The organism is Chromobacterium haemolyticum DSM 19808, assembly GCF_000711885.1.
Lineage (GTDB): Bacteria > Pseudomonadota > Gammaproteobacteria > Burkholderiales > Chromobacteriaceae > Chromobacterium > Chromobacterium haemolyticum.
The window spans coordinates 1-55402 of the sequence record NZ_JONK01000008.1 but is presented as its reverse complement, the minus strand read 5'-3'; the positions used below and the strand labels follow the sequence as shown (position 1 = coordinate 55402).

Sequence of the window (55402 nt, the reverse complement as noted above, 5' to 3'; positions counted from 1 at the left end):
CGCCGAAGGGCTGCCAACGGTTAATACCGGTGCCGTGCGTCATGGCATGCTGTTCCAGCATCTTGCCGATGCCTAGCTGTGCATAAGCCTCCGGCACCGCGCCCATGTCCGCCTCCGACATGGTGAACGGGCGGCTCAGATCGGCGATAGGCGCGCCTTCGCGCGGAATCGCATTGATATTCTGGTTGCGGTCGCCCAAGGCCTGGCGCAAAGCCGCGTCGTCCGCCCCATCGACGGTGCGCTGCACCACTTGGCCAAAGCCCAGGCCATATTTGGCGGCATCCTCGTACACCCCGTTCACCGCGCGCGCGCCGCCTTCTTCCGTCGCCACCATAGGCATGCGCTCGCTGCGCGCGCGGCTCAATGGATTATCGAAACCCGGCGTACGGGTCTTGCCGGCGAATTCCTTGAAGCGGGCGGCGAAGTCATCCGCCTGCGCGGACAGGCCCGCCTCGCGCAACAAGGCGCAGCAGGCGTCGGCGTTGGCCTGTTTGTGCTGGGAGAACAGTTCCGGCTTGGCCTGGTTTTCCACCGGGTTCATCAGTTGCCACACCGTGGTGCCGAACGCGCTCAAGGTACGGATCTTGGTCAGCAGTTCGGCGTGCCCCTGCTTGCCGGAACCATCGGCGCGGCCTTGCAGCGGGGTGCTCAGCGTATCCAGTAGCCAAGGCTGGAAGTCCTGCCCGCCATTCATCTGTCGGCCAATCTGGTCCGACTCCGCCGACAGCGGCTTGATCGCCGCTTGCAACACCGCGCCCAGCGTCTGTTCGCGACCCTGGAAATACACGGTGCGGCCAGCGGCTTCTCCCTGCCCCTCCAGCATGTGGCGCAGCAAGCCCGCCAATTGCCGTGCGTGCTGGTCGAACACATCGCCCATCTTGCCCGGCCGGTCCAGCAAGGACATGCTGGCGCCCGCTTCAAAAAACTTGCTGTTGCTGACCGCCTGCTGCTGGGCGGCCGACAAGGCCACGCCCTGCGGCCCGCTTTTGGCTGTCGCCTCCGGCTTGCCTTGGGCGTCCATGCCGAATATCGCGTTCAACGTACCGCCTGATCTGGATACAAACATGGCGAGCTTCCTTTCAAAGTTGAATTCAGCCGCCAATCTCCCACCAAGCGCCAATCCAAACTTTCAGAAAAAGACCACAGTAACAAGAAGGCCAACGACTAAGCTGAACACCGTCAAAATAAAGCGGCGCGCCGATTTGGCGCGCCGCTTGCGTGTGAGAGCCTGTTCAAAGTCTCGCGGGCAAGGACGAGGCAAGGCGAAAACGAGCGAAAAAACGGAATGGTCTAGCGGTACATGAGCATGTTGAGTTTGTACTCACCCTGCAACGCTTCACGAAGCGCAGCAGACATTGAACAAGCTCTGAGAACATTCCGTCTTCAACGCCCGGCCTGGCGGTAAGGCGCCATCACCTCCGCCAGTTCCGCCCTGTCTTCGTGCGGAGCCAGCACCGCCAGCTTGGACAGATCCATTTTGCCGTCCAGGAAGGCCAGCAGCCGTTCCAGATCGTCCAGATCGCTCATATAGTGGCCGGACGACAGCACCAGCGACCGGGCCTTGCCGTCGCGCAGCTCTATCATCGCCGCCGCCCGCACCGGCTTGCCGGCGCTGGTGCTGGTGTGGTGCAAGCGCCCCAGCACCGCGTCGTGGACGAACAGCCTGTCGTTTCGGTCCAGCACCAGGATGGCGTAGCCAGGCATGCCCAGCTTGCCGTTGGATCCGGCGGTGTCGATGAGCGCGCCGTCCGGCCGCCGCCATACGCCATCGACCACTTCGGCCAAATAGGGCTTGAGCGCGGCGGCGTCGCTCAGATAGCTGACTTGCGGCGCGTCGCCCAGGCGCGCCATGCGCGGCGGCTGACCGGGCCTCGCCAGATTGATTTCCAGCTGAGGGCGGGCATCCATCCAGGCGAAGAAGTTTTCCCTGGCATTGTCGCCGCTGGCCACCCATTGCCGGTGCGCCGGCTGCGCGTACTCCCGGTAGCGATGTCGCGGGTCGCGCGCTTCACGCAGTTCTTCGTCCACCAGTCCGGTTTCGCCTTCTCTGGGCATCAGGGAGGCGACGAAGCGGGCGGCGTCGCGGAAACGCTCCAAGGGGCGCGGCGGGGGTTCGCAAACGCTATCGACGCCCTTGACCGCTTGCGCCAGCCGGCTGGATGCCGCCGGCGGCGCTTCCGGGCGCGGCGGCGGCGTGGCCGCGCCGCTTGCCGTGATTCTCATCAGAATGTGTCCTCTTGTTCGTTGTCCATGCCCGCTAGCGCGCCAGCGGCAGTTCTTCCCAACCGGCGAAACTCTGCTTGTCCGCCTGCCATAAGGGGAACTGGCGCTCCATCATCGCGTCCAGCGCGTCCAGCGCGGCGTCCCCGGCGCGCCTGGAGCCGCTGACCGCGAAGCGCTCCATCGCGGCGAAGAAATCCGCGCCGTCCACGCCCTGGCGCTTCAGGTAGTAGCCGGCCTCTTGCCGCACCGCGGAGTCCGGTTCGGCCAGCTTGCGGCATAGAGCTTCCAGCGCCGGCCGTTGCGCCTCTCTCATGGCCGGCCAGCGCTCGCTCTCATCCACCGCCTTCAGGTGCAAATAGTGCATCAGCGGCGCGCTCAGGCTGTTGTCGCCCCAACGCTCGCCCAGCACCGCGGTGGCGGAGGAGCCGGCGTTAAGACCCAGTTCCAGCGACACCCCCGGCTGCAGCGGCACGCCGCCGGAGGCGGACACACCCAGGTTGCCGCTGGCGCTAACCCGGCTCAACTGGAGCCGGAAGCCGGCGGCCTCCGCCGGGAAATCCGCCTGGGTCTGGTATTGCGGCCGGTAAAAACGCAGCAGCAGGGTCAGCGCGCCGCCGCCTTGCAAGCCCACAGCACTTTGCAGCCCGGCCAGCGCAGCAGGCACTTCGGCTGCCAGGCCGTGAGGCGCAAGCTGCGCGCTCAGCGCGTCGCGCAAGGCGTCCAGCGGCCAAGAGCCGCTCAGATTACCGGACAGGATCAGTCTCACGTCCTTGTAATCCCCCGCCCTCACCGGGTTGTGATGCACCCGGGTGCGCTCGGTCAACGAAGCTTCCGCTTTCAGGCCCAGCGGGCCAAGCGCGCCGCCCAGGTCCAAAGCGATGCTGCGGTCGCGGATTTGCAGGCGCAGCACGTCGTGAAAGCTGGTGCGCTTGGCCAGCGCCGCCGCGTCGTGTCGGATGGGCGGCGCGTACAAACGCGGCGCCAATTGGTCCAGGCTTTGCAACAGGCTCTCGTCGCCCTTGCCCGCCGCGGTCAGCGTCAACGCGGCGTGGGCCAGCGCCATATTGGCCAGCGTTTCCTCGCGGCTTCCCGCGCGCCAGGCGGCCTGAATCGAGCGCTCCACCGCCGCGCCGCCCTGGCGCTTGCCGATGCCGGCGTCCAGTTGCTGGGCAACGGCGCAGAAATGTTCGAATTCGGCGCGCAAACCGTCCGCCGCGTCGCGCAGCTTCTCCGGCGCCAGTTCGCGCAGCGCCGCCATGTTCTGCGCGCAGCTAAGTCCGCTTAGCGGATGATTGCGCGCGTCCGCGCCCATCAGCGCGGCGGCTTTTTGTTCAATGCCGGCCAGCCGTTGCTGGGCGATCGTCGCGTTGCGCGCCGCGCCCTGTTCCTGGCGCAGGCCTTGCCAGATCGGCGTCAGCGCGTCGGCCTGAATGTCGATGCGCTCCACCGCCGCGCCAACGCCGGCCCCGACGCCGACCGCTTCGGCGCGGGCGGAAGCGCTGCCCTTGACGCTGTCCACCTTGCTGGGCGGCAGATAGGGCACCTGCGCGCCGGGCAGGGACGCCGCGCTGTCGCGCTGCCCCAGCCAGCCCAGCAACACGCCCAGCCGTTGTTGTTGATCCGCAGCCTGCTGTTGCAGTTGCTGGTACTGACGCAATTCATTGCCGTGGCTGGGGCGGAACAGGCGGATCAGCGCCCCCACCGCGGTGCGGGCGCTGAGGCCCAAGGTGTCGCGGCGCGAGCCGTGAGCCAACTGGTCCGCCTTCAGTTTGACGAAGGCGGTGGCGCTGGCGTATTCGGTCGCCACGGTGCGTTGGCGGCGGCCTTCCACCGCGCCGGACAAGGAGGCGACGCCGACGCCGCCCTGAACCCCGGCGCGCGCGGACACCGCCCTGCCTTGGTTCTGGAACACGAAGCCTTCGTCGTCGTTGTCCATTCCGCGGCTCCAGGCCAGGCCCACACTGAGAGTGGCCTTGGCTCCGGCGCCGGCTTCTCCCAGCCCCAGGCCGACGCCGACCGCACCGCCGACGCTGCGCTCCTGGCTGGCGCCCGGCTGATCAAAGCGCTGGAATTGCGGCAGCAGCTGCGCTTCCGCCTCCGTCCGCGCCAATTGCGCCCAAGCCGCCTGGCCCAACAAGGCCAGCCGCTGGCTCAGCTCCGCCAGCGGACTGCCCGGCGTCGCCGTGCGCGCCAACGCCTCCATGTCCAGCGACAGCCGCGCGCATTCCTTGATGTCCAGCGGCGTCCGCGCATCGCCGGCCGCCAGCGTCCGCCGCAAGCTTTCCACGATGGCCACCGTCTTGGGCGTCACTGCGTGGCTGCGCGGAAGGATGTTCAGCGCCTGCACCCAGCGCGGCCAGCGCGAGCGCTCCGGCTCCGCCTGGCGATACGCTTCGCGTTTCATCGCCAGCAAGGTCTGGCCCAGATCCTCGCGCCGCAAACGCAGCTTGTCGTCGCTGAGCACCACCTGGCTGCCCCGCGCCGGCGGCGCGTCTTCTACGCTGCGTTCCGCCGCGCCCCGCGCGCCGTTGAACGCCGCGGCCAGGCCTTGTGCCGGCCGCGAGGCCGAAGATTCCGATAAACGGCGGAAGCCCTGCAACCGCACCGTACCCGCCCCGCTTGCAACTGTGTCCAACATGGATGCCTCCTCGCGCCGCATCGCGGCTCAAACGCCGGGCCGAGCCCGCGCGCCTGTCTAGTTTTCGCCGTTGCCGGCCTTCAAGTTCGCGGCCATCGCCAGTGGCGACAGCCTTTCCGACTGCAGCCGCTGCTTCAGCTCCGTCAAGCTCGGCAGCAGCTCTTGCAATTGCCCGCGCGTCTCAGCGCTGATTGTCTTGTCTGCCGCGCCTTGGGCCGCCAAATCGCAATATTTGGCACAGTCCCGAGCCAGCCCGGCTTGCACTGCCTGCCAGGCGTCGGCGTCGCAGGTTCCCGGCTTCTGTTCGACAGCCGGCGCCTGCGCCGTCATGCCGCCGCCGCTCAGCGCGGCCGCGAGCAGGCTTTGCGGCCGCGCGGACGCCACGCTTGGCTGCGACTCGGACAGCCCCCCCAAACCGGGGGGATTGGCGATCGGCTTCGACGAAACATTAAAAGGCATTTCAAACGCTCCTGATTTGGCGGCGAGGCCAGAACGACGGTGATGAGAGGCCGCCGGCGCATGCCCGGCGACAGCGTCAAACTACCCCAACACGCCTGTCCGAACTTGCATAAATCGGCCGCGGCCCAGCCCCCGCCGCCCCCCTCGTTTTTGAGAGTTTTCCCATTTGTAGCAAGCACTCCCTCACGTAGTATTCCTACACACCCCAAATTTATGCGAAGGAAATCAAAACCCTATTTATCAACCCCATGGCATAAGAACAGGATGAACAAGACCATGTCATTCGCTGAACATTTTTTGCAAGCTGGCCCTCGTCGGCAAAAGTACCATCCACTCTCTCTGTTTTTATGACCGGATAAAGGCTTTGAGCGTCAGTTGACGACACTGGCAATTCCAGGCGATAGCGGGCGGGAAGCGGCGGATACACGTCGCGCGATGCGAATCCGCAGCCGGCCCCAAGAACCAGCGCAAATCACCCAACAGATCCACCGAACAAAAAACACGCCGACATGCAGCGATGCTACGGGGAATAGCACACAAGTCGCGGCATTGGTCGACTCGATCCGCATGGTCCGCCGTGCGCTATTGCGCCGTGCGCGCAAGAGGAACTAGAAGATGGCGTTACATAAAGATGGCTTCATGAACAGGCAATTTGTTTTTGGCGACTTCGTCTTGCACTTCGACGGCATGCTGCTGCATCGCGAGCAGCAAATCAGCATTCCGCCCAAGGAACTGGCGGTGCTGACCGCTCTGCTGGAAGCGGCGGGAGAGCTGGTCAGCAAGGACGCGCTTTTGGACCGCGTCTGGCCGGACGGCGAAGTCAACGAGGAATCGCTGACCCGCTGCATCTACGCGCTGCGGCGCATCCTGCTGGAAACCAAGGACTGCCGCTACATCGACACCGTTTACGGCAAGGGCTATCGCTTCAGCCGTCCGGTGGCCATGGTGTCCAAACCCACGCCGCTCGCGGCTCAATGCTCTGTGGCGGTGCTGCCTTTCCGCACCCACCCTCAACTGGACGCGGTCAGCCTGCACAACGCTCTGGTGCAATGTCTGTCGCGCTACTCGCCGTTCGGCCTGATCGTGCTGCCGGCCACCATCACCCAGAACTGCCGCGACGTCACCGACATCGTGGCGATGATCGACCAGCTTCGCCCGGACTACTACCTGGCCGGCCAGACTCTGCAACAAGGCGGCGTCTGGAAGCTGCGGGTGGAATTGGTGCGCGCCGCCGGCCATCAACTGATTCACCATGAAAGCATAGAGCTAAGCCCGGAACAGCCCATCACCGCGCTGCAGACCCGGCTGGCCAGCCTGCTGCCGCAACGCATTCCCGGCCTGCGCTGGAATCAGGGGCAAAACAATGAACTGGGCTCTCTGGACATGGCCATCACCTATCTGAACGGCCGCCACGAACTGCAACAACACACCCCCTCCAGCCTGCGCCGCGCGCTGATGCTGCTGCGTCAGTGCGTCAACGCCGGCCCCAGCCACGCGCTGCCTTATTGCAGCTTGGCCGAGTGCTATCTGACCTTGGCCCAGCTGGGACTGTTCGACCAGGCCCAGGCGCTGAGCCAGGCGCAGCAGGCGGTGAACAAGGCGGTGGAGCTGGACGCGGCCAACCCGCAGGCGCTGGGCTTGCTGGCCCTGCTCAGCAGCATGCGCTCTCAGCAGGCGGTGGCCGAGGCCCTGTTCGAACAGGCGCGGCTGCTGGCGCCGGATGCCGTCGACATCCATTACTACCACGCCTGGCATTTATTCCTGTCCGGCAAGCTGGCCCAGGCGCAACAAGCGCTGGACGCCTGCCTGGAGCGCGATCCTTCGCGCATCTCCGCCAGCATTCTCAAACTGTGGCTGACCTATTACGAGCGCCGCATCGAAGACGCGGTGTCGCTGGGCAAGCGCCAGCTCTGCCAATACGGCCAGAACCATCCGGTGCTACAAAGCGTGCTGGCGCTGTTGCTGGGGCTGCAAGGCCAGTACGCGCAAGCCGACGAGCTGGTGCAGGCGGTGCGGGACTCCGGCGAGGAAGCGGGCCTGCTCGCCCTCAATCACTGCTATGTCGATTACTGCCGACACGGCGACGCCGCGGTGCCCGCGCTGCGGGCCTTCCTCGCCAAGGTGGACAGCCGCCAGGTGCGGTCCAGCCTGTTGCCGCTGATTCTGGCCGCGCAAGGCCCGGAGGCCGCAGTCCAGCACTGGCGCCAATTGCAGGCCGAAGGCTATCTGTGGATCAAGGCCTGGCGCCACGATCCGCGTCTGAGCGAACTGGCGGAACAGGCCCAGCCTTGCCAGCCGGAGGCCGCGTGATCCGCGTCGGCCTGTTGTCCGCTCTCTTGTTGTGCGCCGGCGGGGCGCGGGCGGACTGTTGGGATCGCGCCGGCCGCATGTTCAACATCGCGCCGGACTTACTCTACGCCATCGCCCAGCAGGAGTCCGGGCTCAAGCCGGACGCGGTGGGACGCAACCGCGACGGCAGCCGGGACCTGGGCCTGATGCAGATCAACAGCGCTCATCTGCCGCGGCTGCGTCAGTTGGGCGTCACCGAACCGCAGTTGATGGGCGACGCTTGCCTGTCCGTGATCGTCGGCGCCTCCATCCTGGCCGAGATGATGAAACGCTACGGTTACTCCTGGGAGGCGGTGGGCGCTTACAACGCCGGCACCGCGCCCAGCCGCCGCGCCTTGCGCATGCGTTACGCCGAGCAAGTGTGGCGGCGCTATCAGAAACTGCGTCAAGCCGCCCCACCCCCAAGCAAGGAGCTCTCATGATTCGCTCGCTTCCCCCGCAGCGCCCGCAGCCCGTGGCGGCCCCGGTCGCCGCCCCAAGAACCTGTCCGCAGCCGGCCTGGACCGCCCAGCTGCGCGGCGTCAGCCAAGCGGCCTCGCCTCAGCCAGCGCCGCGCACGGCTCAGCCCAGCCGCTCGGTCAGCCAACTGCGGCAAGCTTTCCAACAAGCGGCGTCCCAGCCGCCCGCGAAAACATTGGCTCGACCCGCCGGCAAACTGCGACTGCCCATGCCCCTGGCGGACAGTGCCTCAACCCGCGCCAATGCCGCTCCGACGCCCAGGCGCGACCCGATGGCGCTGCTGCGCCAACGCATGACGCCCGAGGCGCTCAAGGATTTTGAGCAAAAACTGGCTGACACCGCCGGCAAGTGCGCCCCGGTCAAGACGCCGCAGCAATCGGTAGCCGTCGTTCAAGCCGCGCCTGCCGTAATGGCCGCCGCGCCGCAGCCAACGCAGCCCGGGCAGATTCCGCCGCCGCCGCCGCCCCCACCGCCGCCCGTCAACGCGGCGGCCCCTGCTGCCGGCCCGGCGCGCGTCTGGAACAAGATCGCGGCGGCCAGCGCAGCGGATATACAGCAATTACGCGACGAGCAAAGCCAAAAACTGCGCAAGGAGCCGGGTTCTAAACCCTCGGCCGCCTCGCCGGCGGGAAATGAGCTCATCAAGGAATTGAAAGAGCGGCAGGCCCTTAGAGAACAAAGAATGGCAGCGCGGGCCGCTGACGCCCAAGAGCGCTAAACCCGCGCCGTCCCCGATCCCCCTTTACATGGCGGCCGCCGCTTCCACGGCACGCCGCCATGCTTTTTCCCTCCTCCCCGAATCTGATTCCCCACCCGAGATTTCATCGGTTTTCCATCAGGAATCCGTTCCGTCTTGTCCGTAAAGTGAATGCCAATATCGCAGAACCTTGCGCACTCACCGACAGACACCATGGCAGCTGAAGACATTACTCTCTCCGCGCCGGCGCCCATCGTGGTCCGCCTGCTCAACAGTCCGCTGCGCGGCTGCGAATTCCTTTTGCAACCGGGCAAGACCTTGTTTCTGGTGGGCCCGGCCGCCGCCCTGACCGAAGCCGGCCAGTTGCCGGAATTGCCGGCCGACGCTCTGTTCATTCCCCTGGAACAGGGGGGCGTCAATTTCGAAGTGCTGATTGATCGCGCCGAGCCAGACCGAGTGACTTTGCGCGAACTGGGCGACGCCGGCGTGGACGAGCGTCCGGCCGAATTCAACCGCCCGCTGCGCATCGGCGCGCTGGAACTGGCGCTGCGGCCGGAGCACCTGTCCTGGTCGCCGGAGGTGCTGGGTCACGGCCAGGACGCGCCGCAGCCGGAACAAAAACCGGCGCGTCGCCACGCCGCCGCCGCGGTGGCGCTGGCGGTGCTCGCCGTCCTGTTGCTGGCAGGCGGCGGCTATTGGCTGTGGAACACCCCTCAACGCCAGGCCTCGGAATTGAACGCGCTGCTGGGACGCGACAGCCAACGCTTCCAGGTGCTGCCCGGCCGCGACGGCGTGTTCTACGTCGCCGCCGCCAATGAGCGGGATAGCGCCTGGGCGCGGCAGGTACTGGCGCGCGGCGATTACAACCGCCCGGCGCGGGTGCTCAGCCCGCGGCAGGAAAACGAACGCGTCGGCCGCTGGCTGGCGGATCACTACCCGCACCTGCCCTATTACCGCTTGCAGCTGGACAACCCGCGCCGGCCTCAGCTTTGGGTCAGCCAACAGCGCGCCGCGCTGGGCGGGCCGGCCAGTCAGGCGCTGTCGCAGCGGCTGGCCGAGCAGATGCCCTACGCCGACGCGGTGGACATTGTGCCGGTGGACGACGCCGCCGCCGCGAGTCAGGCCGAAACCGGCCTGTCGCGCCAGGCGCTGCCCTTCACCCGCAGCGAGCAGCCCAACGGCGTCACCTTCGTAATCCAGGGCTCGCTGGACGACGGCGAACTGTTGCGCGCGCGTCGCTTCGTCGACGACTACTACCGCCAATGGGGCGGCCGCTACGTGCAATTCGCCATTGAATTGAAGGACGACTGGCTCAAGGGCAAGTCCTTCAAGTACGGCAACCAGGGTTACGTCAAGATGGCGACCGGCCACTGGTATTTCCCCAAACCACTCTAGAACCACAAGGTAATTCACCATGGCAATCGATCTCCCTAACAAAGACTGGACACTCAGCGATATGTCCGGCGAGTTCGACAACGGCGTAGCGCAACTGCAAGAGGAGTTGAAAACCGCGCTGGACGACCTGAACAAGAACCCGTCCAACCCCAAGATCCTGGCCGACTACCAGAGCAAGCTGTCCGAATACAACCTGTACCGCAATGCGCAATCCAACACCGTCAAGGTGTTCAAGGATATCGACGCGGCCATTATCCAGAACTTCCGCTAAACCTCGACGCCGGCCACGCGCCGGCGCTTCAGGAGTCCACCCATGATTCCCATCGCCGCCCAGTCTCTGGACGCGCTGGCCACTCAGGTCAGCGATATCACCCGCTCCGAACACAATCTCGTGTCGCTGGACGACCGCCTGATCCAGGCCTTCTCTCAAAACGCCGTCAATGTAGGCATGGAGAAGGACGCTATTCTGCAACGGCTGGAACAGCCGGGTCTGTTGAGCAACCCCGCCGTGCTGATGGAACTGCAGCAGCGCACTTCCAATTACAACCTGGAGGTGTCCATGATCAGCACCCTCACCCGCAAGACCGTGGGCGCGGTAGAAAGCCTGTTGCGCTCATGATCCGCCATGGTTTCAAAGCCGTATTGCTGGCATTGCTGCTGACCGGCTGCCAGCAGAAAGACCTGCTCAAGGGCCTGGACCAGCAGCAGGCCAATGAAGTGATTGCCGTCTTGCAACGCCACAATATCGAAGCCGACAAGACCGACCGCGGCAAGGCCGGCTTCAGCATCGCCGTGGCGCAGCCGGACTTCGCCGCCGCCGTGGACTGGCTGAAGGCCTACAACCTGCCGTCGCGGCCGCGGGTGGAAGTGGCGCAGATGTTCCCGGCGGATTCCCTGGTGTCCTCGCCGCGCGCGGAGAAGGCGCGGCTGTATTCCGCCATAGAGCAGCGGCTGGAACAGTCGCTGCAAACCATGGACGGCGTGCTGTCCGCGCGCGTGCACGTCAGCTACGACCTGGATTCCGGCGAGGGCGGCCGCGCCGCCAAGCCCATCCATTTGTCCGCGCTGGCGGTGTACGACCGCGACGTGGACCCGGAGCAGATGGTCAACGACATCAAGCGCTTCCTGAAGAACAGCTTCGCCGACATCGATTACGACAATATCTCGGTGGTGCTGTCGCGGCGCAGCGAAGCGCAGCAGCAGGCGCCCACCGCCCCGGCGGAAGAGCGCGGCTCCGGCCTGAGTTGGCTGATGGCCGGCGTGGCGCTGATCGCGCTCTTGGGCGCGGCCGCCGGCTGGCTGTGGCAGCGCCGGGCGCCCAAACCCGCCGCCGAGCCCCCCGCCTCCGAGCCGCAGACCGGACATGAGTAAGCCGCCCGCCGCCCGTTCCCCGGCGCTGCAAGCGCTGCTGTACGACCCGCTGGCCTATCTCCACCCGCGGAGGCTGGTCCTGCCATCGGCGCTGACCGCCTCCGCCGCCGCGCGCGCCGCGGCCAATGAACTGGTGATTTCCGCCTATCGGCTGGACAGCGACTGCGCCGACGCCCAGTTGGACCCGCTGGCGCGGCAATGGCTGCGCCACTGGCGGCGGCTGCCGCAAACCGCCTATCTGCTGGGCTGCCACGCCTTGCGCGCCGGCCTGGGCTGGCAGGCCGGTCTGCTGCGGCTGCCGGACTGGGCTCAGGAATTCGCCGCCGTGGCGCTGCCGCCGGACGCCGCCGCCGCGCAACGGCCGGCGCTCAGCCACGGCGCGCTGCTGCTCACCGGCTACGGCCGCCTGCAAGCTTGGCGCGAGCGGCTGCCGCGCCCCTTGGCGCAACGCTTGCCGCTGCTGTTCCCGCCGGAGGCCGACGCCGCGCCGCCGCAACCGGCGGCCGACGCCCTGATTTTGACCTTGGCCCTACAACATGCCCAGAGACATCCCCACACCCCGCCCGCCGACCGCCGCTGAAGGCGTGCTGGTGCGCCGCGGCCAGCTGCGCCGCGCCGCACGCGCTGATCAACTGGAGCGCGACGCGCGGCAACAGGCGCAGCGCGTGCTGCGCGAAGCCGAGCGCCAGGCCGAATCCTTGCGCCGGCAAGCCAGCCAGGAGGGCTACCAGCAAGGCATGCTCGCCGCGCTGAAACACGCGGCCGCCCATCTGGCCGCCAGCCAGGCCATGGCCTGGAACTGGCGCGAGCGGCTGGAGCAAGAGGCGCGCGCCATGCTGGCCGCCGCGGTGGACCATCCGGACACGCTGCTGCTCCTGCTGGACGAATGGCTGCGCGGCCTGGATCAGCCGGACGCCACCCTCTATCTCCAGCTGCCCAAGCGCGCCCGCGCGCTGCAGCCTCAGTTGATGACGCTGCTGGCGGAAAACTGGCCCGGCGCCATCCAGATCGACTACCACGCCGACGCGCGCTTCATGATGCGCTGCGCGGACCAGGCGGCGGAGTTCTCGCCGGAACAGTACGTGGAACCAGCCAGCCGCCAGTTGCTGCAATGCCTGGAGCCCTTGCCCCAGGACTGCCGCCGTTTGTCGGAACAGGCGCTGCGCGGCTTGATCGCGCAACTGGAACAAGACCTGGCGGCCTTGGCCGCCGCAGACAGGAGCCCGGAATGATCCCCTCGCTGACCCCTTACGCCATGGGCCGCGCCGCCGCGCCCGGCGACGACCTCATCCCGCTGCAACAGCGGCTGCTGGCCGCGGCGCAAGACGTCGACGGCGCCGCGCCGCCGGCCGAAACGCCGGAGACCGACGACGCCAAGCCGGTGGAGCCGCCGCCGCACAAATGGCCGGATTTCCAGTCCGATCCAGTAGCGATAGCCTTCCTCGCGGCGCTACGCGAGCTGCCGCCGCCTGCGTCCGACTCGCAAGAGGACAAACAGCGCTACGCCGATGCCGTCGGCAGGCTGCTGCGCGACTTCAAGGACCCAGCCTCCGGCGAACTAGCCTTCCGAACACTGCAAGAGCAAAACGACATGATCCAGCGCACGCTGGAACAGCTTGACGCCGCCTCACCGCTGCACACCGCGCTGATGACCTCGCTGGTGAGCAATATCGGTATTGAGAGCATGATGACTCAATGGATGCAGGACGCGATTCTGTCCGGCGGCGTGCCCAAGGAGATGGAGGACTGGTGATTTACACCGCGTCCCACAAGGCCCGCGCCGCCGCCGCGTGATAGAAAACGTCGCCGCTGCGCTGGAACTCTCGCTGGCAGGCGTACACCAGCTTGATCACATGTTCGTTGCGCACGTTCAGCACGCGCTGCAGCAATAAGGGCCAAGCCGGCTGCGCCTCCGGCAGTTCCTCCGCCTCCAGCGCCGGCGCGCCGATGGACACATAGGCGACGCAGAAAGTCTGCCACAAGGCAGGGCGCCACGCCTCCGCCGGCAAGCCGGGCAGATGCTCCAGCACGTCGCGCAGCGCCAGCGTCGCCGTCACCATGTGCAGCGCAGTGAAATTGTCGGTCTGCCAATACACCCGCAGCGCCGTCCGCGCCAGCGCGTCCAGCCAGTTCGCCGTTTTCGGCGCGCCGGGCAGCGCGGCGGCGAAACGCGGATCGGCCAACACCGCGTCGAAACGCTCGTGTATCCAGTCATCCGCGCTGTTCCAGCCGCCCATCGCCCGCGACAAGCTCGCCAGCCCATCCTCCACCGAAGCCGCCGGCGCATTCGCATTCAAACCGGCGGGCAGGCGCAGATAGCTGCTCAGATAATAGGCAAGACCCGCCGCCGCCTCTCCGTCGTGACCGGCGCGCAGGGCGAAAGCCAGCCGGATCAAGGGGTGGAAAGCGCCGCCGCCGGGCGAAAACGGCAGGCTGCCCAGCACCTCGCGCACGGTTTCTTCCACGCCGCGCGCCGCCACTCTCTCCTCCATCACCCTGAGCAGCGCCGGGAAAGCGTCCAACCGCCCCACGGCCGTGTCCCACCGTCCCCAGCCAATATCGTAGCGCGTCGCTTCCGCAGGCTCTGCGCGCTCGCTTTCCCAAAAATCGAAAAATGCGCGCAACTGGTGCGGCTCCGCCCCCATTTCCGCCAAGGCGGTCAGCGCCATCGGGCAATGGTTGGTGGTGTCGCTGTGCATCAGCGAAAACTCATGGTTGGCGTCCAGTAAGGCATGCAGTTCCGTGTGACGGCTTGGCGCGTTCATGGCGTCCTCCTTGAAAAAATCTTGGCCTCACGATAAAAGTTAAAGTCAACTTTAAGTCAAGCGAGTCCGCGCATGCCTGCTGTTCCCACTGCCAAACCCTTCCCCTGGCTCAGCATAGGCGAACTGGCGCGCCGTTCCGGCGTGGCCGCCAGCGCCCTGCGCTATTACGAAAGCCAAGGCCTGCTGCACAGCGCCCGCTCCGCCGGCGGCCAGCGCCGGTACCCGCGCGACGCGCTGCGCCGCGTCGCCTTCATCCGCGCGGCCCAGATCGTCGGCATCAGCCTGGACGACATCCGAGGCTCGCTGGCCGCCCTGCCCAGCCAGCGCACGCCCACCCCGCGCGACTGGGAAGCGCTGTCCGCGGACTGGCTGCCGCGCCTGCAACAGCGCATAGACGAACTGACCCGGCTGCGCGACCGGCTGGGCAACTGCATAGGCTGCGGCTGTCTGTCTCTGAGCCAATGCGCGCTGTACAACCCCGGTGACTGCGCGGCCAGCCAGGGCGATGGGCCGCGCTACTTGATCGGCGACCCCCCGGCCCAACCGCCGGGTCAAGACGGCGGCTGAGAAGGTAGTTACGATCTGGCGAGCTAGAGCGAGACAAGGCGTTGCGGCTGAGCAAGCAGGGTGCGCGCGCGGCGCGCGAGCATTTTGAAGACGGCTCTCATCGCATAAGGGCTCAGTTGCTCGTAAACAGGTTCTGAGCGCTTCCTGAAAGCCGTCGCCGGAGCGGCGCGATGTAATGGCGGCCATTTCAACGCCACTGGAGCGCCATCATGCTATTGCCTCTCGGCTTTCCCTCTGGCCGGCCCCACGCCAGCCCTTCGCACGCCCCGGCCCCCGAAACTCCCGCCGTCCAGACCGGCAGCCTTAACGGCAAGCCGGTGCGCATAGACGACAGCGCGGAAAGCCGCGGCAAGGCTCACGCGGTCTTGAGCGTACGATAGCAACTTGGATCCTTTGGAAAACTCGATGCTCGGCACGCAGCGCTCGGAGACTCAATCCAATATCCGCAAAGCCATCCTGCAAAGTTGGCTGAACACGCCTGCCGCCCCTGCGGACTCGTCAGCCGAGCCTCCTTCCTCGCCGGCGGATAAACCCGTCACGGAGGAACCGTGGCGTGCTCAGTACGCCACGGTCATGAAGCAACTGCTCACCCAGCGTCCACAGCGCTCGGAATAAGCGCCATGCCCCGGCCGCTGCTCGCGGCCGGCTTCCATCCACCCGTCCAAGAAGAAAAAAACATGTCCACGCCTTTCCAACACGCCGTCGTCGAACTTTGCCAATCCCTGTCGCTTCCGCCTCCGGATCAGATGGACGACAGCCTTTTCACCCTGCAAGTGGGCGAACACGCGGTGCACCTGAGCGAGCAGCCCGCGCGTCAGCTGCTGATGTTCTGTTGCCTGTCTCCGCAGCAGGCGCAAGCGGACGCGTCGCCGCTGCGGCAGAACCTGTTCAGCGACGATCCGCTCAAGCCAGTGATCGGCCAATCCGCGCACAGCCAGGACTGGGTGCTGTGGAACCGCCAGCCGCTGGCGCATTGCGACGCCGCGGCGCTCCAGCGGCAGCTGGAACGCATCAGCGACTGCGCCGAGCGGTGCTGCCGCGCGCCTGAACCAACAGCGTCGGCCTTTGCGCCGCAAGCGCTGCGCCAGCGTCACGCCCGGCTGCATTGCTGAGCAGGACAAGGTCGGCACGAAAACGGCCGAGGCCGCCGGCATGCTCGAATACGCCGGCCAAGCCTCGGCCTCGCTCAATCAGCGGCAACCGCCGCCTACAAGGCCACCACCGGGAAATCGATCTCGGTGCCGGCGACCAGATTGGCGTAATTGGTCAGCGTGTTCAGCGCCACCGCGGCGATCACCTCCACCAGCAGGCCGTCGTCGACGCCGGCGGCGCGCGCCGCGGCCAGGTCCTGATCGGACAGCACCCCGCGCTGGCCGACGATTTGCACGGTCAGGCGGGCAATCGCGTCGGTCTGCGCATCTGCGGCCTGGCCTGCCCGCGCCGCCTGGATGTCCGTCTCGCTCAAACCCGCGCCCTTGCCCATCAAGGTATGGGCGGACAGGCAGTACTGGCAGGCGTTGGCCTGGGCGGCCGCCAAGGCGATCACTTCACGCTGACGCGCGCTGAGCCTGCCCTTGGCCAAAGCCTCGGAGAAGCCCAGATAAGCGTTCAACACCGCCGGCGACTGGGCGAAGGTGGAGAACAGATTGGGCACCATGCCCAGTTTGGCTTTGACGGCGTCCAGGGTGGCGCCCAGTTCCGGGCTGGCCTGATTGCGGTTTACGGTGGGGATGCGGGACATAATGGGCTCCAGACATTCAAGTTGAACAACGATAGGGACTGCACGGAAGCCATATTGCAATACAATCGATGTCATATCGTCTCGAAAACTTTGCAGATCGTATCGAAATGGACCTGTTGACGCCCCTGTTGCAGCAAAGCGCGTTTTCCGCGCGCGTGTTCCATCATGGCAATCTATGCCATCTGGCGGACTTCGACCCTGGCGCAATGGCCGGTCATCTGCATTTGTTCAAAGGCGGCCGCCTGAGTTGCACGCTGCGCGACACCCTGGTGCTGGATACCGACCGCCCTTGCGCGCTGCTGTTTCCGCGCCCCAGCGCCCACACCCTGCTGCCGGTGGGCGAACGCGGCGCCGACCTGGTCTGCGCCACGCTGGACCTGGGCTTCAAGACCGGCGGCCCGCTGGCGATGGCGCTGCCGGAATGCCTGGTGCTTTACCTGGACGACGCCCCCAACCTGCTGCCCACGCTGCAACTGCTGTTCGACGAAGCCTTCTCCGAGCGCTTCGCCCGTCAAGCGGCGCTGGACCGGCTAATGGAATACTTTCTGATTCAAGCGATACGCTCGGTGATAGACAGCGGCCAAATCCACAGCGGCATTTTCGCCGCCATGACCGACCCCAAACTGGCGCGCGCCGTCAACGCCATCCATGCGCGCCCGGAGCGCGGCTGGACCGTGGAACTGCTGGCGGAACAGGCCGGCATGTCGCGCGCGCGCTTCGCCGCCCGCTTCCGCGAACAAGTCGGCCTCTCCCCGCTGGATTATCTGACCGACTGGCGGCTGGCCGTCGTCCGCCACCAGTTGCGCCAGGGACACGCGATCAAGCGCATCGCCGCCCAAGTGGGCTACGCCAGCCCCGCAGCGCTCAGCCGGGTGTTTGCCCAACGACTTGGGCTGCCGCCCAGCGATTGGTTGAAACAACAGGCGGCAATTTGAACAGCGCCACGCGTGGAACTTTGGAATCCGCCCCCCCATCTGACTCCAGACCGCGGCGATCCAATGGACGCGCCGCGCCGAATCCACCATAGGGAAACATCATGAATGCACCACGCCTCGCCGCCGCCGGCCTGATCTGCGCCGGCTTGTTCAGCCTGCCGGCTCACGCCGCCACGCTGTGCACCCTGCTGGCCGACGCCAAAAGCGGCGATATCCTGCTGCAGCAGGGCAACTGCGAACAGCGCTACACGCCGGCCTCCACCTTCAAGATTCCGCTCAGCGTGATGGGCTTCGACTCCGGCTTCCTTCAGAGCGAACACCAGCCGGCGCTGCCTTATCGGGACGGCTATGTGGACTGGGGCGGCGATAACTGGAAACAGCCCACCGATCCGGTGCGCTGGCTGAAATACTCCGTGGTGTGGTATTCGCAGCAGATCGCCCAGGCCTTGGGCGAAGAGCGGCTAAGCCGTTACGCCGACGCCTTCGGCTACGGCAACGCCGACTTCAGCGGCGACCCGGGCAAGCACAACGGCCTGGAGCGCGCCTGGATCGCTTCTTCGCTGAAAGTGTCGCCGCTGGAACAGCTGGCCTTTGTGCGCAAACTGGTCAACCTTGAACTGCCGGTGTCCAAGCGCGCGCAGGAACTGACAATGAAGATCGTGGAAACCAGCGCCGCGGCGGACGGCTGGCAGGCTCACGGCAAAACCGGCATGGCTTATCCGCGCAAGGCGGACGGCGAGTTCGACGAAGAACACCCTTACGGCTGGTATGTGGGCTGGGCCAATAAGGGCGAGCGCTCGCTGGTTTTCGTGCGCCTGATCCAGGACGACAAGAAAGAGCCGGGCACCGCCGGCGTGCGCTCGCGCGCGGCTTTCCTGGAGGAGCTGCCGGCGCTTGCCGCAGCCCCCTCCACCGCTCAATCCATCAGCCGCTGATACAAATACACCAGCACCCGCGCCAGTTCCTGCGCGGTCTGTTCCTGGCCGGCGTTGCCGCTGTGGCCGCCGGCCTCGGTTTCCAATAGCAGCGCGTCGTGGCCCAACTCCCGCATCCGCGCCACCATCTTGCGCGCGTGCGCCGGATGCACGCGGTCGTCCTTGGCGCTGGTGGTGAACAGCGCCAGCGGATAGGCCAGATCGCCGCGCAGCCGGTGGTAGGGCGAGTACGCCGCCAGCGCCGGACGTTGCGCCGGATCGTCCGGGTCGCCGTATTCGTCTATCCAGCTGGCGCCGGCCAGCAGCTCGGTATAGCGCAGCATGTCCAGCAGCGGCACTTCGCACACCACCGCGCCGAACAACTCCGGCCGCTGCGTCATGCAGGCGCCCACCAGCAGGCCGCCGTTGCTGCCGCCCTCAATGCCCAGCCTGGCCGGCGCGGTCAGACCGCGCGCCACCATGTCTTCCGCCACCGCGATAAAGTCATCGAAGCTCACCTGACGGTTCACCCCCTGCGCCGCTTGATGCCAGCCGGGACCAAACTCGCCGCCGCCGCGGATGCAGGCCAGCGCGAAGGCGCCGCCGCGCTGCAGCCAGTGCGGGCCAAAGTTCTCCACGTAGTAAGGCATCATCGGCACTTCGAAACCGCCGTAGCCGTACAGCAAGGTGGGCGTGGAGCCGTCCAGCGGCGCGTCGCGCCGGCGCACCACGAAATAGGGAATGCTTTCGCCGTCCGGCGCGCGCGCCTGCCATTGCTCGGCGATGAAATCAGCCGGATCGAAAGCCTCCGGCTGACGACGCAGGCATTCCTGCGCGCCGCTGGCCACGTCCAGCCGGTACAGACCGGTGGGGGTGAGGAAGTCGCTGAAGCTATAGCACAGAATGTCGCTGTTCCAGGGCTGGTCGGCGAACTCGATCACTCCGCCGCTGGGCGTGGGCAGGGCGCGCTCGCGCCAGAGGCCATCGACCTTGTCGAAGGCCAGCAGCCGGCTTTTAACCTGGTCCAACAAATTCACCACCACGCTGGCGCGCGTGGTCTCCACGGACTCCACCGCCAAGCGCGGCTGCGGCGCCACCAGCAATTGCGCGGCGATCCGCCCCTGCCGCAGCGGCGCCAGCGCCACCGCCAGCAAGGCGCCCGCCGGATAGCGGGTTCCGGCGGCGTCCCAGTCTTCGGCCAGCTTAACGATCAGGTCGCCATGCAGATAGGCTTCCAGCTCGGCCTTAGCCGGCAGCGACAGCGCATGGACGTCCAGCGCTTCGTCGATTAGATGGTAGGTTTTGCTGTAGAAGCTGTCCGAGCACTCGATCAGGTCCAGCGTCGCGCCGTCGGCGTCGAGGAAGCGCCAGGCGGCCACCATCATCGCGTCCTCGCCGGCGGCGAACACCTGGCTCCACGCATGGCCTTCCTCGCCGCGCTCCACCAGCCACACTTCGCGCGGATAGCCGGAACGGGTCAGCGGCGCGCCCGGCCAGCCGGGGCAAACCCAGGCGCTGTCCGGATCCCGCCAAGCCACATGGCTCTTGCCTTCCGGAAAGCTGAAACCGTCCGCCCGCCATGCCCCGGCGGCCAGATCGTATTCGCGCGCAATGCCCGCGTCGCCGCCGCCGGCGGTCAAATGCACCATGGCCTGCAAGGGCGCCAGCGTGCAGTGGGACACGCCGTCCAGATACCAGTCCTCGTCGGCGTCTTCGGCCAGCGCGTCGATGTCCAGCACGATCTGCCAGTCCTGCTCGACGGCGCGGTAGGCCGCCAGCGTGGTGCGGCGGTAAATGCCGCGCGGATGCGCTTCGTCCTGGTGGAAGTTGTACAGCCAGCCGTCGTGCTCGGCGCAGAATGGGATCTGGCGGGTGTCGCGCAGGTGCGCGAGGATCTCGTCGCGCAGGCCGGCGAAACGCGGGTCCGCGTCCAGCCGCGCCTGGGCGCGCGCGTTCTGCTCGGCCACCCATTCGGCGGCGGCGGGGTCGTCCAGGTTTTCCAGCCAGGCGTGGGGATCGGGAGCGTTATAGTCGGACATCGGCGTCATCACGGTTGCGGATCAATGGCCGCGAGGTTAGCACTCCGCGCCGCCGACGCCAAACCCGGCGCTAATCCACGCTCCGCGCGGCGGCTTTGAAACGGGCGATGACCTCCGGCGCGGTGCCGCGATTGAAGGCGGCGTACAGGGCGCTGTCCAGCTGGGACAGCTTCATGCCGCGCCGCACCAACGCCGCGTCCAGCCCTAGAGACTTGAGCTTGCGGCGCATGCCGATCTCGGTGGCGGGCAGCAGGTCGCAGCGGCCGGACACCAGCTTCTTGACGTTGATGCTGGCATCGGAAGTCGGATCCAGTCTCGGAAAGCCCTCCGTCTTCAGATACTCTTGCCGGTAATCTCCCAACACCACGCACACCGAATAGCGCTTGGCCGCCGCCAGCGTCGGAGCCTGGATATCCCGGCGCGTCGCCAACTGATAGAAATACACATCGGAATCCAGCAGCTTGACGGCGAAGTTCAGGTGCTTGAGCCGCTCCCGGGTTTTGGCGATAGGAAAGATCGCCGCGCCCGGCCGGGTCTTGGCCTCCTCGTAGGCCCTCGCCCACGGCACCGTCTCGATGCGCGATGGCGGCAGGCCGAGATGGTCCAGAATGGCCAACACGGGCGCCACCGCCAGCCCGCCGCTGATCCGGCCGTCCGGCCCCACTTCCACATAGGGAGGATCGCCGCTGCTGAACAGCCTCACCTCGTCCAGAGAACCCGCCAGAGCGCCGCCGCAAGCCAGCGCGGCGCAGCAGGCGCTCAACCATCGTTTCATCCCGCCTCCTTTTCACACGCCGCAGCTGCTTAATTTATAGCCGTCGGATCTCCGTTCAGTCGGACAACACCCGTTGCAACGCCTCCACCAGCCTATCCAGATCCTCTCTCCGCACCTGCCAGTGGGTGACGATGCGCATCAGGCCGCCCTCCGGCGGATTGGCCTTGACGCCGGCCTGGCGCAACGCGGCCATCAACTCGGCCACGTCGATGTCGGCGGTAAAGCGGAACCAGACCATATTGATGTGCACGTCTTCCAGCTTCACCTCGACGCAGGGCAGCACGGCCAGCCGCTCGGCCAGGTAGCGGGCGTTGGCGTGGTCGTCCTTGAGCCGATCCACCATCTCGTTCAGCGCCACGATACCGGGCGCGGCGATGACCCCCGCCTGGCGCATGCCGCCGCCCAACAGCTTGCGGTTGCGGCGCGCGCGGGCGGTGAAATCCGCGCTGCCGGCCAGGATGGAGCCCACCGGCGCGGCCAGGCCCTTGGACAGGCAAAACATCACCGTGTCGGCGTATTGGGCGATGTCTCGCGCATCGCAGCCCAAATGGGCCGCGGCGTTGAAAAGACGCGCGCCGTCCAGATGCACCGGCACATGGTGGCGACGCGCCACCTCTGCGCTGGCGGCCATCGCTTCCAAAGGAATCACGCGGCCGTTGCAGTGCGCGTTTTCCAGACAGATCAAGCCGGTGCGCGGCCAGTGGATATCCTCGCCAACGCGGATGCGCTGTTCAATCGCCTCGGGCGACATCACGCCGTCCACGCCGGCGATGGTGCGCAGCTGCACGCCGCCTATCACCGCCGCGCCGCCGGTTTCGTGCCAGACGATGTGACAGCCTTCTTCCAGAATCACCTCGTCGCCGCGCTGGCAATGAGTGAAGATGGCCAGTTGGTTGCCGAAGTTGCCGGTGGGCACGAACAGCGCAGCTTCCTTGCCCAGCTTCTCCGCGGCAAGTTGTTCCAGCGCTTGCACCGTGGGATCGTCGCCGTAGACGTCGTCGCCCACCTCGGCGTTGAACATCGCCTCCCGCATTGCCGGCGTCGGTTGGGTCACGGTGTCGCTGCGTACATCAATCCATTGCATGATTAGCTCCTTCGCTAAGTGGAAATCTCGGGCCCTTGCCGCGGCAAGGTCAGGTAGGCGGCCAAGGCGGCCGCGACGCAGCGTGTCAATTCCGCCTCGTCCGGCGCGTCCTCCAGCGCCAAGCCGTGAATCAGGCTGTCCGCCATCCGCAGCAGGCGCGGCGCGCGCTCGGCGGGCAAACCGCAGCCGGCCAGCCACTCCGCCACGCAGTCCAGCAACGCGGCGTCCTGCGGATTGTCCGCCGGCGGCAAATCAAACTGCGGCCACTCTCGCTCCAGCACCCGGTGCAGCCCGGGCGCGGCCAGATGCAAGCGCAGGCACGCGGACACCAGACACGCCAGTTGCGCCTGCCACGGCAGGCCGTCGCTCAGGCGCAAAGCCTCCCGCGCCGTGGCCAGGGTCTCTTCGCCGTGACGGCCGTGCAACGCCGCCACCAGCGCCTGTTTATTGGGAAAGTACTGATACAAAGAGCCGATGCTCACACCGGCCAGCTCCGCCGCCTTATTAGTGGTCAACCCGGCATAGTCGTCGTGCTCCAGAATGCGAGCAGCCGCCTCCAGAATCGCCGCCACCACGTGGCGGGAGCGGGCTTGGCCGGGTTGTTTTCGGGCTTGCGGAATCATGGGCATGCGGCGGTCCGTAAGGGCGGGAGGCCTGCGCCGCGGCAACGGGGCCTGCGGCGAGAAGACGGCGACAAAGGCTTAGCAGAACACGAGTTTTGCCGGCTGACAAGGGCGGATACATTGAAAGCGACTCCAACCCACCCTGAAAGCGGAACCATGAGCCAAAGCTACGCCTTCTTCGTGCTGCTGCGCGTCCATCCCAACTGGCTGCGCTTGAGCCGGCCCGAACGCCGGCAATTCGAAGCGGAAACCCTGCGTCCGATCTACGCGCGCTATCCGGCGGTGCGCATGCGCTGGTTCGACGCCGAAGCCTTCACCACCCGCTGCAGCGATATCGCGCTGTTTGAAACGGAATCGATCAAGGATTTCTATTACCTGATCGACGCGCTGCGCGACAGCAAACTCGTCACCGAGCCTTATTTCGAGTTCGTCGACATTCTGCCGGCGGTGGAAGACGGCTTCCGCGACTACGACGCGCAGCTGCCCGCGGGCTGACCGCCCGCTCCGCCAGGCCGGCCAATACAAACGGCGACCTTGCGGTCGCCGTGTCGCTGCTGCGGGAGGCCGGGTTATGCCCGGCGAATCCGGCCCGGAACGGCCGGTGGAAACACTCTCAGATTGTCAGCAGTGGCTTAATGGATTCGATACGATTGCTTGATCTCGCTTACGCGGCGCTCGGCCTGTTGAACGGTCAGCGGACTCATGCTCACATGAGCGCCGCAATGGCAGCGCAACACGCTGTCGGGGTGCAGGGACTTGAGATGATGACGGATTTCATGGCCGCATTCCTCGCAGGCGACCACGACGGTGGCGTTGTAATGCTTGTCCAGATCAATATCGAATCTTTGCTGCTTCATGGGAATCTCCCTTGCTGTGACAAAGGCCGGCCGGCCAGAGGAAGAGCAGGAAGCGCTTCATGGCCGACCTGAAATGAAGGATAGCCCCGCCGACGAAAGGTTCCCAGCAATCAGCCACTTAACTGTGGTTTTTTTGACTGCGGGCAAGCCCCGCGTCCATGGCCGACGCACTGGTCAGTTGCCGGGGCTTGCAGTATCCTTCGCCGATTTGATTGTTGACGATTGCAAGCATGGACACCCACAACGCAGATCTGGAACGCCGCTTCGGCGGCATCGCCCGTCTTTACGGGCAGGAGGCGCTGGCTCGCTTCCAGGCCGCCCACGTTTGCGTGGTCGGCGTCGGCGGCGTCGGCTCCTGGGCGGTGGAAGCGCTGGCGCGCAGCGCCATCGGCAAGCTGACTCTGATAGATCTGGACAATGTCGCCGAGTCCAACACCAACCGCCAGTTGCCCGCGCTGGACCCCAACTACGGCATGGCCAAGGTCACCGCGCTGGCCGATCGCGCGCGCGCGATCAACCCCGCCTGCCAGGTGATAGAGATCGAGGACTTCGTCACCGAGGATAATCTGGAGCAGCTGCTGGGCCAGGGTTACGACTTCATCATCGACTGCATCGACAGTCTGCGCATCAAGACCGCGATGGCCGCCTGGTGCGTGCGCCGTCGCCAGCCTTTCATCGTGTCCGGCGGCGCGGGCGGCCAGACCGATCCCACGCTGATCCGGGTGGCGGACCTGGGCGAGGTCACTTACGACCCTCTGCTGTCCAAGCTGCGCTACAACCTGCGCCGTCACCATCAGTTCAGCCGCGAACCCGGCAAGAAGCTGCACGTTCCCTGCGTGTTCTCCACCGAACAGCTGGTTTATCCGGACACACCGGAACAACAAGCTTGCGACGCGACAGCAGCGCGCGGCCCGCAGGGCCTGTCCTGCGCCGGCTTCGGCGCGGCGATGACGGTCACCGCCAGCTTCGGCCTGGTGGCGGTGGCGCAGGCGCTGAAGCAGCTGGCCAAGCCGCCCAAGGTCAAGCGAGGCTAAGAGTCTGTTTACGATCTGCTGCGCTGTGGCGGAGTGGATAGAAAGAAGCGTTGAAGCCTGTCATGAAAAAAGCACCGCCTGGGCGGTGCTTTTTGCTTGCGAGGGAATGCCGCTTACAGGCTCTGGATCTGCTTTTCCAGTTTTACTGCGCGGTCGCCCGGCGCCGGGTGGCTGGACAGCAGGCTGCTGTCGTTGCCGTACAGGTCCGCCAGCTTGCGCAAGGCGGCCGGACCGCCTTGAACATTGTAGTTGTGGCGCTTGAGGAAGCCCACCGAGTAAGCATCGGCATCGCTTTCCTGAGATTGGGAGAACTGCGCGTTCACCACCGCCTCGGCAAAGCCGCCGAGCTCGGATTCGGACAGGTTGGCGGCCACGGCGTTGCCGCTGCCGGCCGCGCCTTTGCGCGCAGCGGAGGTAGCGTAGGCCAGTTGCATGGCTTTCTTGGTGTGACCCAGTTTCACGTGGCCGATTTCATGGCCGATGACGAAGCGCACTTCATCGTCGTTCATCTTGTCCATCAGGCCGCTGTACACGCGCACGGTGCCATCGGCCATGGCGAAGGCGTTGACTTCCTTGGTCAGATAAACCTTGAAATTCAGCTTGGTGCCGTCTTCGCTGTCCAGGCCTTTGACCATCTTGGCCAGGCGCTTGGAGTAGGCGTTGGAAGCCGGAGCCACTTTGTTTTTCTTGTCCATCATCACGCTGGATTCAGCCGCCATGGCTTTGACGTCGGCGTCGCTGAGGGTGGCGGATTTCACCAGGTCGGAACCGGCGCTGATCATGGAGCCCAGATCGAAAGCGTGCGCCGGAGCGGAGAAGCAAGCAGCAGCCAGAACTGTCAGAGCGAATTTTTTCATATTGTTTAATCTCATTTAATCAATAAATTCAATGTACAAATAAAGCAGACGGATGCTATCCGCTTTGCCGCCGCTTGAAAAGCGATTGGCATAACTACCCGCCATTTCCGATTCACGGCCCCCTGCCCGCTTAAACCGGCAAGCCCTTGCCAGCGCAAAGGTTTTTCCGAAACCGAGCTAAGCTGGCGGAGAAGAGGGATGCGAAGGGTTGTCGCGGAGACGCAACGCATACGAACCACTAGCGGACACGGCTCACTTGCCGGCGCGCAGCGCCGGACACGCGTGATCCTGCAATTCCTCTACCGAAGCGCGGTTGGCCCCGATCAGGCTGGCGCGGCTGCTTAGCAGTATGAAACCGTCGCGCCCGTCTGCCAGCCGCGTCGCCACCAAGGCCAAGCCGTAACGGCCCATTGCCAGGCCGGCTTCCGGCAGGCCGGCCGCCAGCGCCTTGAACGGATCCACTTCCGGACCGCCGTCGGCCTTGGCGGCCAATGTGCGCGCCCAGTAGGCGTGGCCTTGCAATTCCACCGGCAATTCCCGCCACTCTTCGTTCAGGCTGTCCTTCAGATCGTCCAGCTGCTGGCGCACGGTGGCGTCGGTGCAGGAAATATGGATGTGCAACTGGTTTTGCGTGCGCCCGTACTGGGAGTTGATCGTCAGCGACAGCAGTTCGCGCGGAATCGGCCGCCCGTAGCGCTGCTCCAGAAAGCTGCGCGCGCGCCAGGCCGCCCCCCAGTAATCCGGCGCACGCTCGCTCAATAGCTCCGGGCTTTCGATGCCGCTGAGACGGGCAGTGGGAATCAGCAGGTATTGCAGCCAACCGTTGCGGTCTTTCAACACCGCGTGACCGCCGGCCTCGCCGCCGCTCAAGTTCACGTCGGCGCAGGGCGCCGGCTGGCCAGTCGCTTGTTGGTTGGGCAGGCACTGCCGGTTGACGATGTTCCATAAGGCGTCAGAATCGGCCCAGAGCAGCGCCGAGTACCCCAAGGCCAACGCGGCCAGCAGGCCGGTGGCGATTTTGAACGTGGTTTTCATGTTTGGATTTTACTTGATGCCACCTCGCCACTATAGCGAAGGCCGGGCTCTTGAGAACGTGTTTACGATCTCGCGAGCAAGAGCGAGACAAGGCGAAAACCGCTGAGAAAGCGGAATGGTGGAGTGGTACATGAGCATTTCGAAGCGATACTCACCGTGCCACGTCTCACGACGCGCAGCAGATCGTGAACAGTTCTGAGACGAAAAAACCGCCCCTAAGGGCGGTTTGTCGCAGGGCAAAGCCGGCTCAGGCCAACAGGCAAGAGGACTGGCTCTGCTCGCTGACGGGGCGCAGCGGCGTGGCCTGCTGAGCGCAACGCGCCTCCGCCTGCGGACAACGGGTGCGGAACACGCAGCCGGAAGGCGGGTTGATCGGGCTGGGCAAGTCGCCTTGCAGGATCTGGATCACCTTGGTCTTTTCCAGCTTCGGATCCGGGATGGGAATCGCCGACAGCAAGGCGCGGGTGTACGGGTGCGAAGGCGCGTCGTACAGCGCGGATTTTTCCGCCAGCTCCATTTCGCGGCCCAGATACATCACCAGGATGCGGTCGGAGATGTGTTTGACCACGGCCAGATCATGGGCGATGAAAATCAGCGCCAAGCCCATTTCGCGCTGCAACTCCTTGAGCAGGTTGATGATCTGCGCCTGGATGGACACATCCAGCGCCGATACCGGCTCGTCGCAGATGATGAGCTTGGGCTCCAGGATCAGCGCGCGGGCAATGCCGATGCGCTGACACTGGCCGCCGGAGAACTCGTGCGGATAGCGGTTGATCATCTGCTCGCGCAGGCCCACCTTGGCCATCATCGCCTTGACCCGGCGCATCACTTCCTCCGGCCCCAACTCCGGCTTGTGCACGCGCAGCGGCTCGCCGATGATGTGAGCCACCGTCATCCGCGGATTGAGCGAGGCCAGCGGATCCTGGAAGATCATCTGGATGTCCTTGCGCACTGCCAGCCAATCCTTGTCGCTGCCCTTGCGCAGATCCTTGCCCATCCAGACGATTTCACCGTCGGTGGCGGGAATCAGGTTCAGGATGGCGCGGCTGAGCGTGGATTTGCCGCAGCCGGATTCGCCCACCACGCCCAGGGTTTCCCCGGCGTAGAGGTCGAAGCTGACGCCGTCCACCGCCTTCAGCGTTTTCTTGGGACTCCACGGCCAACTATCGTTGCCCTTGACCTGGAAGTGCACTTTGACGTCGCGCACCGAGAGAATGGCCTGTTTGGCTTGTTCAGACATGGGCCACCTCCTGGGCTGCTTGCGCCAGCTCCGCGGCCGGCTTGTGACAGGCGCGGATCACCTGCGGATTGTGGCTGCTGGCCTGCAGCAGCGGCAGTTCGTCGGCGCAGCGCTCGGTGCTGTGCTGACAACGCTCGGAGAACGGGCAGCCCTTGGGCATGCGCGCCATATTGGGCGGATTGCCGGGGATGCTGACCAGCTCGCTGCCGTCGTGGTCCAGCCGCGGCAGCGCGCCCAGCAGGCCGATGGTGTAAGGATGGCTGGGGTGGTAGAAGATGCTGTCGGCGTCGCCGTATTCCATCACCCGGCCGCCGTACATCACCATCACTTTTTCGCACAGGCCCGCCACCACGCCCAAATCGTGGGTGATCATGATGATGGAGGTGCCGAAATCGCGCTGCAGATCCTTCAGCAGGGTCAGGATTTGCGCCTGCACCGTCACGTCCAGCGCGGTGGTGGGTTCGTCGGCGATCAGCACTTCCGGCTCGCACAGCAGCGCCATCGCTATCATCACCCGCTGGCGCATGCCGCCGGAAAATTCATGCGGGTACATGTCCACGCGGCGCGCCGCTTCCGGAATGCGCACCGCTTCCAACAGCTCGATCGCGCGCTTCTTGGCCGCGCGCCGGCTCATGCCCTTGTGCAGTTCCAACACCTCGGTCATCTGCCGCTCCACCGTCAGGTAGGGGTTGAGCGAGGTCATCGGGTCCTGGAAGATCATGGACACGCGGTCGCCGCGAATGGCGTTCAGTTCCGGCGCGCCCATGGTCAGCAGGTCTTTGCCGTGAAACAGCACTTCACCGGTGGTGGAACCGTTGCGGGCCAACAGGCCCATGATGGACAACACAGTCTGGCTCTTGCCTGAGCCGGACTCGCCGACGATGCCCAGGGTCTGGCCCTTGTCCAGTTCGAAGCTGACGCCGTTGACGGCGTTGACCATGCCGTCGTTGGTCTGGAACTGGACCCCGAGATTGCTGACTTTCAAAATGCTCATAGTGGTTCTACCTCGGGCTCATCGATCTTTCGGGTCCAGCGCGTCGCGCAGGCCGTCGCCGATATAGTTGGCGCAGTACAGCGTCAGCGACAACATGCCGGCGGGGAACAATAGCTGCCAGGGCTGGGTTTCCATGGTTTTGGTGCCGTCGCCGATCAAAACGCCCCAGCTGGTCATCGGCTCTTGCACGCCCAGGCCCAGGAAGGACAGCACCGATTCGGTCAGAATCACCCCCGGCACCGTTACCGTAGTGTAGATCACCACAATGCCCAGCAAATTGGGCACGATATGACGGGCGATGATGTTGGCGGTTGACACGCCGATGGCGCGCGCGGCCTCCACATATTCCTTGGACTTGATCGACAGCGTCTGGCCGCGCACCACCCGGGCCATGTCCATCCAGGCCAGGATGGTGATGGTCAGCACCACCAGATAAAACTCGCGGCCCAACAGGGTCACCATCAGAATGGCGATCAGCAGATAGGGGACCGCGTACATCATGTCCACGATGCGCATCATCAGGTTGTCTATCTTGCCGCCGAGGAAGCCGGCGCTGGCGCCCCACAACACGCCTATGATCACCGCGGCGACGGTGGCCAGCGCGCCCACCATCAGCGAGATGCGGCCGCCTATCAGGGTGCGCACCAGGAGGTCCCGGCCCAAATCGTCGGTGCCGAACCAGTGCATGCCCTGCCAGGTGGGCGCCAGGCTGATGGCGTCCCAGTCCGTGTCGTCATAGGTATGGGGCAGGAACATCGGCCCAAAGATACAGGCCAGCACGATCAGCGACAGGATGATCAGACTGACCACGGCCGCGCGATTGCGGAAAAAGCGGATGCGCGCATCGCGCCACGGGCTGCGGCCTTCAACGGCGGCATCGTCCAGACGGGTCTCCAGCGCGATCGCCGCTTGCTTCTGTTTGCTTCTCAACATGGGAAATCCTTCGCGGTCACGCGCGTCAATAGCGAATCTTGGGATCGAGGAAGGCGTAAGCCAGGTCGACCAGCAGATTGAGCAACACGGCAATCACAGTCACCAGCACCACCAGGCCCAGCACCAGCGTGTAGTCGCGGTTGGCCGCGCCGTTGACGATGAGCTTGCCCAGGCCGGGCAAGGAGAAGATGGACTCGGTGACCACGGCGGAGGTGATCGAGGAAATGGTCAGCGGCCCCAGCAAGGTCACCACCGGCATCAAGGCCGGCTTCAATGCGTGGCGAACGATGATGGTGCGCATCGGCAAGCCCTTGGCGCGCGCGGTGCGGATGAAGTTGCTGCCCAGCACCTCGATCAGACTGCCGCGCATCACCCGGCCTATGGTGGCCACGTTGATGAAGGTCAGCAGCGCCACCGGCAGAATCATGTAACGGGGATCAAAGTCGTTCCAGCCGCCGGACGGCAGCCATTGCAAGGAGACGGCGAAGACCAGCACCAGCACCGGCCCGATGATGAAGGACGGAAAGGCGCTGCCCATATTGCTGATCAGCATCACCAGATAATCCACCACGCTGTTCTGACGCAACGCGGCGACGATGCCCAGGACCACGCCGATCACCAGCGAGATCAGGATGGCGCTGCCGCCAATGGCCGCCGACACCGGCAGCGCCTTGGCCACCAGGTCGTTGACGCTCCAGTCCGAATAACGGAAGGATGCGCCCAGATCGCCTTGCAGCAGGCTCTTCAGGTAGTACAGATATTGCTGCCACAAGGGCAGGTCGAGATGGTATTTGGCCTGCAAATTGGCCAATACCGCCTCGGAAACTTTGCGCTCCCCGTCAAAGGGGCCGCCAGGGGTCATGTGCAGCAGCAGATAACAGACGGTGATGACGGCCAACACGGTGGGAATCGTCAACAGCACGCGTCGTAAAGTGTAGGACCACATTGCAAATTACTCCGACTCGCCGCGCCCGACGCGCGCCGGCGCGATGCGCGGGCTGCGGACGGACCAACGGCGATTGACACCGACAGTCACGGGCGGGCGCCGCTTGCCACGGCGGCCCGCTCAACACACCGGGGTTGCCCCCGTTTTCAGATCAGAGCCTAACGCGCGTCCGCCAGGGCGCCTCCGGTCCCGCTAGGGACTGGAGGCGTTCAGGCGTCGGCGCGAGGCCGGCCGATCAATGCTGGATGATGTAGAGATCCTTGCTGCGGTAACGATCCACCGGATTCTTCAGCGAGTAGCCGCCCACATACGGTTTCACCAGGCGCGGCAGCGTGTACTGCAGCACTGGGATCATCGGGTAGTCGTCCATCACCAGTTTGGTGGCCTGCGTCAGCAGTTGGGTGCGCTTGGCTTGATCCGTGCTTTCATTGCCCTGCTTGATCAACTCTTCCGCTTTCTTGTTGCAGTTGAAGTTGTCGTTCTGGGTATTGCCGCACTGGACCAGCGCCAGGAAGGTGGTGGCGTCGTTATAGTCGGCCAGCCAGCCGTTGCGCGCCACCTGGTAGTCGCCGTCGTGGCGTTTCTTCAGGAAGACTTTGAACTCCATGTTTTCCATGGAGGTATTGAAGCCCAGCTTGCTCTTCCACTCGGAGGCCACGAAGATGGCCATCTTCTTGTGGTAGTCGCTGGTATTGTAGGACAGCTTGAGCGTGGTGCCCGGCTTGACGCCAGCTTGGGCCAGCAGCTTCTTGGCCTCGTCCACGCGCTTGGCCATCGGCCATTGCGCCCAGTCGTAGCTGGTGGGCTGGCCGCCGTGCACGCCCTTGACCATCACGCTGTAGGACGGCAGTTGGCCGTCGCCGGTGATTTTCTTGGCCATCAGGTCGCGGTCCACCACCATGGACAGCGCCTTGCGCACGCGCACATCCTTCAGCAGCGGATCCTTATTGTTCAGGCTGTAATAGCGCAGGCCCAGGATGGTGGAGGTTTTCAGATCCTTGGGCATGGTGCTCTTGAGCTTGTCGAAGCTGCCCGGCGGGATCTCATAGGTCATGTCGGTCTGACCGGACTGATACAGCTTCTGATCCGCGTTCTGGTCTTCGATCGGCAGGAAGCTGACGCGGGTCAGCTGCACGTTCTTGGCGTTCCAGTACTGCGGGTTTTTCTCGATCACCACCTTGCTGTTGACTTGCCAGTCTTTCAGCACGAAGGGGCCGTTGCTGACCATCTTGCCCGGCTTGACCCAGTCTTTGCCGAACTTGTCGATCACCGCCTTGGGCGCGGGGCCCAGTTGGGCGTTGGACATCAGTTCCGGCAGGTAGGACACCGGGAAAGCGGTATCCACTTGTACGGTGTATTTGTCCAGGGCCTTGACGCCAATGGCGGTCACCGGCTTCTTGCCGGCCACAATCGCCTCGCCGTTTTGGAAGAAGATGCCGAAGGTGCCTGCATAAGGAGCCGCCAGCTTGGGATCCACCAGCCGGCGGATGCCGTAGACGAAGTCGTCGGCGGTGACGCCGCTGCCGTCGGACCATTTGGCGTTCTTGCGCAGCTTGAACACCCAGGTGGTGGGCCCGGTCTGTTTCCAGGATTCGGCCACGCCGGGCTGCAGTTTGCCTTCGTTGTCGGTAGCGGTCAGGCCTTCGAACAGGTCATGCGTGATGATGTTGGCGGGCACGCCCTCCACCACCATCGGGTCCAGCGACTCCGGTTCGGAGCCGTTGGAGCGCACCAATTCCTGCTTGGCGGCCAGCTTGGTGCCCGGCGGCACGATGGCGGCCAGGGCCGCGCCGGAAGTCAGGGCCAGCGCCACGGCGGCCGCGATTGTCTGTAGCGATTTCTTATCAGCCATCTCGCCTACTCTCCTAAGTATTGTCGACCCCGTCGATATCGCGGGACGATCAGAATCTTCACTCGATTGTATCCAGAGTGGTTGGCGGCCATTATGCGCTGAGGATTTTGAATACTTCAAGTGCTAAGCACGACGCTGCGGCGAGCGATTTAACGTTTTAGTCGCAAATTGACTATCCTTTCCCGCATTAGCTGCCACAGCCTTCTGATTTTGCGGTGGTTTTTCACTTTACCCGCCATGGCATTCTAAAAATTATTAGCTCTCATACGCATTACTCATGGCCCGGCCAAATCAGCCTATACAATTAATCCATGGACATATCAGTACAGTCTAATTTTTAATTTAACGGCTTTTTCCAAAATCATTAACGCTTTTGCGCTTGGCGAAAACGTAAGGGCTTGAGTAAGCTCGACCGGACGCATGCCGCGCACCGCGCCGGCTTTCCGGCCGCAGTCCTCTGGCGCCCAGGTCGCGCCGCCAACGCATCTTCCTGATCCGCAAGGCTTATTCAGCCCTATCATTCCAATGAGCGGACGGAGTCCGGCCCGGTCTTCCGGGCCGCGCGTCCAGCGGCGGAGGGACGCCCTGGAAACGCGGCTCGCCTCCGGACTCATGTCCACGGCAAGCGGCAATGCCGGCATGCGCCGACAGGTATCAATGGGACGACGCCTGGCATCCACACGGCGGGTTAGGCGCCCGCCCCAAGAGCGAGAATAAAAGATGAATAAAAGAGTCGTTGCAAGCGCTGCCGCGCTTGCTCTGGCTGCGGCCGGCCTAGCCGGCTGGTATGGCTCCAGAACGACCGCGGCCGCAGCAAAAACCGCGGCGCGTCCGCCGATTGCCGTTGGCATCGCCAAAGTGACGGCGGAGGATCTGCCGATCGAGCTGAACGCCACCGGCAATGTCACCGCCATTGAAAAAGTGGAGGTCAAGCCTCAGGTCTCCGGCGTGGTGGCCAAAGTCCATGTCAAGGAAGGCCAAAACGTGGCGCCGGGCCAATTGCTGTTCACGCTGGACGCGGCGGCGGAAATCGCCCAGTTGAAAAAAGCCCAGGCGCAGACGCTCAGTGACCAGGCGCAGCTGAAAAACGCGGAACGCGACCTGGCGCGCAGCCGCGACCTGCTGGCGAAGAACTTCGTCTCGCAAAGCGTGGTGGACGCCAATCAATCCAAGGCAGACGCGCTCAGCGCCACCGTCGCCGCCGACCGCGCCCAAGTGGAAGCGGCGCGGGCGGCGCTGGACTATAAAACGCTGCGGGCCTCCATCGGCGGACGCATCGGCGTGATCAACGTCTATCCGGGCACCTTGGCGCAACCGGGCATGGCCGCGGCGATGCTGACCATCACTCGCATTCATCCAATCAACGCCACCTTCACCTTGCCGGAGCGCGAGCTGGGCGCGGTGCGCGCGGCCCAGGCCGCCGGCAAACTGCAGGTACGCGCCACGCTGCCGGACAGCGGGGACAGCGTGGACGGCAAGCTGGTCTTCATCGACAGCGCGGTGGACAGCGCCAACGGCACGCTCACGCTGAAAGCGGAGTTCTCCAACCAGGACGGCAAGCTGTGGCCGGGCCAGTTCGTCACCGTCTCGCTGGGCGCCGGCCGCTACCAGCAGGCCACCACCATTCCGGTGGCGGCGTTGCTCACCGGGCCGGAAGGCAAATTCAGCTACGCGGTGCAAGCCGACGGCAGCGTCAAGCGCGTACCGGTGGAACTGCTGGCCATTCATAAGGAAAAAGCCGTTGTCAAAGGCCTGCGCGTCGGCGACGCCGTGGTGTCCAACGGCGGCCTCAATCTGCGCCCCGGCGACAAGGTGCGTGCGGCCGTGGCCGGCCCGGCCAGCGGAGGCCAATGATGCAAATCTCCGAGCTCTGCATCCGCCGTCCGGTGATGACGGTGCTGCTGTGCCTGTCCCTGGTGGTGGCCGGCCTGATCGCCTATCAGAAACTGCCGATCGCCGCGCTGCCCAGCTTCGATACACCCACCATCAACGTCTCCGCCAGCCTGCCCGGCGCCAGCCCGGACAGCATGGCCTCCTCGGTGGCCGCGCCTCTGGAAAAGCAGTTTTCCACCATTCCCGGCATCTCGGTGATCAGCTCGTCCAGCTCCCTGGGCAGCACCTCCATCACACTGGAGTTCGACAACGACCGCAATATCGACCTGGCGGCGGTGGACGTGCAGGCGGCGCTGCTGCGCGCGCAGCGTTCGCTGCCGACGGAAATGACCTCGACCCCGTCCTACCGCAAGGTCAACCCGGCGGATTCGCCGGTGCTGTTGCTGGCGCTCAATTCGCCGTCCATGTCGCTGTCCGACCTCAACGACTACGCCGAGAACTGGATCTCGCCCAATATCGCCACCCTCAAGGGCGTGGCCCAGGTCAACATCTTCGGCCAGAAACGCTACGCGGTGCGAATCAAGGCCGATCCGGGCAAGCTGGCCTCGCGCAATCTGACGCTGGACGATGTGGCCGCCAGCATCCGCGCGGCCAACGTCAACACCCCGGTGGGCACGCTGGAGGGCAAATCGCAACTGATGACGGTGGAAGCCAACCGCCAGCTGCAAAACGCCGCCCAGTTCGCCAAGCTGGTGATCGCCAGCCGCAACGGCCTGCCGGTGAGACTGTCCGACGTGGCCGTGGTGGAAGACAGCGTGGAAAACCTCAAGACCGGCAGCTGGGTCAACGGCGAGCGCTCCATCGTGCTGGCGGTGATGCGTCAAAGCGACGCCAACACCGTGGCGGTAGTGGACGCCATCCGCAAGGAGCTGCCGAAACTTCAGGCGCAGCTGCCCGGCTCGGTGCGGCTGAACCTGCTCAACGACCGCTCGCAGTCCATCCGCGAAGCCATCCACGACGTCAAGCTGACCCTGCTGCTCACCATCGCGCTGGTGATCATGGTGATCTTCATGTTCCTGCAGCGCATGGCGGCCACGGTGATTCCGGCGCTGTCGCTGCCGATCTCGCTGATCGGCACCATAGGGCTGATGTATTGGCTGGGCTACAGCCTGGACAATATCTCGCTGCTGGGCATCACGCTGGCGGTGGGCCTGGTGGTGGACGACGCCATCGTGATGTTGGAAAACATCGTCCGTTACATCGAAGAGGGCTTGTCGCCGATGGAGGCGGCGCTGAGGGGCTCGCGTGAAATCGCCTTCACCATCGTGTCGATTTCGCTGTCGCTGGTGGCCATCTTCATCCCCATCTTCTTCATGCAGGGCGTGATCGGCCTGCTGTTCCACGAATTCGCCGTGGTGGTGTCTCTGGCGGTGCTGGTATCGGCGGCGGTGTCGCTAACCCTGATCCCCTTGCTGTCCTCGCGCTTTCTCAGCGCCGACTCGATTGGACACCAAGCCCAGCGCGGCCGGCTGGCCGCCGCGCTGGAGAACGGCTTCGACGCGGTGTTGGCCGGCTATCGCCGCACGTTGGACCTGGCGCTCAAGCATCGCCGCCTGACCCTGGCCGGCGCGCTGTCCACCTTTGTCCTGACCGCCTTGATGTTCAACACCATTCCCAAGGGCTTCTTCCCCACAGAAGACACCGGCCAGATCATGGCCAGCACCGAGGCGGCGCAAGACATCTCCTACGACGCCATGCTCAAACTGCAGCAACGCGCCGCCGCCATCACCCAGGCCAACCCCAACGTCGCCTTCGCCACCTCCTCGCTGTCCGGCGGCAACACCGGCCGCATGTTCATCCAGCTCAAACCGCGCGGCGAACGCGCCAAACTGGACCCGACCATGGAAAGCCTGCGCCGCGACCTGCGCGCGGTGCCGGGGCTCAGCGTCTATCTGAACCCCACGCAGAACCTGCGCCTGGGCGGCCGCCAGAGCAAAAGCCGCTATCAGTACACTCTGCAGGGCATACAGGCGGAAAGCCTGAATACCTGGTCCGACAAACTCTTGCAACGGATGCAGGCCGATCCCATCTTCCGCGACGTCACCAGCGACTCCCAGCTCAAGGGCTTGCAAGCCAAGCTGAACATAGACCGCGACAAGGCCAACCTGCTGGGCGTGGACATCCAGAGCATACGCAGCGCGCTGTACAGCGCCTTCGGCGAGCGGCAGATTTCCACTATCTATACCGCCAGCGACAACTATCAGGTGATCTTGCAGGCGGACGACCCGTTCAAGGTCAACGAGTTCGACTTCTCGCGGCTGCGCGTGCGCGCCGCCGACGGCCAACTGGTGCCGCTGTCCAGCATCGCCTCGGTGGAACGCACCGTCGGCCCGATCTCGGTCAACCACCAGGGCCAGTTGCAGGCGGTGACGCTGTCCTTCAACCTGGCGCCCGGCATCCCGCTGAGCCAGGCCGACCAACACCTGCGCCAGCTCAAAGAGCGCATCGCCCTGCCCGCGTCCATCGCCACCAGCTACAGCGGGGACGCCGCCGCCTTCGAGGAAACCCAGGGCAGCCAAATCCTGCTGCTGGGCATCGCGGTGGCGGTGATCTACGTGCTGTTGGGGGTGCTGTACGAAAGCTATATCCACCCGCTGACCATTCTGTCCGGTCTGCCCTCCGCCGCCATCGGCGCGCTGGGCACGCTGATGCTGTTTGGCCAGGAACTGACCGTGATCGCCAGCATCGGCATCTTGATGTTGATCGGCATCGTCAAAAAGAACGCCATCATGATGATCGACTTCGCGCTGGAAGCGCAGCGTAAGCAGGGCATGTCGCCGGAGCAGGCCATCCACGCCGCCTGTCTGCTGCGTTTCCGGCCCATCATGATGACCACGCTGGCGGCCTTGATGGGCGCTTTGCCCATTGCGCTGGGCCTGGGCGCCGGCGCCGAGCTGCGCCAGCCCCTGGGCCTGGCGGTGGTGGGCGGCCTGGTGTTCTCCCAGGTGGTCACGCTCTACATCACCCCGGTGCTCTATCTGTACTTCGACGCGCTGGCGCAACGCCACGCGGCCTGGCGGGAAAGGCGGCGCGCGCTGCGCGCCTGACGCGAAAAGGCCCGCGCCGGACATCCGGCGCGGGCCTTTGTATTTTCAGCGGCCTCAGCCCTGACGCAAACGCTTGATCGCCTCCTCGGCGTCGCGCGGCGCGCGCTTGTCCGGGCAGGCCAGATCGCGCAGCGAACGGCGCAGCTTGTCGTCATGATCAATCTTGCGCCACACCGCCTTGTTGGAGCGGATCCAGTTTTTATCGATGCTGTTGCCGAAGGCGTAGGCGCGATAGCTGCCCTCATTGCACAGTAGGCCCTCGAAGCTCAAATTCTCCGCGCCGGCCGGGCTCTTCACCCGCACGATCATTCGCACCACGCCGTCTTCGCCCGCGCTCAGCGTCTTGGCGTCGACGAAATACTGGTTGGTCTGCAGATTATCAGTGCTCACGGCGATCCAATCCGGCTGCGCCGGATACGGCGGCAACTGGTAGTCGGCCTCCTGCCACGGCACTTCCGGCGCGAAATCGATGTTCTTCTTGATCTTGTTGTCGGCCAACGCCGGCTGCGCGGCGCACAGGGCCAGCACGATGATGGCGGCAAAGGTCTTCAAATCACTACTCCTCGTTCAGCGCGCCGGAGCCGCGCTTGGCTGGCCCGGACGCAAGGTGAAACGGCGGCGGCCGGTTTCCCTGCCGGCCAGGCCCCAACTTAATTCCGAAAACTGCATGTCGCCGCGCGCCGACACCGTCAGCAGCATGGACGCGCGGGTGCCGTAGTCGCGGCCTTTTATGAAGATGGGCGACAGCACCCGCTCCAGCGCGGAGCCGATGCGGGTATTGGGCAACTGCCCCAGCGGCGCCGGGGTGCCGTCGGACAGCGCGACGAAAGCCTGATCCTCGGTGGGCACGCGCTGAAACTCGCGCAAATATTCCGCCAGCCGCTCGCTCTTGAACCACGGCGTGTCCAGCGTGGCGTTGGACAAGGTGTGGATGCCCGGCGTCACCCGGGCGATCTGGCCGCCGCGGCTGTGGAAATGAAACAGGTCCGAGGTATAGCCGAACAGCAGGTTAAACGGCGCGTAGCGGCCTTGCTCGGCGCGCAGCCAATCGGCGAAGGCGAACGGATCCTCGTCGCCGGCGACGAAACGCTCCACCAGCTCCCCGCGCGAGCGTTCCGCTTTGACCGGATGGCCGTCGCGGATATTGGTCACCGCGGCAATGCGCCCTCGGCCGTCCACCATCAGCCAGCTGCCGCCGGACTCGGCGTCGCGGCCGCCCAGCGTATTCTGATATTGCGGCCACCAATCCAGCGGTTCGGTCGGACGCGCATAGTATTCGTCCCGGTTGGCCAGCAACACCAGCTGGCCCAGTCCGGGAGTCTTGTAGGCAAAAGCAATCACGCACATGATGAAGACCGATTTGAGGATGGCTTGGCGACTCGCGTAAACTTAGGGTTTAGGGAGCAGCCGCGGACAGTTCCGACCAGGCCTGTATTCCGCTCAATGTCCGCCGCGCGTTGGCGATGCGGCCTCGAACGGATTTCAAGCGGCCGGGCTTCTCTCCATTGTAACTGATAAGGCTGAGGAAGCCGGACCATGAATTTCGACAAAACCATAGACCTCTCCGGCCTCAACTGCCCGCTGCCCATCCTGCGCGCCAAGAAGGCGCTGGCGGAAATGGACAGCGGCGCGGTGCTGGAGGTGATCGCCACGGACCCCGGCGCGCCCAAGGACTTCGAAGCCTTCTGCCGTCAGACCGGCAACGCGCTGTTAACCTCGGACACCACGGCGGAAGGCAAATTCCGCATGGTGCTGAAACGGAAATAACCCCGATGGCTCAGAGCCTGTTTACAAGCTCGCAAGCAAAGGCGAGACAGCGCGCAAGCGGCTGAAGAAGCGGAATGTACACACGGTACATGAGCATTCTGAAGACCTGCTCACCATGCCTCGTTTCACGACACGCAGCAGCTTGTAAACCGGTTCTTTTTGGCCGCCGCCTTTTACATCGCTACCCGCAGGCAAGACCATGACGCAAACCCTGACCCTGATCCGCCCCGATGACTGGCATCTTCACCTGCGCGACGGCGCGGCGCTGGCCGCCGTATTACCCGACACCTGTCGCCAGATGGGCCGCGCCATCATCATGCCCAATCTCAAGCCGCCGGTGACCACCGTGGACGCCGCGGCCGCCTACCGCGAGCGCATCCTGGCCGCGCGCCCGGCCGGCAGCCGCTTCGAGCCGCTGATGACGCTGTACCTGACCGACAACACCTCGCCGGCGGAAATCCGCAAGGCCAAGGCCAGCGGCTTCGTCCACGCAGTCAAGCTCTACCCGGCCGGCGCCACCACGAATTCGGACTTCGGCGTGTCCGACGTCAACAAAGCCATGCCGGCGCTGGAAACCATGGCCGAAACCGGCCTGCCGCTGCTGGTTCACGGCGAAGTCACCGACCCGGCCATCGACGTGTTCGACCGCGAGGCGGCCTTCATCGAGCAGGTGTTCCAACCCTTGCTGGCCAAACTGCCCTCGCTGCGCGTGGTGTTCGAGCACATCACCACCCGCGACGCCGCCGAATACGTGGCCGCCGCGCCGGACAACGTCGCCGCCACCATCACCGCCCACCACCTGCTGATGAACCGCAATGCGCTGTTCGTCGGCGGCATCCGCCCGCATCATTATTGCCTGCCGGTACTCAAGCGCGAGCTGCACCGCCAGGCGCTGCTCAAGGCCGCCACCAGCGGCTCCGCCAAGTTCTTCCTCGGCACCGACAGCGCGCCGCACGCGCGCCACGCCAAGGAGAGCAGCTGCGGCTGCGCCGGCATGTACACCGCCAACGCCGCCATCGAGCTGTACGCCGAGGCCTTCGAAGCAGCGGGCGCGCTGGACAAGCTGGAAGCCTTCGCCAGCCTCAACGGCCCGGCCTTCTACCGTCTGCCGGCCAACAAAGAGCGCGTGACCCTGGCCAAGCAAGCATGGACGGTGCCGGACACGTTGCCTTACGACGGCGACGCGCTGGTGCCGCTGCGCGCCGGGGAAAGCATGGCCTGGAAACTGCTGGACTAAGAACCATGGCGAACAACACCTGGCCCCAGCGCCGGTGTGTTGTTCGCCATGCCGCCTCAATCATCGCGGGTCAGCACTTCCAGCAGCTCGATCTCGAACAAGAGATTGGAATTGGGCTTGATGTGAGCGCCGATCTGACGCTCGCCGTAAGCCAGGCGCGCCGGCACGTACAGCCGGCGCTTGCCGCCCACCTTCATGCCCATCAACCCTTGGTCCCAGCCTTTGATCACGCGGCCCGTGCCGATCACGCACTGGAACGGCCTTCCTTTCGCGTGGGACGAATCGAACTCGGTGCCGTCTTCCAGCCAACCGGTGTACTGCGTGGTGATCAAGGCGCCCTTGACCACCTCCTTGCCTGCGCCTTCCACCAAATCGGTGATTTGCAGTTCATCGCTCATCTTGCTTCCTCGCCTTTCATCCGCCGCGGATGATAGCGGACTCTCCCCGTCGCGGCGAGTCCGGCTCGCCGACTAGCGCCGTTGTCGCGCGTAAAACTTTTTCTACAAATATATTAATCATTAAATGCAATTCAAATACTACAACAACAAACATTCCCATTTGACATACATCATGGCAAATCAGTAGGATGCAAACACTTGAGAACGGCTGATCCAATACAAAATAGCCGTCGGAGAAATAGCAGGAGCCGTCGGTTCACCCCCCATGGGTGCGCGTGACCGGCGGGCCAGGAGAAACCCCTATGTTGCTGGATTTGCCATGGCAAGACCTGAGCGCCATCTTTGCGGCGGTCACCATTGCTTACGTGATTTTCGGCGTGGCCGGTTTTGGCACCGCCCTGGTCGCCAGCCCGGTGCTGGCCATTTTCATCCCGGTATCCAAGATCGTGCCGTTGCTGGCGCTGATGGACATGTTCGCCGCCTTCAGCAATATCCTGCGCGACGGCCGCAAGGCGGACCTGGGCGAACTGAAACGCCTGATTCCGCTCATGGTGGCCGGCAGCCTGATCGGCGCCGCCATCTTGCTGAAAACACGGCCGGACGCGCTGCTGCTGGCTTTGGGCGTGTTTGTGGTGGCTTATTCTCTTTATTCGCTCAGCGGCCTCAGTCCCAAGCGGCAATTCCAGCCACGCGCGGCGGTCCCCTTCGGCTTGGTGGGCGGCGTGTTCAGCGCGCTGTTCGGCAGCGGCGGCTTCATCTACGCCATTTACCTATCCGGCCGCATCGAACAAAAAGAACACTTGCGCATCACCCAAACCACGCTGATCGGCCTGAGCACCCTGACCCGGGTCGTGCTGTTCGCGCTGGCCGGCGTCTATATGGATGCCTCCCTGCTGCTGCTGGCGCTGATTCTGGCGCCGGCCATGCTGTGCGGGGTGTTCGCCGGCCGCCACATCACCCTGCGGCTGACACGTGAACAATTCATCCGGGTGATCAATACCGTCGTCCTGTTTTCCGGCATCGTCCTGCTAGGCCGTTACTTCAGCCACTGAAAATGTGTTTACGCTCTCGCAAGCCAAGGCGAGATCAGGTGAAAACCGCTGAGAAAGCGGAATGTACAGATGGTACACAAGCATTTCGAAGGGGTTTTCAACGCCGTATCGCCAATGCGCAGCGATCGTAAACAGATGCTGAGCGGCCCCCACTACGCAATACCGCTGTAGCCATCCCCCGGTCGCGACCACGCGCGGCCGCGCTCATGGCGCCGATTCTCTCATCCCTGACGGGAGGGCCCGCTGTCGCCCGCAGTCCGGGAGTGTGTTTGCTGCTCTTACAATGATGAGGAGTGCCAAGTGAATCATGCTGCATTGAACGAAATGATGACGCCGGAAGAGTATCTGGCCAGCCTCAACGACGGCCGCGAAGTTTACATCTACGGCCAGAAGGTGGCGGACGTCAGCCGGCACCCGGCTTTCCGCAACAGCGCCTACTCGATGTCGCGGCTGTACGAGGCGCTGCACCACCCGGACAGCCAGGAGTTGATGACCGACATCGACCCGGAGGGCTATCGCACCCACCGCTATTTCATGCCCAGCCGCTCCTGTGAGGACTTGCTCAAGGCTCGCGACGCCATTGCCCACTGGTCGCGGCTGACTTATGGCTTCATGGGCCGCACCCCGGACTACAAGGCCGGTTTCACCGCCACGCTGAAATCCGACCCCCATCTGTACGCGCCCTTCCACGACAACGCGCTGAACTGGTATCGCCAGAGCGCGCGCAAGGTGCTGTTCCTCAACCATGTGCTGGTGAACCCGCCGGCGGGCCGCGCCCGCGCCGCCTCGGAGATGCGCGATCTTTACCTGCACGTGGAGAAGGAAACCGACGCCGGCATCATCGTGCGCGGCGCCAAGATGGTGGCCACCAGCGCCGCCATCTCCAACGCCACCTTCGTCGCCCAGAACAGCGCCGCTCAATACCAGCCAGGCGGCGAGGAGGACTTCGCGCTGTGCTTCATCCTGCCGATGAACGCGCCCAACCTCAAAATCATCTGCCGCCGCTCCTACGAGGCCTCGGCGCTCAGCCCATTCGACAATCCGCTGTCCAGCCGCTTCGACGAAAACGACTCGGTGCTGATCTTCGACGGCGTGTTCGTGCCCTGGGAAAACGTGCTGATCTACCGCGACATCGAGCGCGCGCGCAGCTTCTATTCCGCCTCCGGCTTCCTCAACCGCTACCCGCTGCAATCCGGCACCCGGCTGGCGGTGAAGATGGACTTCATCTGCGGCCTGCTGGCCAAGGTGCTGGAGTCCAACGGCAGTGACGGCTTCCGCGGCGTGCGTACCCGGTTGGCGGACATCGTGGCGCTGCGCAACCTGATGTGGTCGCTGACCGAATCGCTGTGCCACAACCCGGAACCGCGCCGCGACGGCTCGGTGGTGCCGCGGCTGGAAGCCGCCTCCACGGTGCGCTATTTCGGCACCCAGATGATGTCCCAGCTCAAACCGGTGTTCAACACCATACTCGGCGGCTCGCCCATCATGCAGGTGTCCAGCTGGCTGGACCTGGCCAACCCGGAGCTCAAGGAGCTGATCGGCTGCTACTTCCAGGGCACGGATCAGGAGGCGGTGGATCGTCTCAAGCTGATCAAGCTGCTGTGGGACGCGCTGGGCAGCGAGTTCGGCGGACGCCACGAGTTGTACGAGCACAATTACGCCGGCAACAACGAGCAAGTGCGGCTGGACATGCTGCGCCACTGCGAGAGCAGCGGCGTGCTGGAGCAATGCCGCGCCTTGGTGGACGACTGCATGGCCGACTACACGCCGGACGGCTGGGCGCGTCCGGGCTGGCAGTTCGACGGCGCTTGCCGCGACCGCGTTTGAACCGGACCGGAAAGGAGGCAAGCATGCTGTACGCAGGCAAATGGGACCGCGCCGGTCTGGATTACCAAGCCTTGAAGAACCAATGGCACGTGGTGGCGCGCGCCGAAGAAGTCGGCGCCGAACGCCCCAAGGCGGTGCGGCTGCTGGGCGAAGAACTGGTGCTGTGGCGCGACGGTGCCGGCCAGATCCACGCCTGGAAGGACTATTGCGGCCATCGCGGCGCCAAACTGTCGCTGGGTTGCGTCAAGAAGGGGGAGATCGAATGCCCATACCACGGCTGGCGCTTCGACGCCGGCGGTCAGTGCACGCGGGTGCCCGCCCACCCGGACCAGGCCACGCCCTCGTCGGCGCGCTTGATCTTCCGTCACCACGCGGCCGAACGCTACGGTCTGATCTGGGCCAGCCTGGACGCGCCGCAGCGGCCGCTGCCGGTGTTCCCGGAATGGGAGGATGGCAGTTTCCGTAAAGTGTTCGCCGGCCCCTACCGCTATATGGGCAACGCTTTGCGCTCGGTGGAAAACTTTCTCGACGCCTCGCATTTCCCCTTCGTCCACGCCAATCTCAACGGCGACCCGGACGCGCCGGAGCCGCTGCCGGACTACCAGGTGTTCAAGGACGAACACGGGCTGCACACCTCGGAAATATCGGTGTTCCAACCCTACGGCGACCACCGCGGCATCCCGGTCACCGCGCGCTACACCTACTCGGTGTTCAACCCCACCACCGCCTACTTCGTCAAGAAGACCGGCGACACCGAGCGCTTCTGCACTTTCCTCAACGCCACCCCGGTGGACGAAGCCGAGTGCGTGATCTGGCTGATCGTGGCCATCAACTTCGGCGCCGACTTGAGCGAGGAAAAAATCCTCTACCGCCAGGACATGGTGTTCGAACAGGACCGGCTGATCGTGGAATCGCAGCGACCGGCGCGGCTGCCGCTGGACATCCAGCAGGAAATGCACGTTCGCAGCGACCGGCTGGGCATCGAATACCGGCGCTGGATCAAGGAACTGGGCCTGCGCGCCGACGCGCCAAACCACGCCGAGCCGCGCGCCGCGGCCTTGCTGAACTGACAGGGAGCAAGCGATGGATGCATTTGAACCCCGCCGCCTCCAGCTGGCCGAGCGCGAATCGAACGCGCGCACCTACGCGCGCGGCATAGACCGCGTGATCAGCCGCGGCGAGCTGGCCCGAGTCTACGACAGCGAAGGCCGCGAATACCTGGACTGCCTGGCCTGCGCCGGCGCGCTGCCGCTGGGCCACAACCATCCCTTCGTCCAACAGCGGGTGGCTGCTTTTCTGCAATCCGGCCAGCTGCAACAGGCGCTGGACATCGCCACCCCGGCCAAGCTCGCCTTTGTCGAACAGCTATATCAGGCGCTGCCCGCCGGCTTCGCCGAACACGCCAAGGTGCAGTTCTGCGGCCCGTCCGGCTCCGACGCGGTGGAAGCCGCGCTCAAGCTGTTCAAGACCGCCACCGGCCGCCGCCCGGTGCTGGCCTTCCAGGGCGCTTACCACGGCATGACCATGGGCGCGCTGGGCATGATGGGCAATCTGGGGCCGAAACAGGCGGTCAGCGGCTACCCGGCGGAAATCCAGTTCCTGCCGTTTCCCTACGCCTACCGCAGCCCCTTCGGCGCAGACGCCGCCGAGACCGAGCGGCTGTCCCTGGCCTATTTGGAAAACCTGCTGTCCGATCCGGAAAGCGGCGTCGGCAAACCGGCCATGCTGCTGGTGGAACCCATCCAGGGCGAAGGCGGCTGTATCCCGGCCAGCGCCGGCTGGCTGCGCGGCCTGCGCGAAATCACCGCGCGCCACGACGTGCCGCTGGTAATGGACGAGGTGCAAACCGGCTTCGGCCGCAGCGGCGATATGTTCGCCCATGAATGGGCCGACATCGTGCCGGACGCCATCATCCTGTCCAAGGCGGTGGGCGGCGGTTACCCGCTAGCCCTGGTGGCCTACCACCAAAAATACGACCGCTGGGCGCCCGGCGCCCACGCCGGCACCTTCCGCGGCAACCAGATCGCCTTGGTCAGCGGCGCGGCCACGATGGAATACCTGCGCCAGCCCGGCGTGCTGGAGCAAGTGCGGGAGGTGGGCCAACTCCTGCGCCAGAAGCTGCAAGCGCTGCAAACGCGCTTTTCCTGCATTGGCGACGTGCGCGGCCGCGGCCTGATGCTGGGCGTGGAGCTGATAGACCCCAACGGCGCGCCGGACGCGCTGGGCCACCCGCCGGCCAACGGCTTGCTGGCCAAGGCGCTCAAGCGCGCCTGTCTGGAACACGGCCTGATCCTGGAGAGCGGCGGCCGTCACGGCGCGGTGATGCGGCTGCTGCCGCCGCTGATCATCAGCGCCGACGACGCGGAAGAAATCGTCCGTCGTTTTGAAACCGCGCTGACCCGCCTGTGGCCCGCCGCCCCGGCCGCCGCGCACGCACCGGCCGCCATGGCCTTTTGAACCTGGAGCGACAGCATGACGCACACCGTACACGACATCATCGGCATCGGCTTCGGCCCCGCCAACATCGCACTGGCCATCGCGCTGGAAGAACTGGCGCCGCAGCTGTCCGTGCGCTTCCTGGAACGGCGGCCCTCCGCCGCCTGGCAGCCGGGCATGCTGCTGGAAGGCTCGGACATCCAAAACCACCCGCTGCGCGACCTGGTCACTCCGCGCAACCCGCGCAGCCGCTACACCTTCACCAACTTCCTGCACGAGCACAACCGGCTCTATCAGCACCTGAACCTGCCGCTGCACTACCCGCTGCGGCTGGAGTACGCGCAATACGTCGGTTGGGTCGCCGGCTGCTTCCAGCACCAGGTGGAATACCAGCGCGAAGTCATCGACATCCTGCCGGTCAACGACAGCGACGGCGAGCTCAGCCATTACCGCGTGCTGTGCGCCGACGGCCGCGAGTACCTGGCGCTCAGCGTGGTGCTGGCGCCAGGCCGCACCCCCAACATCCCGGAACCATTCCAGCGCGCGCCGGACCCGCGCGTGGTCCACCTCAACCACTACCTGCCGGCGCTGGAACAATTGAAAGCCAAAGGCGGCGGCAGGGTGGCGGTGATAGGCGGCAGCCAGAGCGCGGTGGAAATCCTGCTGCACGCCAGTTCCGAGCCGGCGCTGACGCGCGTGGTCGGCGTTACCCGCAACTTCGGCTACCGCCAGAAAGACACCAGCCCCTTCTCCGACGAGGTCTATTTCCCCGCCTTCGTCGACGCCTTCTTCGCCGCCAGCCCGGAACACAAGGACAGGCTGCGTCAGGAGCTGGTATTCACCAATTATTCGGCCGCCGACATCGACGTGCTCAACCAGCTCTACGTCAAACAATACGCCAACCGGTTACAGGACAAGGACAGCCTGGCCCTGCTCACCTGCATGGAAACCGAGGCCTGCGAACCCGGCGCCGACGGCGTCACCCTGCGGCTGCGCCACTTCCTGGGCGGCGACGCGGTCAGCGAAACCGTGGACTTGGTGGTGCTGGCCACCGGCTTCCTAGACCTGGGCCGCGGCCCCAAGCGCGAGCCCTGGCCGCGCGTGCTGGAGACGCTGTCGCCGCAGTTGTGCGCCGAGCGCGACACCGTGGACATCACGCTGGACTACCGCGTGCGGCTGCAAGGCGCGGCCGACCGCGGCGCGCCGCTGTACCTGAACGGCCTGTGCGAATCCTCTCACGGCATGGGCGACGCCGGCTCCTTCAGCCTGCTGGCGCTGCGTTCTCAAGCCATCGTGCAATCCCTGGCGGCGCGGCTGGAACAAGGATCGCGACATGACGGCATCCGCGCTTGACGCTCTGCTGAGCGCCGCCACCGGCTGGCAGGCGCGCGCTCCGCGGCTGCTGGCGGCCAAGGCCGACGCGCTGCCGGTCAGTTGCGAACTGGCGGTGATAGGCGCCGGCCTCACCGGACTGTCGGCGGCGCTGACCGCCGCCGAGGCCGGCTGCTCGGTGGTGGTGCTGGAGGCCGACGCCGTCGGCGGCGGCGCCACCGGCCGCAACTCCGGTTTCGTGGTGCCGGTGCCGGCGCGCTGCGGCCCGCCGGAGCTGCGCGCCTGGCTGGGCCCGCAGGCCGAGGGCTATCTGGCCGGCCTAAGCGAAGCCGCGGCCGAACTGCTGGCGCTGCCGGAAGCCAGCCCGGTCCGCAAAGGCTGGATGCAATTGTTCTCCGCCCCCGGCTCCGCGCAGGCCTCCGCCCTGGCCTGGCGCCGGCTGGGCGTGCGCGCCCGCGCGCTGGACGCCGAACAGGCGCAAGCCCTGACCGCCGCCGCCGGCTACCACTGCGGCCTGCTGTTCGAGGACGGCGGCCAGATCGACCCGCTGGCGCTGGCGCGCGCCCTGGCCGAACGCTGCCGCCAACGCGGCGTGATCCTGCTGGAACGCTGTCCGGCCAAGCTGGTGGAACGGGAAAGCCGGGACGGCATGCACGTGATCCGCACCCCGCGCGGCAGCCTGCGCGCGGGCCGCGTGCTCATGGCCGGCAACGCATACAGCCGCGACGGCATAGCCGCGGTCGCCCGACACAGCGTGCCGCTGACGCTGGCGCTCGGGCAATTCGAACTGAGCGCGGAACAACAGGCGCGGGTGCTGCCCGCCGACATCCCCTTCTCCGACAATCGCCGCGATATGTGGTTTTTCCGCAAAATGCCGGAAGGCCAATTGCTGACCGGCCTGTTCGCGCTGAGGCCAGACGCCGAAACGGAGCAATACGCCGCCGCCTTGCGCCAGCGCGTCCGCACCGTCTTCGGCATGGAGCTCGACGCCGCTCCACGGCTATGGGCCGGACAAGTCGGCCTTACTCCGTCCGGCCTGCCCAGCTTGCAACGCGTCGGCGACGGCGTCCTGGCCTGGACCGGCTGCAACGGCCGCGGCCTGGCGCTGTCCTTCATGCTGGGCCAAACCCTGGCGCGCCAACTGATCGGCGCCGGCCCGGCCCTATTGCCGTTCAATCCGCGTCCGCTGCGCGGCCGCTCGCTGCTAAAGTGGATGACCGAAGCGGTCATCGCCCACGACCGGCGCCGGCGCGACCGGCTCACGCCGGCCGAACCTCGCTCGCCAAAGGAAGCTACCCCGTGAGTTCATGCGCTTTCCATTATCAGGAATACTGCTGTACCCGCCCCGAGCTGATCGACCGGATGATCGCCCGCTACCCGCTGGCGCTGATCAGCAGTGAATACCAGGGCCGTCCGCACGCCAGCCATATCCCGCTGTTCCGCGTCTCCGACCGCAGCCTGTTCGGCCACGTAGACCGCCGCAACCCTCAATTCCAGGGCCGCGGCCGCTTTCCCGCGCGCTTGGTTTTCATGGGGCCGCAAAGCTATATCCCGCCGGAGGCCTACCGCAGCCGCTTGCTGCCCACCTGGAATTACATTGCGGTGCACATGGACGCCGAGATCGAAATCCTCGACGACCTGGAATCGGCCCGCCGCGCGCTGAGCGACACTTGCGAGCGGCTGCAGCCGCCCCAGGCGCCGTTCCAGTACGAGGCCGCCGATCCCCGAGTCATCGCCAACGCGCCGCACATCCTCGGCCTGCGCGTTCATGTGCTGCGCGAGGAAGGCCGCTTTAAACTCTCGCAGGACAAAAAGCCGGAAGACCAGCAAGCGGCGCTGGATCATCTGCTGCGCCGCGACGAGGCCGGGGAGCGCGCGCTGCTGGAGGAGCTGCTGCAATTTGCCGCAACCGCGGAGCACGCGCATGGCTGACCCCTCCGAGCTGGCCCGGCGCTTCATCGATCAAGGCGTCACGCTGGACCCCGGCCAGCGCCGCGCCGCCGATGCGCTGGACGCGCTGCGCCTCCAAACGCGGACCGCCCCCGCCTGGCCGCTGCGCCGGCCGTCGCCGCAAACCGGCGCCTATCTGTGGGGCGAGCCCGGCCGCGGCAAGACCATGCTGATGGACGGACTGTTCGCCTTGTCCACCGCGCCGGCGCAACGCATCCATTACCACCAGTTCCTGCGCGACCTGCACCGCGGCCTGGCCCAGTCCGGCGGCGAGCAAGCCAACTACCTGCCCGCGCTGGCGCGGCGCGTGGCCGCGCAAAGCCGCTTGTTCTGCCTGGACGAATTCCATCTGCACGACATCGCCGACGCCATCCTGATGGAGCGCTTCCTGACCGTGCTGTTGGAAGAACGGGTGCTGGTGATCCTGACCTCCAATTACGCGCCGGAACAACTGCTGCCGGACCCGCAACTGCATCGCTACGCGCTGCGCGTCATCGCGCTGATCCAGCGCCACATGCAGGTGCTGCACCTGGACGGCGACCGCGACTACCGCTATCGCGAAGCCGCCGCCGGCGAACACTATCTGCACCCTTGCGGCGCGGAAGCCGAGCAAGCCCTGCGCCGGCTGCTGCAAGAGCAGGGCCGAACCATCGGCCCCGCCGCCGCCGTCTCGCTGTCCGGGCGGCCGCTGTCCGCGCGGGCGCAAAGCCCGGACTGCATCTGGTTCGACTTCGAAACCATCTGCCTGGGCCCGCGCTCGCACCTGGATTACCTGGAGATGTCGGAACGCTGGCACACCGTCGTCGTCTCCGACATCGCCCAAGCGCAGTTGAACAAGGCCGACGGCCTGCGCCGCTTCATCTGGCTGGTGGACGTGCTCTACGACCGCCGCCAGTGTTTATTGCTGATTTCCGAACGCCCAATCGAAACCATGCTGCGCGACGCCACGCTGTCGGCGGATACCCATCGCACGCTGAGCCGGCTCGCCGAAATGCAATCCGCCTCCTTCGCCGCCGCCACCGCCATCGAAATGAGCCCGCTATGCCAATAGTCAGAATCGAAGACGCCGCCGCTCGCACGCCGACCCAACGCCAAGCCATCGTTCACTGCGTCTACGACGCGCTGCGCGCCGTGTTCGGCGTCAGCGACGAAGAGCTGCAGGCGCGCTACCAGCGCTTCGCGCAGGAAGATCTGCTGCCGCCGGGCGGAGACCCGGACTACCTGCACATCGAGATCACCGTCTTCGCCGGCCGCAAACCGGAGACCAAGAAAAAACTCTACGCCAAGCTGGCCGCCGACCTGGCCGCGCTGCTGGACATCTCGCCCGCCTCGGTGCTGATTCTGCTGCGCGAGGAGGCCGCGGACAACTGGGGCATGCGCGGCGGCCTGCCCGCCAGCGAAATCGATTTCGGCTACGCCATCTCCGTATGATGAGCCAGCACCCGCAGGCCCTGCGCCAAAAGCTGGGCAGCTTCGCCACCGGCGTCGCCGACGCCTCGGGACTAGAGCCTCAAGCAAATGCGAGACAAGGCGAAAACGCGCGCAAGCGCGCACCGTTCACGCAGGAACGCCACGGCGCGCCGCTGATCGACACGGCCAGTACCATCCAACCCATCCCCTAGCCACTCTGGAACCCCAAACATGACGCAAAACAGCAAACACGTCCTGCGCAGCCTGATAGCAAGCCGCTCCGGCCTGCTGGTGCCCGGCGCCTACAACGCGCTGAGCGCTCGCATCGTCGAAGACCTCGGCTTCGGCGCGCTTTACCTGACCGGCGCCGGCCTGACCAATATGCAGCTGGGCCTGCCCGACCTGGGCTTCGTCGGCCTGAAAGAAGTGGCGGACCAGGTTTCCGCCATCCGCGACGCGGTGTCGATTCCCCTCATCGTCGATGCCGACACCGGCTTTGGCAACGCGCTCAATGTGCGCCGCACCGTGCGTGTGCTGGAACGCGCCGGCGCCGACGCCATCCAGTTGGAAGATCAGGTACTCCCCAAGAAATGCGGCCATTTCGCCGGCCAAAACCTGATCAGCGCCGCCGAGATGTGCGGCAAACTGCAGGCGGCGGCGGACGCGCGCCAGGATGAAAACCTGATGATCATCGCCCGAACCGACGCCTGCGCGGTGGATGGCATAGACGCCGCCATTGAACGCGCCGGCCGCTACGCCGAGGCCGGCGCCGATGTGCTGTTCATCGAAGCGGTACGGGAACTGGACGACATCCGCCGCCTGCCGGCGCTGTTCGACCAACCCCTGCTAATGAATATCGTCATCGGCGGCAAAACCCCGGCGCTGAGCGCCGCCGATCTGAAGGAACTGGGCTACGGCCTGGTGCTATACGCCAACGCCGCGCTGCAAGGCGCCGTGCTGGGCATGCAGCGGGCGTTGGGCACGTTGGCCCGCGACGGCATCCTGCAGGAAGACCCGCAACTGGTGACCCCGTTCACCGAACGTCAGCGCCTGGTCAACAAGCCGCTCTACGACGAACTAGACGCGCGCTACGGCGCGGCCGGGCGGGACTGAGCCACTTGCGGGCGGCAAGCCGCCCGCAAAATACTCGTCCGATTTTCGGTTGTGACGGTCTTGGGCGCCCCCTAAGCTGTGCGCATTTCAACCGGAGCACACCCATGGACTTCGCCGCCCTGCACCACCAAGCCGAACCGCTGTTGATCGCCAATGTCTGGGACGCAGTCAGCGCCCGCCTCGCCGAACAGGCCGGCTATGCCGCCATCGGCACCTCCAGCGCGGCGATGGCCGCCATGCTGGGCCACGAGGATGGCGAACAACTCGGCTTTGCCGAATTGCGCCAGCTTGTCGCCCGCCTGCGCACCGCCAGCCGCCTGCCCCTGAGCGTGGACATGGAAGCCGGCTACGGCGACAGCCCCGAGCGCATCGCCGCCAATCTGAGCGAACTGGCCGCGCTCGGCGTCGTCGGCGTCAATCTGGAAGACAGCCTGGTGCGCCAAGGCCGGCGCAGCCTGCAGGACGCGGCGGCATTCGCCGCCATGTTGACGGCGGTGCGGACAGCGCTGCGCCAAGCCGGCCACACGCTATTCCTCAATGTTCGCACCGATCCCTTCCTGCTGGGCCTGTCCGACGCGCAAGCGCAGACCATCGCCCGCGGCCGCCTATACGCCGCCCACGGCGCCGACGGCCTGTTCGTGCCTTGCGTTGTGCAAGAAACGGACATTCGCGCCATCGTCGAAGCGGTGCCGCTGCCCTTGAATGTGATGTGCATGCCGGCCTTGCCGGACTTTGCCGCGCTGGCGCGGCTGGGCGTCGAACGCCTCTCCATGGGCAATGCCGTCCACGAACAATTGCAGCGCAGCTTGCTGAACATGCTGCACAATATTCGCGCCCAACAATCCTTCCAGGCCGTCTTCACCCATGCTGATCACTGACACCGAACAGGCCGACGGCTATTACCGGGCGCTGCTGGAACGCGCCGAGGCATACAACGGCATTTTCTTCGTCGCCGTCCGCACCACCGGCGTGTTCTGCATCGCCAGTTGCCGCGCGCGCAAGCCGAAACGGGAAAACGTAGAGTTTCACTCCAGCTTCAAATCCGCGCTGGACGCGGGCTTCCGCCCCTGCAAGATCTGCCGCCCCACCGAGAACGCCCACGCCGCGCCGCCGGCGGTGGCCCAGGTCATGACCTGGCTGCGGGCCAGCCCCAAGGACCGGATCAGCGATGGCCAGCTCAGACAGCGCGGCATCAGCCCGGAAGCGCTGCGCCGCTGGTTTCTCCAGCACCACGGCATCACCTTCCACGCCTTCCAGCGCATGCTGCGGGTCAATACCGCGTTACAGGAGCTGAAAGGTGGCCGCAGCGCCACCGAAGTGGCCCTAGACAATGGCTATGACTCGCTCAGCGGCTTCGCCTACACCTATAAAAAACTGACCGGCAGCGCCCCCAGCAACAGCGCGCGCGTCATCCTGTTGCACCGCTTCACCACCCCGCTGGGCCCGATGCTGGCCTGCGCAACGGAACGCGGCCTGTGCCTGCTGGAATTCACCGACCGACGCATGCTGGAAACCGAATTCAAAGACCTGCAACGCCTGCTCAAGGCGCGGATCATCGCCGGGGAGAACGCGCACACCCAGCAGGCCGAGAGAGAAATTGGCGAATACTTCGCTGGCCGTCGCAGACACTTCGACGTGGAACTGGAAACGCCAGGCAGTGAATTCCAGCAAGAAGTTTGGCAAAGCCTGAGGATGCTGGACTACGGAAGCACCCACAGCTACCAGAGCCTGGCGGAACGGATAGGCCACCCCAGCGCGGTGCGCGCGGTGGCCGCCGCCAATGGAGCCAACCGCATCGCCATCATCGTTCCCTGCCACCGCGTGCTGGGCAAGAACGGCGCGCTGACCGGCTATGGCGGTGGCCTGGCGCGCAAGCAATGGCTGCTGGAACACGAACGCGGGCCGGACGCGAACTCGACGTCCAGACTGGAAGCTTAGAGCCTGTCCAAAGTCTCCAAAGCGCGGGCGAGACAAAGCTAAAACAGCAGAGAAACGGAGGACACAAGGGGTACATGAGCATTTAACAAAACCCCTGACCCTGCTCAGCCTCCTTGTCGAACAACTGCCTGCGTCGGCTCGTCTTGGTCCAAGCTCCGGCAAGGCATTGTTAGCGGCCCTTAATTGGTTTTTTTCCGGCAGCCTTGCTAGCGTTTTAAAAATTACTGTTGACCTCTACGCCACTTTCCTGTAAAAAGTCCGGGCAGGATCTTCAAGCGTCATATCTATCGATACCTCGTTGCCCATCAAACTGGGTCTTCATTGTTTCCATATCTATTCCTTGATTATCATGCCATACGATAATTTTATTGTCCTTAACTGACACATGGAGTGCATTATGGAAACTGGTACCGTTAAATTTTTCAATGACGCAAAAGGCTTTGGCTTTATCACCCCGGACAATGGCGGCGACGATCTGTTCGCTCACTTCTCCGAAATTCGCGCGGATGGCTTCAAGTCCCTGCGTGAAGGTCAAAAAGTAAGCTACACCCGCGCAATGGGCCAAAAAGGCCCGGCAGCGTCCGCGATTCAGCCGCTCTAAGAACGTACTGACGATCTCGCGAGCTAAGCAAGACAAGGCGAAAACGAGCGAAAAAGCGGAATGTACTGTGGTACATGAGCATTTTGAGCTCGGTTTCAAGGCCGTATCGCCGACGCGCAGCAGATCGTAAATAGGCTCTAAGCATTACAGCGCCTAAATGACAAAGCCCCATATGGGGCTTTTTGTATTTTAAAAATAAGACCTGCCTTGAGGCGGGTTTTATTTTTTGGCAGGCCGTAATATGTAGGCCTTATTGGGGGCAAGTCCGCCGAGCTCAATGAGAAAGAGTTGAACACCACGGGCATGCCGACACCCCCAGAGAAACGCTTGCTAATAAGACCCGCTAACAAAACCTCTTGATGTCAGATGCGTATGCCCGCATTTGGCGAAGATGAAACGGAAAGTCGTCAGTCAGAAGCTCTGGAAGTCATTGCAACCACTACTTCCTCCACCACCGCGTTCCCGCCGGGGTGGGCGGCCGCGGTTGGATGATTTTGCCGCCCTCAACGGCATCTTGTTTGTTCTCACTACCGGCATTCCTTGGGAGGACCTCCCACAGGAACTCGGTTTTGGCAGCGGTATGACCTGCTGGCGAAGACTGCGCGATTGGCAAGCGCTA

General features: G+C 65.0%; 58 protein-coding genes (1 of these 58 cut by a window edge). 37 read left to right on the top strand and 21 right to left on the bottom strand.

The genetic code is table 11. The annotated features are described in order from the left end of the window. From BR71_RS07485 to BR71_RS07470, 4 genes are all read right to left on the bottom strand, one after another. On the bottom strand, nt 1–1066 hold the 5' portion of the coding sequence (locus BR71_RS07485; protein ID WP_043635045.1) for a hypothetical protein. It extends 464 nt beyond the left edge of the window; 1066 of the gene's 1530 nt are visible here — the first part of the coding sequence; the start codon lies at nt 1064–1066; its stop codon lies beyond the left edge, outside the window. A 317-nt stretch (nt 1067–1383) separates the two neighbouring features. Next, the gene (locus BR71_RS07480; RefSeq protein WP_043635043.1) at nt 1384–2223 is read right to left on the bottom strand and encodes a hypothetical protein; all 840 of its coding nucleotides are present in this window, start codon (nt 2221–2223) and stop codon (nt 1384–1386) included. A gap of 34 nt (nt 2224–2257) precedes the next feature. Further along, nucleotides 2258–4861, bottom strand: coding sequence for a hypothetical protein (locus BR71_RS07475; protein ID WP_156038902.1), 2604 nt, complete (start codon nt 4859–4861; stop codon nt 2258–2260). Between the two features lie 57 nt (nt 4862–4918). After that, nucleotides 4919–5320, bottom strand: coding sequence for a hypothetical protein (locus tag BR71_RS07470; RefSeq protein WP_043635034.1), 402 nt, complete (start codon nt 5318–5320; stop codon nt 4919–4921). 615 nt (nt 5321–5935) lie between these two features. On the opposite strand from BR71_RS07470, the gene BR71_RS07465 reads away from it, so the two are divergent. The 10 genes from BR71_RS07465 (at nt 5936) to BR71_RS22830 (ending at nt 13344) form a co-directional block, all read left to right on the top strand. Further along, the gene (locus BR71_RS07465; RefSeq protein ID WP_052370418.1) at nt 5936–7630 is read left to right on the top strand and encodes a HilA/EilA family virulence transcriptional regulator; all 1695 of its coding nucleotides are present in this window, start codon (nt 5936–5938) and stop codon (nt 7628–7630) included. Beyond that, nucleotides 7627–8091 (top strand): type III secretion system invasion protein IagB, encoded by a 465-nt coding sequence (gene iagB, locus BR71_RS07460; protein WP_205208309.1) that lies wholly within the window; start codon nt 7627–7629, stop codon nt 8089–8091. The genes BR71_RS07465 and iagB overlap by 4 nt, the downstream gene beginning before the upstream one ends. Nucleotides 8092–8399: 308 nt before the next feature. Next, nucleotides 8400–8846, top strand: coding sequence for a hypothetical protein (locus tag BR71_RS24120; RefSeq protein WP_156038901.1), 447 nt, complete (start codon nt 8400–8402; stop codon nt 8844–8846). A 192-nt stretch (nt 8847–9038) separates the two neighbouring features. Next, nucleotides 9039–10220 carry a PrgH/EprH family type III secretion inner membrane ring protein gene (locus BR71_RS07450; protein ID WP_081554495.1) on the top strand — a complete coding sequence of 394 codons (1182 nt, stop codon included), beginning with the start codon at nt 9039–9041 and terminating at the stop codon, nt 10218–10220. A 19-nt stretch (nt 10221–10239) separates the two neighbouring features. After that, complete coding sequence (locus BR71_RS07445) at nt 10240–10491, top strand: type III secretion system needle complex protein (protein WP_043635026.1); 252 nt, start codon at nt 10240–10242, stop codon at nt 10489–10491. Nucleotides 10492–10533: 42 nt separating this feature from the next. Further along, the gene (gene sctI, locus BR71_RS07440; RefSeq protein WP_043635024.1) at nt 10534–10839 is read left to right on the top strand and encodes a type III secretion system inner rod subunit SctI; all 306 of its coding nucleotides are present in this window, start codon (nt 10534–10536) and stop codon (nt 10837–10839) included. Then, nucleotides 10836–11591 carry an EscJ/YscJ/HrcJ family type III secretion inner membrane ring protein gene (locus BR71_RS07435; RefSeq protein ID WP_052370417.1) on the top strand — a complete coding sequence of 252 codons (756 nt, stop codon included), beginning with the start codon at nt 10836–10838 and terminating at the stop codon, nt 11589–11591. The genes sctI and BR71_RS07435 overlap by 4 nt, the downstream gene beginning before the upstream one ends. Beyond that, a complete protein-coding gene (locus BR71_RS07430) occupies nt 11584–12171 on the top strand; it encodes a type III secretion apparatus protein OrgA/MxiK (protein WP_043635018.1) in 588 nt (195 codons plus the stop codon). The genes BR71_RS07435 and BR71_RS07430 overlap by 8 nt, the downstream gene beginning before the upstream one ends. Further along, nucleotides 12128–12823 carry an oxygen-regulated invasion protein OrgB gene (locus tag BR71_RS07425; RefSeq protein ID WP_156038899.1) on the top strand — a complete coding sequence of 232 codons (696 nt, stop codon included), beginning with the start codon at nt 12128–12130 and terminating at the stop codon, nt 12821–12823. Before BR71_RS07430 ends, BR71_RS07425 begins: the two co-directional genes overlap by 44 nt. Then, entirely contained in the window at nt 12820–13344 is a 525-nt protein-coding gene (locus tag BR71_RS22830) for a hypothetical protein (RefSeq protein WP_052370416.1), read from the top strand. Before BR71_RS07425 ends, BR71_RS22830 begins: the two co-directional genes overlap by 4 nt. Before the next feature lies 1 nt (nt 13345). Here BR71_RS22830 and BR71_RS07415 read toward each other — a convergent pair whose 3' ends face one another. After that, nucleotides 13346–14356, bottom strand: a complete 1011-nt coding sequence (locus BR71_RS07415; RefSeq protein ID WP_043635016.1) for a questin oxidase family protein — start codon at nt 14354–14356, stop codon at nt 13346–13348. Between the two features lie 72 nt (nt 14357–14428). On the opposite strand from BR71_RS07415, the gene soxR reads away from it, so the two are divergent. The 4 genes from soxR (at nt 14429) to BR71_RS07400 (ending at nt 16035) form a co-directional block, all read left to right on the top strand. Next, complete coding sequence (gene soxR / locus BR71_RS07410) at nt 14429–14923, top strand: redox-sensitive transcriptional activator SoxR (RefSeq protein ID WP_052370415.1); 495 nt, start codon at nt 14429–14431, stop codon at nt 14921–14923. Between the two features lie 209 nt (nt 14924–15132). Then, nucleotides 15133–15303 (top strand): hypothetical protein, encoded by a 171-nt coding sequence (locus BR71_RS24115; RefSeq protein ID WP_156038897.1) that lies wholly within the window; start codon nt 15133–15135, stop codon nt 15301–15303. Between the two features lie 4 nt (nt 15304–15307). Continuing rightward, complete coding sequence (locus BR71_RS07405; RefSeq protein WP_156038895.1) at nt 15308–15538, top strand: hypothetical protein; 231 nt, start codon at nt 15308–15310, stop codon at nt 15536–15538. Nucleotides 15539–15600: 62 nt separating this feature from the next. Next, the gene (locus BR71_RS07400) at nt 15601–16035 is read left to right on the top strand and encodes a CesT family type III secretion system chaperone (protein ID WP_162179199.1); all 435 of its coding nucleotides are present in this window, start codon (nt 15601–15603) and stop codon (nt 16033–16035) included. A 95-nt stretch (nt 16036–16130) separates the two neighbouring features. On the opposite strand, the gene BR71_RS07395 is transcribed toward BR71_RS07400, so the two are convergent. Further along, nucleotides 16131–16664 carry a carboxymuconolactone decarboxylase family protein gene (locus BR71_RS07395; protein WP_043635008.1) on the bottom strand — a complete coding sequence of 178 codons (534 nt, stop codon included), beginning with the start codon at nt 16662–16664 and terminating at the stop codon, nt 16131–16133. A 68-nt stretch (nt 16665–16732) separates the two neighbouring features. Between BR71_RS07395 and BR71_RS07390 the strand changes: the two genes are divergently transcribed. Further along, nucleotides 16733–17599, top strand: a complete 867-nt coding sequence (locus tag BR71_RS07390; protein ID WP_208854851.1) for a helix-turn-helix domain-containing protein — start codon at nt 16733–16735, stop codon at nt 17597–17599. A gap of 101 nt (nt 17600–17700) precedes the next feature. Beyond that, on the top strand, nt 17701–18534 hold the full coding sequence (blaOXA, locus tag BR71_RS07385; protein WP_052370413.1) for a class D beta-lactamase: 834 nt from the start codon (nt 17701–17703) through the stop codon (nt 18532–18534). Here blaOXA and BR71_RS07380 read toward each other — a convergent pair. The 4 genes from BR71_RS07380 to BR71_RS22825 all read right to left on the bottom strand — a co-directional run bounded on the left by BR71_RS07380 (nt 18516) and on the right by BR71_RS22825 (nt 23040). After that, nucleotides 18516–20552, bottom strand: coding sequence for a prolyl oligopeptidase family serine peptidase (locus BR71_RS07380; RefSeq protein ID WP_043635304.1), 2037 nt, complete (start codon nt 20550–20552; stop codon nt 18516–18518). The two genes, blaOXA and BR71_RS07380, sit on opposite strands and share 19 nt — an antisense overlap. Before the next feature lie 70 nt (nt 20553–20622). After that, on the bottom strand, nt 20623–21327 hold the full coding sequence (locus BR71_RS07375; RefSeq protein WP_081554485.1) for a substrate-binding periplasmic protein: 705 nt from the start codon (nt 21325–21327) through the stop codon (nt 20623–20625). A 55-nt stretch (nt 21328–21382) separates the two neighbouring features. Next, entirely contained in the window at nt 21383–22411 is a 1029-nt protein-coding gene (gene ltaE, locus BR71_RS07370) for a low-specificity L-threonine aldolase (RefSeq protein ID WP_043635002.1), read from the bottom strand. A 14-nt stretch (nt 22412–22425) separates the two neighbouring features. Then, nucleotides 22426–23040, bottom strand: a complete 615-nt coding sequence (locus tag BR71_RS22825; protein WP_052370412.1) for a TetR/AcrR family transcriptional regulator — start codon at nt 23038–23040, stop codon at nt 22426–22428. A gap of 150 nt (nt 23041–23190) precedes the next feature. Between BR71_RS22825 and BR71_RS07360 the strand changes: the two genes are divergently transcribed. Beyond that, nucleotides 23191–23529, top strand: coding sequence for a darcynin family protein (locus tag BR71_RS07360; RefSeq protein ID WP_043634998.1), 339 nt, complete (start codon nt 23191–23193; stop codon nt 23527–23529). 137 nt (nt 23530–23666) lie between these two features. Here the strand turns inward: BR71_RS07360 and BR71_RS07355 are convergent, their stop codons facing one another. Further along, a complete protein-coding gene (locus BR71_RS07355; RefSeq protein ID WP_019101727.1) occupies nt 23667–23891 on the bottom strand; it encodes a hypothetical protein in 225 nt (74 codons plus the stop codon). 230 nt (nt 23892–24121) lie between these two features. On the opposite strand from BR71_RS07355, the gene tcdA reads away from it, so the two are divergent. Next, nucleotides 24122–24925 carry a tRNA cyclic N6-threonylcarbamoyladenosine(37) synthase TcdA gene (gene tcdA / locus BR71_RS07350; RefSeq protein ID WP_043634996.1) on the top strand — a complete coding sequence of 268 codons (804 nt, stop codon included), beginning with the start codon at nt 24122–24124 and terminating at the stop codon, nt 24923–24925. Nucleotides 24926–25038: 113 nt separating this feature from the next. Here tcdA and BR71_RS07345 read toward each other — a convergent pair whose 3' ends face one another. The 7 genes from BR71_RS07345 to BR71_RS07315 form a co-directional block, all read right to left on the bottom strand. Beyond that, nucleotides 25039–25782 (bottom strand): M48 family metallopeptidase, encoded by a 744-nt coding sequence (locus BR71_RS07345; RefSeq protein WP_081554482.1) that lies wholly within the window; start codon nt 25780–25782, stop codon nt 25039–25041. Nucleotides 25783–26034: 252 nt separating this feature from the next. Beyond that, entirely contained in the window at nt 26035–26817 is a 783-nt protein-coding gene (locus BR71_RS07340; protein WP_043634993.1) for a CDP-diacylglycerol diphosphatase, read from the bottom strand. Nucleotides 26818–27064: 247 nt separating this feature from the next. Next, nucleotides 27065–28057 (bottom strand): murein tripeptide/oligopeptide ABC transporter ATP binding protein OppF, encoded by a 993-nt coding sequence (oppF, locus tag BR71_RS07335; protein WP_043634991.1) that lies wholly within the window; start codon nt 28055–28057, stop codon nt 27065–27067. Further along, on the bottom strand, nt 28050–29051 hold the full coding sequence (locus BR71_RS07330; protein ID WP_043634989.1) for an ABC transporter ATP-binding protein: 1002 nt from the start codon (nt 29049–29051) through the stop codon (nt 28050–28052). Before BR71_RS07330 ends, oppF begins: the two co-directional genes overlap by 8 nt. A gap of 18 nt (nt 29052–29069) precedes the next feature. Next, nucleotides 29070–29984 carry an ABC transporter permease subunit gene (locus tag BR71_RS07325; RefSeq protein WP_043634982.1) on the bottom strand — a complete coding sequence of 305 codons (915 nt, stop codon included), beginning with the start codon at nt 29982–29984 and terminating at the stop codon, nt 29070–29072. Between the two features lie 25 nt (nt 29985–30009). Further along, nucleotides 30010–30930 carry an oligopeptide ABC transporter permease OppB gene (oppB, locus tag BR71_RS07320; protein ID WP_043634979.1) on the bottom strand — a complete coding sequence of 307 codons (921 nt, stop codon included), beginning with the start codon at nt 30928–30930 and terminating at the stop codon, nt 30010–30012. 235 nt (nt 30931–31165) lie between these two features. Beyond that, complete coding sequence (locus BR71_RS07315; protein ID WP_043634975.1) at nt 31166–32782, bottom strand: peptide ABC transporter substrate-binding protein; 1617 nt, start codon at nt 32780–32782, stop codon at nt 31166–31168. Between the two features lie 720 nt (nt 32783–33502). Here BR71_RS07315 and BR71_RS07310 point away from each other — a divergent pair. After that, on the top strand, nt 33503–34636 hold the full coding sequence (locus BR71_RS07310; protein WP_043634971.1) for an efflux RND transporter periplasmic adaptor subunit: 1134 nt from the start codon (nt 33503–33505) through the stop codon (nt 34634–34636). Next, nucleotides 34633–37722 (top strand): efflux RND transporter permease subunit, encoded by a 3090-nt coding sequence (locus BR71_RS07305; protein ID WP_244269597.1) that lies wholly within the window; start codon nt 34633–34635, stop codon nt 37720–37722. The genes BR71_RS07310 and BR71_RS07305 overlap by 4 nt, the downstream gene beginning before the upstream one ends. A 54-nt stretch (nt 37723–37776) precedes the next feature. On the opposite strand, the gene BR71_RS07300 is transcribed toward BR71_RS07305, so the two are convergent. Both BR71_RS07300 and BR71_RS07295 read right to left on the bottom strand, forming a co-directional pair. After that, nucleotides 37777–38274, bottom strand: coding sequence for a CNP1-like family protein (locus BR71_RS07300; protein ID WP_052370411.1), 498 nt, complete (start codon nt 38272–38274; stop codon nt 37777–37779). Nucleotides 38275–38289: 15 nt separating this feature from the next. Continuing rightward, complete coding sequence (locus BR71_RS07295) at nt 38290–39069, bottom strand: NRDE family protein (RefSeq protein WP_043634964.1); 780 nt, start codon at nt 39067–39069, stop codon at nt 38290–38292. Between the two features lie 189 nt (nt 39070–39258). On the opposite strand from BR71_RS07295, the gene BR71_RS07290 reads away from it, so the two are divergent. Both BR71_RS07290 and pyrC read left to right on the top strand, forming a co-directional pair. Further along, the gene (locus BR71_RS07290) at nt 39259–39489 is read left to right on the top strand and encodes a sulfurtransferase TusA family protein (protein WP_043589636.1); all 231 of its coding nucleotides are present in this window, start codon (nt 39259–39261) and stop codon (nt 39487–39489) included. A gap of 199 nt (nt 39490–39688) precedes the next feature. Beyond that, a complete protein-coding gene (pyrC, locus tag BR71_RS07285) occupies nt 39689–40726 on the top strand; it encodes a dihydroorotase (protein ID WP_043634962.1) in 1038 nt (345 codons plus the stop codon). Nucleotides 40727–40782: 56 nt separating this feature from the next. Here pyrC and BR71_RS07280 read toward each other — a convergent pair whose 3' ends face one another. Continuing rightward, nucleotides 40783–41124, bottom strand: coding sequence for an FKBP-type peptidyl-prolyl cis-trans isomerase (locus tag BR71_RS07280; RefSeq protein WP_043634959.1), 342 nt, complete (start codon nt 41122–41124; stop codon nt 40783–40785). Between the two features lie 302 nt (nt 41125–41426). Between BR71_RS07280 and BR71_RS07275 the strand changes: the two genes are divergently transcribed. The 15 genes from BR71_RS07275 to BR71_RS23475 form a co-directional block, all read left to right on the top strand. Next, complete coding sequence (locus BR71_RS07275; RefSeq protein ID WP_043589632.1) at nt 41427–42176, top strand: sulfite exporter TauE/SafE family protein; 750 nt, start codon at nt 41427–41429, stop codon at nt 42174–42176. Nucleotides 42177–42476: 300 nt separating this feature from the next. Next, nucleotides 42477–44003, top strand: a complete 1527-nt coding sequence (locus tag BR71_RS07270; RefSeq protein ID WP_205208305.1) for a 4-hydroxyphenylacetate 3-hydroxylase family protein — start codon at nt 42477–42479, stop codon at nt 44001–44003. Between the two features lie 23 nt (nt 44004–44026). After that, a complete protein-coding gene (locus tag BR71_RS07265) occupies nt 44027–45073 on the top strand; it encodes an aromatic ring-hydroxylating dioxygenase subunit alpha (protein ID WP_052370410.1) in 1047 nt (348 codons plus the stop codon). A gap of 13 nt (nt 45074–45086) precedes the next feature. Beyond that, the gene (locus tag BR71_RS07260) at nt 45087–46460 is read left to right on the top strand and encodes a diaminobutyrate--2-oxoglutarate transaminase family protein (protein WP_052370409.1); all 1374 of its coding nucleotides are present in this window, start codon (nt 45087–45089) and stop codon (nt 46458–46460) included. Nucleotides 46461–46475: 15 nt separating this feature from the next. After that, a complete protein-coding gene (locus BR71_RS07255; protein WP_043634949.1) occupies nt 46476–47792 on the top strand; it encodes a lysine N(6)-hydroxylase/L-ornithine N(5)-oxygenase family protein in 1317 nt (438 codons plus the stop codon). Next, nucleotides 47773–49074 carry an NAD(P)/FAD-dependent oxidoreductase gene (locus BR71_RS07250; protein WP_043634947.1) on the top strand — a complete coding sequence of 434 codons (1302 nt, stop codon included), beginning with the start codon at nt 47773–47775 and terminating at the stop codon, nt 49072–49074. The genes BR71_RS07255 and BR71_RS07250 overlap by 20 nt, the downstream gene beginning before the upstream one ends. Next, nucleotides 49071–49703 (top strand): FMN-binding negative transcriptional regulator, encoded by a 633-nt coding sequence (locus BR71_RS07245; protein WP_081862590.1) that lies wholly within the window; start codon nt 49071–49073, stop codon nt 49701–49703. Before BR71_RS07250 ends, BR71_RS07245 begins: the two co-directional genes overlap by 4 nt. After that, a complete protein-coding gene (gene zapE / locus BR71_RS07240; RefSeq protein ID WP_043634942.1) occupies nt 49696–50772 on the top strand; it encodes a cell division protein ZapE in 1077 nt (358 codons plus the stop codon). The genes BR71_RS07245 and zapE overlap by 8 nt, the downstream gene beginning before the upstream one ends. Next, nucleotides 50763–51152, top strand: coding sequence for a tautomerase family protein (locus tag BR71_RS07235; protein ID WP_043634939.1), 390 nt, complete (start codon nt 50763–50765; stop codon nt 51150–51152). Before zapE ends, BR71_RS07235 begins: the two co-directional genes overlap by 10 nt. Continuing rightward, nucleotides 51149–51343, top strand: a complete 195-nt coding sequence (locus tag BR71_RS07230) for a hypothetical protein (RefSeq protein WP_043634937.1) — start codon at nt 51149–51151, stop codon at nt 51341–51343. The genes BR71_RS07235 and BR71_RS07230 overlap by 4 nt, the downstream gene beginning before the upstream one ends. A 19-nt stretch (nt 51344–51362) precedes the next feature. Continuing rightward, nucleotides 51363–52244, top strand: coding sequence for an isocitrate lyase/PEP mutase family protein (locus tag BR71_RS07225; RefSeq protein ID WP_043634934.1), 882 nt, complete (start codon nt 51363–51365; stop codon nt 52242–52244). 104 nt (nt 52245–52348) lie between these two features. Then, complete coding sequence (locus tag BR71_RS07220) at nt 52349–53122, top strand: isocitrate lyase/PEP mutase family protein (RefSeq protein WP_043634929.1); 774 nt, start codon at nt 52349–52351, stop codon at nt 53120–53122. Continuing rightward, complete coding sequence (locus tag BR71_RS07215; RefSeq protein WP_043634927.1) at nt 53109–54182, top strand: bifunctional transcriptional activator/DNA repair enzyme AdaA; 1074 nt, start codon at nt 53109–53111, stop codon at nt 54180–54182. The genes BR71_RS07220 and BR71_RS07215 overlap by 14 nt, the downstream gene beginning before the upstream one ends. Before the next feature lie 397 nt (nt 54183–54579). Continuing rightward, on the top strand, nt 54580–54783 hold the full coding sequence (locus tag BR71_RS07210) for a cold-shock protein (RefSeq protein ID WP_043634925.1): 204 nt from the start codon (nt 54580–54582) through the stop codon (nt 54781–54783). A 391-nt stretch (nt 54784–55174) separates the two neighbouring features. Further along, nucleotides 55175–55402: transposase (locus BR71_RS23475; RefSeq protein ID WP_156038893.1), on the top strand; the 228-nt coding region annotated here is incomplete at its 3' end.

What these genes read in the sequence shown, in the direction of transcription:
- BR71_RS07480 (WP_043635043.1), bottom strand. Translation starts at nt 2,223, where the DNA reads ATGAGAATCACGGCAAGCGGCGCGGCCACGCCGCCGCCGCGCCCGGAA.
- BR71_RS07475 (WP_156038902.1), bottom strand. Translation starts at nt 4,861, where the DNA reads ATGTTGGACACAGTTGCAAGCGGGGCGGGTACGGTGCGGTTGCAGGGC.
- BR71_RS07470 (WP_043635034.1), bottom strand. Translation starts at nt 5,320, where the DNA reads ATGCCTTTTAATGTTTCGTCGAAGCCGATCGCCAATCCCCCCGGTTTG.
- BR71_RS07465 (WP_052370418.1), top strand. Translation starts at nt 5,936, where the DNA reads ATGGCGTTACATAAAGATGGCTTCATGAACAGGCAATTTGTTTTTGGC.
- BR71_RS24120 (WP_156038901.1), top strand. Translation starts at nt 8,400, where the DNA reads ATGGCGCTGCTGCGCCAACGCATGACGCCCGAGGCGCTCAAGGATTTT.
- BR71_RS07450 (WP_081554495.1), top strand. Translation starts at nt 9,039, where the DNA reads ATGGCAGCTGAAGACATTACTCTCTCCGCGCCGGCGCCCATCGTGGTC.
- BR71_RS07445 (WP_043635026.1), top strand. Translation starts at nt 10,240, where the DNA reads ATGGCAATCGATCTCCCTAACAAAGACTGGACACTCAGCGATATGTCC.
- sctI (WP_043635024.1), top strand. Translation starts at nt 10,534, where the DNA reads ATGATTCCCATCGCCGCCCAGTCTCTGGACGCGCTGGCCACTCAGGTC.
- BR71_RS07435 (WP_052370417.1), top strand. Translation starts at nt 10,836, where the DNA reads ATGATCCGCCATGGTTTCAAAGCCGTATTGCTGGCATTGCTGCTGACC.
- BR71_RS07430 (WP_043635018.1), top strand. Translation starts at nt 11,584, where the DNA reads ATGAGTAAGCCGCCCGCCGCCCGTTCCCCGGCGCTGCAAGCGCTGCTG.
- BR71_RS07425 (WP_156038899.1), top strand. Translation starts at nt 12,128, where the DNA reads ATGCCCAGAGACATCCCCACACCCCGCCCGCCGACCGCCGCTGAAGGC.
- BR71_RS22830 (WP_052370416.1), top strand. Translation starts at nt 12,820, where the DNA reads ATGATCCCCTCGCTGACCCCTTACGCCATGGGCCGCGCCGCCGCGCCC.
- BR71_RS07415 (WP_043635016.1), bottom strand. Translation starts at nt 14,356, where the DNA reads ATGAACGCGCCAAGCCGTCACACGGAACTGCATGCCTTACTGGACGCC.
- soxR (WP_052370415.1), top strand. Translation starts at nt 14,429, where the DNA reads ATGCCTGCTGTTCCCACTGCCAAACCCTTCCCCTGGCTCAGCATAGGC.
- BR71_RS24115 (WP_156038897.1), top strand. Translation starts at nt 15,133, where the DNA reads ATGCTATTGCCTCTCGGCTTTCCCTCTGGCCGGCCCCACGCCAGCCCT.
- BR71_RS07400 (WP_162179199.1), top strand. Translation starts at nt 15,601, where the DNA reads ATGTCCACGCCTTTCCAACACGCCGTCGTCGAACTTTGCCAATCCCTG.
- BR71_RS07395 (WP_043635008.1), bottom strand. Translation starts at nt 16,664, where the DNA reads ATGTCCCGCATCCCCACCGTAAACCGCAATCAGGCCAGCCCGGAACTG.
- BR71_RS07390 (WP_208854851.1), top strand. Translation starts at nt 16,733, where the DNA reads ATGTCATATCGTCTCGAAAACTTTGCAGATCGTATCGAAATGGACCTG.
- blaOXA (WP_052370413.1), top strand. Translation starts at nt 17,701, where the DNA reads ATGAATGCACCACGCCTCGCCGCCGCCGGCCTGATCTGCGCCGGCTTG.
- BR71_RS07380 (WP_043635304.1), bottom strand. Translation starts at nt 20,552, where the DNA reads ATGTCCGACTATAACGCTCCCGATCCCCACGCCTGGCTGGAAAACCTG.
- BR71_RS07375 (WP_081554485.1), bottom strand. Translation starts at nt 21,327, where the DNA reads ATGAAACGATGGTTGAGCGCCTGCTGCGCCGCGCTGGCTTGCGGCGGC.
- ltaE (WP_043635002.1), bottom strand. Translation starts at nt 22,411, where the DNA reads ATGCAATGGATTGATGTACGCAGCGACACCGTGACCCAACCGACGCCG.
- BR71_RS22825 (WP_052370412.1), bottom strand. Translation starts at nt 23,040, where the DNA reads ATGCCCATGATTCCGCAAGCCCGAAAACAACCCGGCCAAGCCCGCTCC.
- BR71_RS07360 (WP_043634998.1), top strand. Translation starts at nt 23,191, where the DNA reads ATGAGCCAAAGCTACGCCTTCTTCGTGCTGCTGCGCGTCCATCCCAAC.
- BR71_RS07355 (WP_019101727.1), bottom strand. Translation starts at nt 23,891, where the DNA reads ATGAAGCAGCAAAGATTCGATATTGATCTGGACAAGCATTACAACGCC.
- tcdA (WP_043634996.1), top strand. Translation starts at nt 24,122, where the DNA reads ATGGACACCCACAACGCAGATCTGGAACGCCGCTTCGGCGGCATCGCC.
- BR71_RS07345 (WP_081554482.1), bottom strand. Translation starts at nt 25,782, where the DNA reads ATGAAAAAATTCGCTCTGACAGTTCTGGCTGCTGCTTGCTTCTCCGCT.
- BR71_RS07340 (WP_043634993.1), bottom strand. Translation starts at nt 26,817, where the DNA reads ATGAAAACCACGTTCAAAATCGCCACCGGCCTGCTGGCCGCGTTGGCC.
- oppF (WP_043634991.1), bottom strand. Translation starts at nt 28,057, where the DNA reads ATGTCTGAACAAGCCAAACAGGCCATTCTCTCGGTGCGCGACGTCAAA.
- BR71_RS07330 (WP_043634989.1), bottom strand. Translation starts at nt 29,051, where the DNA reads ATGAGCATTTTGAAAGTCAGCAATCTCGGGGTCCAGTTCCAGACCAAC.
- BR71_RS07325 (WP_043634982.1), bottom strand. Translation starts at nt 29,984, where the DNA reads ATGTTGAGAAGCAAACAGAAGCAAGCGGCGATCGCGCTGGAGACCCGT.
- oppB (WP_043634979.1), bottom strand. Translation starts at nt 30,930, where the DNA reads ATGTGGTCCTACACTTTACGACGCGTGCTGTTGACGATTCCCACCGTG.
- BR71_RS07315 (WP_043634975.1), bottom strand. Translation starts at nt 32,782, where the DNA reads ATGGCTGATAAGAAATCGCTACAGACAATCGCGGCCGCCGTGGCGCTG.
- BR71_RS07310 (WP_043634971.1), top strand. Translation starts at nt 33,503, where the DNA reads ATGAATAAAAGAGTCGTTGCAAGCGCTGCCGCGCTTGCTCTGGCTGCG.
- BR71_RS07305 (WP_244269597.1), top strand. Translation starts at nt 34,633, where the DNA reads ATGATGCAAATCTCCGAGCTCTGCATCCGCCGTCCGGTGATGACGGTG.
- BR71_RS07295 (WP_043634964.1), bottom strand. Translation starts at nt 39,069, where the DNA reads ATGTGCGTGATTGCTTTTGCCTACAAGACTCCCGGACTGGGCCAGCTG.
- BR71_RS07290 (WP_043589636.1), top strand. Translation starts at nt 39,259, where the DNA reads ATGAATTTCGACAAAACCATAGACCTCTCCGGCCTCAACTGCCCGCTG.
- pyrC (WP_043634962.1), top strand. Translation starts at nt 39,689, where the DNA reads ATGACGCAAACCCTGACCCTGATCCGCCCCGATGACTGGCATCTTCAC.
- BR71_RS07280 (WP_043634959.1), bottom strand. Translation starts at nt 41,124, where the DNA reads ATGAGCGATGAACTGCAAATCACCGATTTGGTGGAAGGCGCAGGCAAG.
- BR71_RS07275 (WP_043589632.1), top strand. Translation starts at nt 41,427, where the DNA reads ATGTTGCTGGATTTGCCATGGCAAGACCTGAGCGCCATCTTTGCGGCG.
- BR71_RS07265 (WP_052370410.1), top strand. Translation starts at nt 44,027, where the DNA reads ATGCTGTACGCAGGCAAATGGGACCGCGCCGGTCTGGATTACCAAGCC.
- BR71_RS07260 (WP_052370409.1), top strand. Translation starts at nt 45,087, where the DNA reads ATGGATGCATTTGAACCCCGCCGCCTCCAGCTGGCCGAGCGCGAATCG.
- BR71_RS07255 (WP_043634949.1), top strand. Translation starts at nt 46,476, where the DNA reads ATGACGCACACCGTACACGACATCATCGGCATCGGCTTCGGCCCCGCC.
- BR71_RS07250 (WP_043634947.1), top strand. Translation starts at nt 47,773, where the DNA reads ATGACGGCATCCGCGCTTGACGCTCTGCTGAGCGCCGCCACCGGCTGG.
- zapE (WP_043634942.1), top strand. Translation starts at nt 49,696, where the DNA reads ATGGCTGACCCCTCCGAGCTGGCCCGGCGCTTCATCGATCAAGGCGTC.
- BR71_RS07235 (WP_043634939.1), top strand. Translation starts at nt 50,763, where the DNA reads ATGCCAATAGTCAGAATCGAAGACGCCGCCGCTCGCACGCCGACCCAA.
- BR71_RS07230 (WP_043634937.1), top strand. Translation starts at nt 51,149, where the DNA reads ATGATGAGCCAGCACCCGCAGGCCCTGCGCCAAAAGCTGGGCAGCTTC.
- BR71_RS07225 (WP_043634934.1), top strand. Translation starts at nt 51,363, where the DNA reads ATGACGCAAAACAGCAAACACGTCCTGCGCAGCCTGATAGCAAGCCGC.
- BR71_RS07220 (WP_043634929.1), top strand. Translation starts at nt 52,349, where the DNA reads ATGGACTTCGCCGCCCTGCACCACCAAGCCGAACCGCTGTTGATCGCC.
- BR71_RS07215 (WP_043634927.1), top strand. Translation starts at nt 53,109, where the DNA reads ATGCTGATCACTGACACCGAACAGGCCGACGGCTATTACCGGGCGCTG.
- BR71_RS07210 (WP_043634925.1), top strand. Translation starts at nt 54,580, where the DNA reads ATGGAAACTGGTACCGTTAAATTTTTCAATGACGCAAAAGGCTTTGGC.